The 42,549-nt window shown below is 47.0% G+C and carries 35 protein-coding genes and 1 tRNA gene (1 of these 36 cut by a window edge); 19 read left to right on the plus strand and 17 right to left on the minus strand.

Translation table 11 applies throughout. From position 1 onward, the window contains the following. The 4 genes from cgtA to folA form a co-directional block, all read left to right on the plus strand. Nucleotides 1–878: the 3' portion of an Obg family GTPase CgtA gene (gene cgtA, locus BLS03_RS12675; RefSeq protein WP_093274436.1), read on the plus strand. 295 nt of this gene lie to the left of the window's left edge; only the last 878 of its 1,173 coding nucleotides appear in the window; its start codon lies off the left edge, out of view; it ends in the stop codon at nucleotides 876–878. A 127-nt stretch (nucleotides 879–1,005) separates the two neighbouring features. Continuing rightward, nucleotides 1,006–1,770, plus strand: a complete 765-nt coding sequence (locus BLS03_RS12680; protein WP_093274439.1) for a threonine/serine exporter family protein — start codon at nucleotides 1,006–1,008, stop codon at nucleotides 1,768–1,770. Further along, a complete protein-coding gene (locus tag BLS03_RS12685; RefSeq protein ID WP_093274443.1) occupies nucleotides 1,770–2,243 on the plus strand; it encodes a threonine/serine exporter family protein in 474 nt (157 codons plus the stop codon). Before BLS03_RS12680 ends, BLS03_RS12685 begins: the two co-directional genes overlap by 1 nt. Before the next feature lie 40 nt (nucleotides 2,244–2,283). Beyond that, nucleotides 2,284–2,766 (plus strand): type 3 dihydrofolate reductase, encoded by a 483-nt coding sequence (gene folA / locus BLS03_RS12690; RefSeq protein WP_093274446.1) that lies wholly within the window; start codon nucleotides 2,284–2,286, stop codon nucleotides 2,764–2,766. 52 nt (nucleotides 2,767–2,818) lie between these two features. Here folA and BLS03_RS12695 read toward each other — a convergent pair whose 3' ends face one another. The 6 genes from BLS03_RS12695 to lptD form a co-directional block, all read right to left on the minus strand. Further along, a complete protein-coding gene (locus tag BLS03_RS12695; protein ID WP_093274448.1) occupies nucleotides 2,819–3,631 on the minus strand; it encodes a symmetrical bis(5'-nucleosyl)-tetraphosphatase in 813 nt (270 codons plus the stop codon). 43 nt (nucleotides 3,632–3,674) lie between these two features. Continuing rightward, nucleotides 3,675–4,055: a Co2+/Mg2+ efflux protein ApaG gene (gene apaG, locus BLS03_RS12700; RefSeq protein ID WP_093274451.1), complete on the minus strand. Its 381-nt coding sequence runs from the start codon at nucleotides 4,053–4,055 to the stop codon at nucleotides 3,675–3,677. Between the two features lie 68 nt (nucleotides 4,056–4,123). Then, entirely contained in the window at nucleotides 4,124–4,930 is an 807-nt protein-coding gene (rsmA, locus tag BLS03_RS12705) for a 16S rRNA (adenine(1518)-N(6)/adenine(1519)-N(6))-dimethyltransferase RsmA (RefSeq protein WP_093274454.1), read from the minus strand. Nucleotides 4,931–4,937: 7 nt separating this feature from the next. Then, complete coding sequence (gene pdxA / locus BLS03_RS12710) at nucleotides 4,938–5,933, minus strand: 4-hydroxythreonine-4-phosphate dehydrogenase PdxA (protein WP_093274458.1); 996 nt, start codon at nucleotides 5,931–5,933, stop codon at nucleotides 4,938–4,940. Further along, nucleotides 5,923–7,215, minus strand: coding sequence for a peptidylprolyl isomerase SurA (gene surA / locus BLS03_RS12715; RefSeq protein ID WP_093274461.1), 1,293 nt, complete (start codon nucleotides 7,213–7,215; stop codon nucleotides 5,923–5,925). The genes pdxA and surA overlap by 11 nt, the downstream gene beginning before the upstream one ends. A gap of 50 nt (nucleotides 7,216–7,265) precedes the next feature. Then, on the minus strand, nucleotides 7,266–9,602 hold the full coding sequence (lptD, locus tag BLS03_RS12720; protein ID WP_093274467.1) for an LPS assembly protein LptD: 2,337 nt from the start codon (nucleotides 9,600–9,602) through the stop codon (nucleotides 7,266–7,268). A 148-nt stretch (nucleotides 9,603–9,750) separates the two neighbouring features. Between lptD and djlA the strand changes: the two genes are divergently transcribed. Continuing rightward, on the plus strand, nucleotides 9,751–10,611 hold the full coding sequence (djlA, locus tag BLS03_RS12725) for a co-chaperone DjlA (protein WP_093274470.1): 861 nt from the start codon (nucleotides 9,751–9,753) through the stop codon (nucleotides 10,609–10,611). Between the two features lie 70 nt (nucleotides 10,612–10,681). On the opposite strand, the gene BLS03_RS12730 is transcribed toward djlA, so the two are convergent. The 6 genes from BLS03_RS12730 to BLS03_RS12755 form a co-directional block, all read right to left on the minus strand. Then, the gene (locus BLS03_RS12730) at nucleotides 10,682–11,071 is read right to left on the minus strand and encodes a RidA family protein (protein WP_093274474.1); all 390 of its coding nucleotides are present in this window, start codon (nucleotides 11,069–11,071) and stop codon (nucleotides 10,682–10,684) included. 114 nt (nucleotides 11,072–11,185) lie between these two features. After that, the gene (gene pyrI / locus BLS03_RS12735; RefSeq protein ID WP_093274477.1) at nucleotides 11,186–11,647 is read right to left on the minus strand and encodes an aspartate carbamoyltransferase regulatory subunit; all 462 of its coding nucleotides are present in this window, start codon (nucleotides 11,645–11,647) and stop codon (nucleotides 11,186–11,188) included. A 14-nt stretch (nucleotides 11,648–11,661) separates the two neighbouring features. Beyond that, entirely contained in the window at nucleotides 11,662–12,591 is a 930-nt protein-coding gene (gene pyrB / locus BLS03_RS12740; RefSeq protein ID WP_093274479.1) for an aspartate carbamoyltransferase, read from the minus strand. A 215-nt stretch (nucleotides 12,592–12,806) separates the two neighbouring features. Next, a complete protein-coding gene (gene argF, locus BLS03_RS12745; protein WP_093274482.1) occupies nucleotides 12,807–13,811 on the minus strand; it encodes an ornithine carbamoyltransferase in 1,005 nt (334 codons plus the stop codon). A gap of 140 nt (nucleotides 13,812–13,951) precedes the next feature. Further along, the gene (locus BLS03_RS12750; RefSeq protein WP_093274485.1) at nucleotides 13,952–14,662 is read right to left on the minus strand and encodes a DUF4396 domain-containing protein; all 711 of its coding nucleotides are present in this window, start codon (nucleotides 14,660–14,662) and stop codon (nucleotides 13,952–13,954) included. A gap of 223 nt (nucleotides 14,663–14,885) precedes the next feature. After that, complete coding sequence (locus tag BLS03_RS12755) at nucleotides 14,886–16,262, minus strand: PhoH family protein (protein ID WP_093274487.1); 1,377 nt, start codon at nucleotides 16,260–16,262, stop codon at nucleotides 14,886–14,888. A gap of 446 nt (nucleotides 16,263–16,708) precedes the next feature. Between BLS03_RS12755 and rapA the strand changes: the two genes are divergently transcribed. Further along, a complete protein-coding gene (gene rapA, locus BLS03_RS12760; protein WP_093274489.1) occupies nucleotides 16,709–19,618 on the plus strand; it encodes an RNA polymerase-associated protein RapA in 2,910 nt (969 codons plus the stop codon). Nucleotides 19,619–19,695: 77 nt separating this feature from the next. Here the strand turns inward: rapA and BLS03_RS12765 are convergent, their stop codons facing one another. Continuing rightward, nucleotides 19,696–20,973 (minus strand): NRAMP family divalent metal transporter, encoded by a 1,278-nt coding sequence (locus tag BLS03_RS12765; RefSeq protein ID WP_093274492.1) that lies wholly within the window; start codon nucleotides 20,971–20,973, stop codon nucleotides 19,696–19,698. A 199-nt stretch (nucleotides 20,974–21,172) separates the two neighbouring features. Between BLS03_RS12765 and rluA the strand changes: the two genes are divergently transcribed. From rluA to BLS03_RS12785, 4 genes are all read left to right on the plus strand, one after another. Beyond that, complete coding sequence (gene rluA, locus BLS03_RS12770; protein ID WP_093274494.1) at nucleotides 21,173–21,910, plus strand: bifunctional tRNA pseudouridine(32) synthase/23S rRNA pseudouridine(746) synthase RluA; 738 nt, start codon at nucleotides 21,173–21,175, stop codon at nucleotides 21,908–21,910. Nucleotides 21,911–21,942: 32 nt separating this feature from the next. Further along, on the plus strand, nucleotides 21,943–22,905 hold the full coding sequence (locus tag BLS03_RS12775; RefSeq protein ID WP_093274496.1) for a D-2-hydroxyacid dehydrogenase: 963 nt from the start codon (nucleotides 21,943–21,945) through the stop codon (nucleotides 22,903–22,905). Between the two features lie 255 nt (nucleotides 22,906–23,160). Further along, a complete protein-coding gene (locus tag BLS03_RS12780) occupies nucleotides 23,161–24,333 on the plus strand; it encodes a YjgN family protein (RefSeq protein WP_093274498.1) in 1,173 nt (390 codons plus the stop codon). Next, nucleotides 24,333–25,325 (plus strand): M48 family metallopeptidase, encoded by a 993-nt coding sequence (locus BLS03_RS12785; RefSeq protein WP_093274500.1) that lies wholly within the window; start codon nucleotides 24,333–24,335, stop codon nucleotides 25,323–25,325. Before BLS03_RS12780 ends, BLS03_RS12785 begins: the two co-directional genes overlap by 1 nt. A 57-nt stretch (nucleotides 25,326–25,382) precedes the next feature. Here the strand turns inward: BLS03_RS12785 and BLS03_RS12790 are convergent, their stop codons facing one another. The 3 genes from BLS03_RS12790 to pepA all read right to left on the minus strand — a co-directional run bounded on the left by BLS03_RS12790 (nucleotide 25,383) and on the right by pepA (nucleotide 30,467). Beyond that, nucleotides 25,383–28,241, minus strand: a complete 2,859-nt coding sequence (locus BLS03_RS12790) for a valine--tRNA ligase (RefSeq protein ID WP_093274501.1) — start codon at nucleotides 28,239–28,241, stop codon at nucleotides 25,383–25,385. A 202-nt stretch (nucleotides 28,242–28,443) separates the two neighbouring features. Next, nucleotides 28,444–28,893: a DNA polymerase III subunit chi gene (locus BLS03_RS12795; protein WP_093274504.1), complete on the minus strand. Its 450-nt coding sequence runs from the start codon at nucleotides 28,891–28,893 to the stop codon at nucleotides 28,444–28,446. Between the two features lie 65 nt (nucleotides 28,894–28,958). Next, a complete protein-coding gene (gene pepA / locus BLS03_RS12800; protein WP_093274506.1) occupies nucleotides 28,959–30,467 on the minus strand; it encodes a leucyl aminopeptidase in 1,509 nt (502 codons plus the stop codon). Between the two features lie 180 nt (nucleotides 30,468–30,647). On the opposite strand from pepA, the gene lptF reads away from it, so the two are divergent. Together lptF and lptG are read left to right on the plus strand one after the other, a co-directional pair. After that, entirely contained in the window at nucleotides 30,648–31,748 is a 1,101-nt protein-coding gene (gene lptF / locus BLS03_RS12805) for an LPS export ABC transporter permease LptF (protein WP_093274508.1), read from the plus strand. Nucleotides 31,749–31,751: 3 nt separating this feature from the next. Further along, nucleotides 31,752–32,822, plus strand: a complete 1,071-nt coding sequence (lptG, locus tag BLS03_RS12810) for an LPS export ABC transporter permease LptG (protein WP_093274511.1) — start codon at nucleotides 31,752–31,754, stop codon at nucleotides 32,820–32,822. 97 nt (nucleotides 32,823–32,919) lie between these two features. Here the strand turns inward: lptG and mutS are convergent, their stop codons facing one another. Continuing rightward, nucleotides 32,920–35,496 carry a DNA mismatch repair protein MutS gene (mutS, locus tag BLS03_RS12815; RefSeq protein ID WP_093274512.1) on the minus strand — a complete coding sequence of 859 codons (2,577 nt, stop codon included), beginning with the start codon at nucleotides 35,494–35,496 and terminating at the stop codon, nucleotides 32,920–32,922. Nucleotides 35,497–35,580: 84 nt separating this feature from the next. Between mutS and BLS03_RS12820 the strand changes: the two genes are divergently transcribed. The 7 genes from BLS03_RS12820 to BLS03_RS12850 all read left to right on the plus strand — a co-directional run bounded on the left by BLS03_RS12820 (nucleotide 35,581) and on the right by BLS03_RS12850 (nucleotide 42,548). Beyond that, the gene (locus BLS03_RS12820; RefSeq protein ID WP_093274515.1) at nucleotides 35,581–36,075 is read left to right on the plus strand and encodes a CinA family protein; all 495 of its coding nucleotides are present in this window, start codon (nucleotides 35,581–35,583) and stop codon (nucleotides 36,073–36,075) included. Between the two features lie 189 nt (nucleotides 36,076–36,264). Then, on the plus strand, nucleotides 36,265–37,314 hold the full coding sequence (gene recA, locus BLS03_RS12825) for a recombinase RecA (RefSeq protein ID WP_093274518.1): 1,050 nt from the start codon (nucleotides 36,265–36,267) through the stop codon (nucleotides 37,312–37,314). A gap of 71 nt (nucleotides 37,315–37,385) precedes the next feature. Next, complete coding sequence (recX, locus tag BLS03_RS12830) at nucleotides 37,386–37,862, plus strand: recombination regulator RecX (protein ID WP_093274519.1); 477 nt, start codon at nucleotides 37,386–37,388, stop codon at nucleotides 37,860–37,862. Between the two features lie 159 nt (nucleotides 37,863–38,021). After that, the gene (gene alaS, locus BLS03_RS12835) at nucleotides 38,022–40,604 is read left to right on the plus strand and encodes an alanine--tRNA ligase (protein WP_093274521.1); all 2,583 of its coding nucleotides are present in this window, start codon (nucleotides 38,022–38,024) and stop codon (nucleotides 40,602–40,604) included. A gap of 191 nt (nucleotides 40,605–40,795) precedes the next feature. Next, on the plus strand, nucleotides 40,796–41,983 hold the full coding sequence (locus tag BLS03_RS12840) for an aspartate kinase (RefSeq protein WP_093274522.1): 1,188 nt from the start codon (nucleotides 40,796–40,798) through the stop codon (nucleotides 41,981–41,983). Between the two features lie 91 nt (nucleotides 41,984–42,074). Beyond that, entirely contained in the window at nucleotides 42,075–42,272 is a 198-nt protein-coding gene (gene csrA / locus BLS03_RS12845; RefSeq protein ID WP_004415691.1) for a carbon storage regulator CsrA, read from the plus strand. A 183-nt stretch (nucleotides 42,273–42,455) separates the two neighbouring features. Then, nucleotides 42,456–42,548: transfer RNA gene (locus tag BLS03_RS12850), tRNA-Ser, on the plus strand. Nucleotide 42,549 lies beyond the last annotated feature (1 nt).

The raw sequence follows: 42,549 nt of genomic DNA on the forward strand, positions 1-42,549 counted from the left end.
TTCACACCAACGAAGTGGTTGGTGAAGTTGCCGAACACGGCAAAAAAGTGATGGTCGCGAAAGGCGGTTGGCATGGTTTGGGTAACACCCGTTTTAAATCATCGGTTAACCGCGCACCACGTCAAAAAACGCTGGGCACCAAAGGTGAAGTTCGTGAGTTGCGTTTAGAGCTACTGCTGCTGGCTGATGTCGGTATGCTGGGCTTACCAAACGCAGGTAAATCGACCTTCATTCGCGCAGTGTCGGCAGCGAAGCCGAAAGTGGCGGATTATCCGTTTACTACCTTGATCCCAAGCTTGGGGGTAGTGAGTGTGGTTCCGGAGAAAAGCTTTGTTGTCGCTGACATTCCTGGGCTGATTGAAGGCGCAGCAGATGGTGCTGGTCTTGGTATTCGCTTCCTTAAACACCTTGAGCGTTGTCGTGTGCTGCTGCACATGATCGACATCATGCCGATTGATCAATCGGATCCAGTGCAAAATGCGTTAACGATTTTGGATGAACTGGAACAATACAGTGAAAAATTGGCCAATAAGCCTCGCTGGTTAGTGTTCAACAAAGTCGATCTGATGCAGGAAGAAGAAGCGGACGAAGTGATCCAAAACGTACTTGATGCACTTGGCTGGGAAGATCAATACTTCAAGATCTCAGCGATCAACAAGTCTGGTACCAAAGAGCTATGCTTTAAACTGGCTGAATTTATGGAATCACTGCCGCGTGAAAGCGAAGAGCTTAGTGAAGAAGAGAAAGTCGAGTTTATGTGGGATGATTACCATAAAGACGCGATGGCCGGTAAAGATGTTATCACTGAAGACGATGACGATTGGGATGATTGGGACGACGAAGAAGATGACGGCCACGTTATCTACGTCCGTGATTAATTCTTATTAGTTAATGAGAGCCGCTAATTATTGCGGCTCTTTTTGTATCTAAATCAATTCATTTTTGTTGATACTTAGTCACAATAGCGAAAAATAGTCACTGTCTAAAAGGAGTTAGGAAGTAGAAATGTTATCAAAGCAACGAGCTGTTTCTCGGCTTATCGCTCAAGCCGGACAAATGCTGTTAGCCCACGGTGCGGAGAGTACTCTGGTCGGCGATATTATGCGTCGAATGGGGATCGCAAGCGGTATGGATGAGGTTGAAGTGGCATTAACTGCCAGCTCATTGGTGGTGACTACGGTTTATCAAGAGCACTGTATTACCACCGCGAGACGCTGTCCTGATCGCGGCATTAACATGCGCGTTGTTACCCAAGTTCAGCGTATTTGCATCATGATGGAAAAACGCATCATTGATTATACATTGGCACAAAGCCGCTTGAATCACATCAGCCCAGAGCGTTATAACCGTTGGATTGTGGTGTTGATGATTGGTTTGTCCTGTGCGGCATTTAGCCGCTTGGCTGGCGGCGACTGGACGGTTTTTGCCATGACGTTTTGCGCCTCCGCATGTGGCATGATCGTGCGCCAGGAAATTGGACACCGTCATTTTAATCCACTGCTCAACTTTGCCGCGACGGCATTTGTGACAACGGTTATCGCGGCGCAATCTGTGTTGCATGATTTGGGTAATCAACCTTCTTTAGTGATGGCTTCCTCAGTATTAATGTTGGTACCTGGATTTCCGCTAATTAACTCGGTAGCCGATATGCTTAAAGGCTATGTGGATATGGGTATCGCTCGTTTTGTGATGGCCAGTTTACTTACACTCGCAACGTGTTTAGGCATTATTGCGGCAATGAGTGTGGTTGGCGTTTGGGGGTGGGCATAATGGCAATGATCGATCTTCTGTTAGGTTTACTTAATGACATGTTCTTCGCTTCGATTCCGGCTGTCGGCTTCGCTTTGGTGTTTAATGTCCCTGCGCCGGCACTAAAATATTGTGCTTTAGGCGGAGCGATTGGTCACGGGTCTCGTTACTTAATGATGCATTTTGGTGTACCGATTGAGTGGGCGACATTTTTTGCTGCCACGATCGTCGGTATGGTCGGAGTATATTGGTCGCGCAAATTTATGGCTCATCCCAAGGTGTTTACTGTCGCCGCTTTAATTCCTATGGTTCCTGGGGTGTTTGCTTATAAAGCGATGATCGCCATGGTCGAGATAAACCACTTAGGTTACAACGCATTGCTGATTCAAACTTTAATGGAAAACTTTCTAAAAGCGATGTTTATTATTGCTGGTCTTGCGGTTGGTCTTGCGGTTCCTGGGCTGCTATTCTATCGCCGCCGACCGATTGTTTAAGGTTGGTAACACCACGATATAGCTCAACGTAGGAACAATAATGATCATTAGCATGATTGCCGCGATGGCAGACAATCGAATTATCGGTAAAGATAACCAGATGCCTTGGCATCTTCCCGCAGATTTTGCTTGGTTTAAACGCTCGACGATGGGTAAACCTGTCATTATGGGGCGTAAAACTTACGACTCGATTGGTCGTCCACTTCCGGGACGTTTGAACATAGTGATCAGTCGTGACCCTGATTTACACCTTGAAGGTGTTACAACGGTAACATCCGTTGAACAGGCGATGGTGGTGGCGAAGGACGCTGAGGAAGTCATGATCATTGGCGGTGGTTCTATTTACCAAAGCTGTCTACCGATGGCTAAACGCTTATATCTCACTTTTATTGATGCCAAGCTTGACGGCGATACTCAGTTTCCAGATTGGGGGACAGACTTTGTCGAGGTATCTCGTGAGCATTTTAATGCTGATGATAAAAATGCCTATGACATGGATTTTTGTGTGCTTGAAAGAGTGTAACCCTCTCTATTCGCGGTTTACGAAAAGGCCAGTCATGTGACTGGCCTTTTGCTTATTTCTCTTTTAGCGCGGGTTGGGTAACTAAGTGTTGAGTCTCCCAGTGCAGCAGAGTCAAGCTTCCTCCCCAAACACAACCAGTATCAAGACCAATCACTTGTTCTCCATGGTAGCCTTCGAGCGCCGCCCAATGACCAAATAGCACGACTTTTTCCAACTCAATGCGTGATGGAACGCGAAACCAAGGCATGAGATTATCATCGTTGACTTGAGATGGCGGCAGTTTGCAGCTCATATCCAAACGACCTTGTGCATCGCAAAAACGCATGCGGGTGAACGCATTAATGATGTAGCGATAACGCTCCAAACCAGTGAGTTCGGGCGTCCATAAATCCGGTTTATCCGCGTACATTTGGTGAATTAACCAACGCCAATCATCACTTTGTAAAATGGCTTCAACTTCACGCGCCGCAGCGCGAGCAGTGATTAAATCCCATTGTGGTGAGATGCCAGCGTGACACATGACAAATTCTTCATGTTCGGCCAAAAGGGGTTGGTGGCGCAGCCAAGTGAGGAGTTCTTGACTATCGGGGGCGGTAAGAATATTGGCGGTTTTGTCCTTGGGTTTGACGGCATGAATACCTTGCGAGACCGCAAGTAAATGCAGATCGTGATTGCCCAAAATGACTTTAGCGCTGCTATCGAGAGCTTTAACAAACCTAAGTGTTTCTAGCGATTTTGGCCCTCGAGCAACCAAATCGCCTGCGAGCCACAGGGTATCTTGTGATGGAGAGAAATCGACGGAACGCAGCAGGCTTTGTAATTCGTCGAAACAACCTTGAATATCACCGACAATGTAGTTTGCCACACAACCTCCGCATAGCGCTTAAAGCATCAAAAAAGTAAAAACATCAATTTAGCACGTTGGGAACCGCTAAGCGAAATGGCTCGATTTCAGTCTCAAATTGCTGACCATTTTCATCCACCAAAATGTACTGGCCTTGCATCACCCCGACTGGGGTTTCGAGTGCTGTACCACTGTTGTATGTGTATTCGTCTCGAGCAGGAATAAAAGGTTGCTGGCCGACAACGCCTTCACCTTCCACCGTCATTTGCTTACCGTTGGCATCGGTAATCAGCCAGCGACGGCTACGCAGTTGAACGGTTTGAGAGCTAAGATTTTTGATGGTAATAATGTAGGCGAATACATAGCGCTTGAGCTCAGGATTTGATTGCTCAGCGATGTACTTGGTGTGGACTTGAACTTTAATACAAGGGGTAGAAGCATCCATAGGTAAACTCCTTAAACAAAGCGCAATGCGATAAATAAGGCCATCGAATTCGATGGCCTTATTGGCAATTATGCGTGGTTGGCATCCAAGTAATTCGCCATGGCGACAAATTGCTCCAACGTCAGGTTCTCTGGACGCACGCCTGGGTTTACTCCCAGTTGTTCAAATGCGGCATCATCGAGCAGGCCTTTGTAGCAATTGCGCACGGTTTTGCGGCGTTGGTTAAAGCCTTCACGACACACACGATCCAGCCATTTTAAATTGGTAGCTGGATGCGGTAACTCTTCATAAGGCACAAGTCTCACCACCGCTGAGTCGACTTTTGGTGGCGGAACGAATGCCGTTGGTGGTACTTCCAATACCGGTACGACTTTACAGTAATACTGCGCCATTACCGTTAGACGGCCATAGGCTTTACTGCCAGGACCTGCCGACAAACGATTGACGACTTCTTTTTGCAACATGAAATGCATGTCGCTGATCTCTTTATGAAATTCAAAGAGATGGAACATAAGAGGCGTTGAAATGTTATATGGTAAGTTACCAAAAATACGCAATTTGTTATTTGGCTTCACCAGTTGAGTGAAGTCAAAACGCATTGCATCGCCTTCATGAATCGTCAGTTTTTCTGCCAAATCAGGGTGGTTACGTAAACGTTCAGCCAGATCTCGGTCTAGTTCAATAACCGTAAATTTATCAACTAATTTGCCAACAGGCTCGGTAATTGCCCCCAAACCTGGACCGATTTCAATTAAGTTTTGACCCGGCCTTGGATTAATGGCTGAAACAATGCCATCGATAATATATGGATCATTAAGGAAGTTTTGACCAAAACGTTTACGCGCTTTGTGCCCTAAGTGGACATCATTTTTCATAGTGTTCTCAAATTATTTCGCTTTTCTCGACCAGCTCAACGGCGTGATCTAAGGCTGTTTTGAAGCTCCCTGTATCCGCGGTGCCTTTCCCTGCAAGATCAAGCGCGGTACCGTGGTCAACCGATGTTCTTATAAAGGGTAGACCAAGAGTGATGTTTACTGAACGTCCAAACCCTTTGTATTTCAATACGGGCAGAACTTGATCATGATACATACCCAGCACAGCGTCGGCTTCTTTAAGGTATTTTTCAGAAAAGATCGTATCAGCCGGAAGAGGGCCAATCAGATCAATTCCATCGCGATGGCGGATTCTATCTAAAGTTGGCGTAATTGTCTCAATTTCTTCACGACCAAGTACGCCATCTTCACCGGCATGCGGATTTAAGCCGCACACATATATTTTGGGTTTAGCGATGGCGAATTTGGTGGTGAGGTCATGATTTAAAATCGCAATGATCTGCTCAAGACGTTGCTCGGTCAGCGCTTGCGGCACTTGGGAAAGTGGCAGGTGAGTGGTGACTAACGCCACTCTTAACCCTTCGGTAGCCAACATCATAACCACGAGTGGTGTATTGGATTGCTCGGCAAAAAATTCGGTATGGCCACTAAAAGCCACGCCGGCGCGGTTAATGACCCCTTTGTGTACAGGTCCAGTTACCACGGCAGAGAACTCTTTGCTCATACAGCCTTTGGCTGCTCGCTCAAGAGTTTGCAATACATAGTGGCCATTGGCCTCATCGAGCTTGCCCGTCGTACAGTTGGTTGCCAAAGCAATATGTTCAACCACCAATGAGCCCGCTTGCTGCGGTGTTGGTGCTTGGTTGGCTTGGTATTCAAGTAACTTAACTTGAATACCAAGTTCGGCTGCGCGCTGAGAGAGTAGCGTTTTATCGGCGCACACCACTAATTGATGTGGCCAATTTTCCTGAGACAAAGCTAAAACCAGATCTGGACCAATGCCCGCAGGTTCACCAGCAGTAATGACAATTCGCTTAACCGTCATTCTCGTCTTCCTTGACCATTTCTACGTAGGCACTGGCGCGCAGTTCTTGAATCCAAGCACTGGCTTCTTCGTTGAACTTACGGCTAAACAAAATACGATAAGCTTTGTTTTTCAGTGCTGAATCGGTGCGGTCGACTTCACGGCGATCAAGAACTTCAACAATGTGCCAACCATGAACGGTCTTAAATGGTTCACTGATTTGACCAACTGGCAATGTTTCGACTTGATGTTTAAATTCAGGAACATAGAGATCTGGCGTTTGGTAACCTAATTCTCCGTCTTGCGCGGCAGAACCGGGATCTTGGCTGTATTGATGAGCGAGCTCGCCAAATGTCGCTTTACCTGATTTGATCTGCTCAATAAAGTCATTGAGTTCTTTTTTCGCCCCTTCATCGCTAAGAATCACGGTTGGCTTGATCAAAATATGACGAGCGTTTACTTCAGTGACTGCCACGGTTTCTAGGCCTTTGACGTCTTCGATTTTCAGAATATGAAAACCGACGCCACTGCGAAATGGGCCAATAATGGTGCCTTTATTTTGCATCTTGATTTGGTCGGCAAAAATCGTTGGCATTTCTTCTTTGCGCATCCAACCCCAATCACCACCTTGCATCGCTTTCGGGCCTTTCGAGTAGGTGTAAGCCAGTTGGTTAAAGTCCGCACCTTTATTTAACTGGGCAACGAGGTCTTTGGCTTTGGCTTCAACAGCGGCTTTGTCATCGCCATCATCAACACGCAGTTGAATGTGGCCGATTTTGTATTGCACTGTGGCATTGGTTTCTTGAGCAAGCAGAGTCGCAAGGTTGTCAACTTCGGCTGGAAGAATGTTAATACGGCGACGAACCAGTGCATTACGAGCTTCTGAAGCGGCCATTTCATCACGCACTTGCTCGCGGAAGTCTTGGTAATTGAGGCCTTCTGCAGCAATAGAAGCCTTCAACTGATCAAGGCTTTGATGGTTCTTTTGCGCGATGTCAGCGATTGCTTGATTGAGTTGGCTATCGTCAATTCGCACCCCAATCCGCTTTGCTTCTTGTTGTTGAATGGTATCGGTGATCAATTTTTCCGTTACTTGCTCACGTAATACATCGTCGCCCGGTAAGCTTTGACCACTACTTTTAGCATTGGCTTTAACAGTTTTTAGCGCGGTATCGATGTCACTTTGCAGGATGACCCCTTTGTTGACGATAACCGCGACACGATCTAATTCACGGGGCGCCGCTTGCACAGCTAGGCTACATAGCGCGACCAGTGTAATTAGGGTTTGTTTCCACAACTTCATGTATTGTCCTACTGTTGTTTGGCCTGCTTAGAGCAGGCCATTTCAATTCATTAGTTATTTAAGATAAACGGACGACCGTAACCTAAGGAGTTGGAACCTGTAGATAAATTTGTTCCTACGTTAGTACCGAAACCGACAACTCCAAAATTAACTTGGAAGTCATTTTCATACTCAGGATCCGCATCTGGGTACTTACTGAACGAAGGATCCCAGTCTTTCAATCGGTTAGAATAACTAAAGCCGATATACCAGCAATCTGAGGTATAGCGAAGTCCTGCCAACCATTCAAGATCTTGATCGGTGGTCAAATCATAGAAGTACTGACCGTTGAATTGCCACTTGCGTGACAGTTGGTATGAAGTCAGTAAACCCGCTTGAGAAATACCATCTTCGGTCAAAGCATCAAGGTTGAGGTCAACCGTTTCTTCAATATACTCTTTAGTTACGTAACGGTAGTTACCTTGAATGTAACCGCCATCAAATCGATATTCCAACGTACTGTTACCAAATTGAATGGCGTTGCTATCGATGTCGTATTGAATACCACCGTGGTAGAACAGGTAATCGTCGTAGTTAAAATCGAGTTCAACCGCGAGTGCTGAGTAGTTGGAGTCGTGCTTCGCGTTATCAGTTCCCTCGGCATCTTTATATTCTTGGTCGATATAAAAAATTTGGCCAAAGGACAGACTTAAGCGTTCTTTATACGCGCTATCAAAGAAGCGTGTTGATGCGCCGTAGCTAAGCTGATTGGCCGGTGCGATGCGATCGACGCTGCTGTAGCGACGGCTACGGAACAGGCCGTAGTAATCGGTTTGTAGCAAAGTGGTATCGTAAAGATAGATATCATTTTGATCGGTCTTTGGTACATACAGATACTGAATTTGCGGCTCAAGGGTTTGAGTGTAGTTGTCGAGTACGACGGTATCACGCTCGAGTACGATGCCGGCATGTGAACGAAACTCAGGAATGACGCGCGAAACCTCTTCTTGTAGATCGTAACCACTAAAGCTACTCGAGCTCAGATTTAAGCCATCGAGGTCTTGATGATAGTAAGTGCCGAGTAAGCGGGCTTCTGTGGTCCATGATCCCCAAGTTGTGCCCAGTGGCACTTTTAAGCCCGGTTCAATATGTACGCGAGTTGCTGATGGCTTAGAGGAGTTGTCGGTTTCGAAACGTGAAACTTTACTCTTAATATCAAAGTCTAGATAGCGCATTAGCTCTGGAGCGTAATAGTTAAAATCGAGCTGTGGCATAAGCTGATAAGGCGCACTACTACCAGAGGTTAATAGTTGGAAATCACGGGTTTGAATCGACGCATCCCAAGAATCTGAGCGATATTTAACAATAAACTCTTGCATCAGTTGACCGTCTTCGCGATTACCTATGCTGGAATCGAGGTCGGTGAAATAGTCAATATCACTGACTTTGGAGTAGTCAATATTGAACTTCCACGATTTATCGAAGATACCGCTGTGTTCGTATTGAACCCCCCAGCGCGCGCCTTTTTCTGAATACTTGCTATCGTCTGGTAGATACTCAGATGTAATGGAGCCACGGCCAAAGTCGGTCAAATAACGGAATTTACTGTTTAATTGCGCACCGCGTTTGTCCATGTACTTAAGCGTAGTTTCAAGATCGAGGCTTGGGGCAATGTTCCAATACACTGGAATTTCGAATTCGTAGCCGTCGCTTGAACCGTAAGAAACAGTTGGGTATAAGAAGCCTGTTTTACGCGTATCGCCAATCGGCACGGTCAAAAATGGCAGGTAAAAGACCGGAATATTTTGCACTTCAAAACGCGGGTTATAGAAGGTCGCTTCATCTTCGTCTTGGTCGACGTCGATGCTGGTGGCAACAAGGCGCCAAGAGCTGTCATCTTCAGGGCAAGATGTTAATGAACCATCTTGAATTTCGTAAACCGCTTTGCCTGTTTTGGATACGTAAACCGCTTCACCACGGCCAGGTTCACACAAAAATTTGTATTTGGTGTTTTCAAGTGTGACTTGTTCGGTGGTTAGATTGTTGGTGGCTTTGTCTGAAACGGTTTTAAATTGCCCATCATTAAAATTAACATCGCCTTCGGCCACCACGATGTTCTCTTTTTGATGTAAAGTAACGCGATCCGCATTGATACGCTTTTTACCTTGGGTAACAACAACATTGCCTTTATAGACGGCTTTGTCACCGTTAATGGCTTCAAGGGAATCCGCTTCCACATTTATGGGTTGTTGAGTGGGATTTTCTGGCTCGGGTTCATTGATCAAACATTGATCTGTAGTGGGCAGATCCTGCACACTAGCATCTGGCATCGATTCTGCTTGAGTCTGCGGAATAAACAGCGCAGCGCTCACGGAAGCAGCTAAAAAGGTGCGGGAAAAACATGACATCGAGTTTTACTATCCTGTTCAACTTGAGTGATCCGGTAAGTAGATGACCGAATGTGATTTAAAACGGGGTCTATCATAAAGGAATTTAACGCTTCCGGCACTATCAGACCACGTTACGATAAAAAAATTCAGACATTGAGAGCACATAATGCAGTTTTTTGGCAAAATTCTTGGCGCCTTTTTTGGCTTCTTATTTGGCGGACCTTTGGGGGCGGTGTTTGGGTTATTCCTTGGGCATCAGTTCGACAAAGCACGCCGTTTGAACCAAGCCGGATTTCGAACTGGCAGTTTTGGTTCCGGACCGAGCCAAGCAGAGCGTCAGGAGGAGTTTTTTAAGGCCGCGTTTGCGGTGATGGGGCACGTAGCGAAAGCGAAAGGCCAAGTGACCAAAGAAGAGATTCAACTCGCCAGTGCGATGATGGATCGAATGAATTTGCACGGTGAGCAACGCCGCGCGGCGCAAGAGGCGTTTCGTGACGGTAAAGCGGTGGACTTCCCGCTAGAAAATGTGTTGGAAAAAGTACGCATTTCAACCGGTGGTCGTTTTGACTTATTGCAGTTTTTCTTAGAGTTGCAAATTTCGGCGGCGTTTGCCGATGGCGATATTCATCCGAGCGAGCGTAACTTACTGCATAAAGTCGCGCGCGGTTTGGGCTTCTCTTCTCAACAACTTGAGCAGCGTCTGCGCATGCAAGAAGCGGCGTTTCGTTTTCAGCGCGGTGGCTCACAAGATTACTCCGGCCAGCAGAGTGGCGGTCAGTATTCGGGGCAGTGGCAACAAGCCAGTCAAACCGACCAACTGGCGGATGCTTACAACCTGCTTGGCGTCAGTGAGAATGCCGATGGCAAAGAAGTAAAGCGTGCGTATCGTAAGCTGATGAATGAACATCATCCGGACAAACTGATGGCCAAAGGTCTACCGCCGGAGATGATGAATATGGCTAAAGAAAAATCCCAGGAAATTCAACGCGCTTATGACTTAATCAAGAAAGTGAAAGGTTTTAAGTAATCGCATATTAACGCGAGATAGTAATAAAAAAGGCGAGCACTTAGCTCGCCTTTTTTTGTAAGCATAACCGTTATTTACGCACTGCAATCGCTTCGATTTCGATGCCAACATCTTTAGGCAAACGTGCAACTTCGACACAAGATCGCGCTGGGTAATTCGCGACATTGTGGTCATCGAAAAACTTGCCATATACTTCATTGACTGTGCCAAAATCATTGAGATCTTTAACAAAAACCGTCATTTTTACGATATCAGCCACACTTAGACCAGAAGACTCAACCACTGCCTTGACGTTATTCAGTGATTGCAATGCTTGCTCGGCGATATCCGCAGCCACTTCACCTGTGGTGGGGTTGACCGGAATCTGGCCTGAAGTCATCACCATGCTGCCAAGATCAACGCCTTGTACGTATGGGCCAATTGCCGCTGGTGCAGATTCGGTATGAAGAACTTTTGTCATTGTTATATCCATATGTTGAGGTTAAACGCTCAAAACAGTGTGCCGCGAAATACTTGAATGGTAAAGGTAAAATCCAAGCGACTTCGCGGCAGCGCATCGGCAAAGTGGCGGAAATTAATTTTCCGTCATCACATCGCGAGAGAAGACTTTTTCGCAATATTTACACTTGAGACGAATCTCATTGTGTTTTTCAAATACGCGAAAGCTGCTATCGACAGGTTCGTTGTGAGTAATGCAGTTGGTGTTTGGACATTGAAAAACCCCTTGAACGTGCTCTGGCAGTTCCAAAGCCAGTTTTTTCACCACTTCGTAGTTTTCGATTTGGTTGACGGTGGCATGCGGTGCATACAGTGCCAGCTTGTTTGCTTGCTCTTCATTGATGAAGACATTTTCAATTTTGAGTAAGTCTTTGCTGCCAAGTGCAGAAGAGGGCAGGTTAAGGCCGACGGTGACGCGCTGCTCCGATTTGTCCATCGCAAATAATTTCAGCACTTTAATGCCAATTTGCGCGGGAATGTGGTCGATCACTGTACCGTTTTTAATCGCTTCAACTTGTAATTGTGTTTCTTTAACCATGATAACGTCCTCGATTACAGTGATTCGTTGAGTACAAGTGCTAATAAGGCTTCACGAGCATAGACACCATTTTCCGCTTGCTGGAAGTAGTAAGCGTGTGGTGTTTTATCGACATCAATGGTGATTTCATCGACGCGTGGCAGTGGGTGAAGTACCTTAAGGTTGCTGCGTGCTTCTGTTAGTAGCGCGGCATTGAGCACGTAAGCTGATTTGATGTGTGCGTATTCAGATTCATCAAAACGCTCTTTTTGTACACGCGTCATATACAGAATATCCAGCTCTGGAATCACGCTTTCCATGTCGGTATGCAAGCTGTATTCGATGCCTGCTTCATCCAACTCTTCACACAGGTAATCTGGCATCGCTAACGCTTCAGGCGCGATAAAGTAGAAGCGAATATTATTGAATTTAGCCAGTGCTTGAGTGAGCGAATGCACGGTACGACCGTATTTCAAATCGCCAACAAACGCGACGTTGAGGTTATCTAGGCGACCTTGAGTTTCCGATATAGTGAATAGGTCTAGCAGCGTTTGAGTTGGATGTTGGTTGGCCCCGTCGCCTGCGTTGATAACCGGTGTGCCGTGTGAAAATTCAGAAGCCAAACGGGCTGCGCCTTCTTGCGGGTGACGCATCACAAATGCATCAACGTAGGAAGAAATCACTTGTACGGAATCAGCGAGGGTTTCGCCTTTGTTCGCCAGTGACGTGTTACCCGCGCTATCAAAACCGATCACACTGCCACCAATGCCTTGAATCGCGGTTTCAAACGACAAGCGCGTACGCGTTGAAGGTTCAAAGAAGCAGCTGGCGATCACCTTGTTTTTAATCAAGGTTGGATTTGGGTTCGCCTTTAACTCGCCAGCGGTATGTACGATCAGCTCCAGTTCTTGGCGTGAAAGCTCTGGTATGGAGATAATGTGCTTGTGATAAAGCGTGTTGGTCATAATCTTCTTTCCTTCAAGCAATAAAAAAGCCCCCCATTACGGGAGGCTTTAACATATTCAGAAGAATAACAAAAAATGAGGCCACGTAAGCCATTTGGCTTACCGAAAGTGCGTCGCATTGTCGCTACGATACCCAGCGTCATTTCATATCCCTCAGACAAATTGCCGAGCATTATACGCTTGCAAACGATTACCTCAAGGTTTTTGTGAGCAAATTAGTGACCTAAAGTGGCGACCATTACCGCTTTAATGGTATGCATACGGTTTTCTGCTTCATCAAACACAATCGAGTAATCCGACTCAAACACTTCGTCCGTCACTTCAAGGCCATTCATGCCATATTTTTCCGCAACTTGTTTGCCGATTTCGGTTTCATCATTATGAAAGGCGGGTAGGCAGTGCATAAATTTCACTCGTGGATTCCCCGTCAGTTTGATGACGTCCATATTGACTTGATAAGGCTTAAGTAAGCTTACTCGTTCATCCCAAGCTTCTGGGGCTTCACCCATGGAAACCCACACATCGGTGTATAAGAAATCACAGCCTTTGACACCTTCGGCGACATTTTCAGTCAAGGTGATGGTTGCGCCGCTTTGCTCGGCCAGTTCTTGGCACTGAGCAACTAAGTGGTCGTCGGGCCAGAAAGCTTTAGGCGCAACCAAGCGAATATCAACGCCCATCATTGCCGCGCCAACCATCAGCGAATTGCCCATGTTATTGCGCGCATCACCAAGGTAGGCAAGGCTAAGTTGATTGAGTGATTTACCATTGCTGAATTCGAGCATGGTAAGAAAATCCGCCAAGATCTGAGTGGGATGAAATTCATCGGTCAGACCGTTCCAAACCGGAACGCCAGCGAATTGACCGAGCTCTTCGACGATGCTTTGTCCATAGCCGCGATACTCGATGCCATCGTACATGCGTCCAAGCACGCGAGCGGTGTCTTTCATCGATTCTTTGTGGCCAATTTGCGAACCAGAAGGACCGATATAAGAAACTTGTGCCCCTTGGTCAAAAGCAGCGACCTCAAAGGCGCAGCGAGTGCGTGTCGAGGATTTTTCAAAAATCAGCGCGATGTTTTTTCCGACTAAGGTTTTTTGTTCTGTACCCGCATATTTGGCTTTTTTTAGCTCAGCGGCCAGATCGAGCAAAAACTGCACTTCTTTAGGCGAAAAGTCCAGTAGTTTTAAAAAGTTACGATTACGTAAGTTGAACGCCATATGCGGGTCCTTTGATACCATCAAATAATGACCCTAGTTAAACATAAATATTAGGTTATTGTGAATAATTATTTTAATTAATAACCTAAATTTCGATAAGAAGTCATTTTTTATGACTATAAATTCTGTTTTGTTATCGATTACATCGCTTCTTTTACGCCTCGACGGATTAACAGATAGTTGACGGGAAATGCTGTGATGAGCCCGCACACCATAGCTATTTGCATCATCCACCAAAAACTGGCCGAGTTTATAATTAGTTGTGTATGGAGTTTCTGAGCGAATAGATAAAAATGGGCGAATGCCATAAAACCGTACATACCGACTTGCCAAGCGATCAGTGAAAGAAAATCGGCTTTGAAGGCCTGAATGAGCGCGCGAGGTCGGCTCATATTGCTCATGGGCTTGATTGCCAAATATTGAAATACGATACCAATGCTAAGGGCGAGAATAAAATCTAGCCCCCACACTGCAAATATCTTGTCTTTAAATAGCCAATGCCAACCAAATAAAACGGCGACAGATGGAGCTAAATACGCCAGTGTTTCGGCAATGATATCTCCAAGAGTACAGCCACTTCCACAGTGAAATGCCCCCTTGATGACTTGAACAATGAAAGGAGTTTGGGAGTGACCATGGTGTTGAGAATGTGAATGTGCAGAAACGCGACCATATCGCAGATAGATAAACAGTACCAAGAGATGACCAAATAAAGCGCACAACGGCCAAACCCAATTCATTATCTGCATAGCTTGTGGATGTTTAGCTACATCCCATCGAATATAAGCGGCACATATCACGCCTAGTGTGATGGAAAGATAAGAAATTAACGTTATCCAAGTTGGAATCATAGGGCAGCTCTCCTTCTTATCGTGGTACGAATAGATTTGAAAACACGCATTCATTGCAACAATTTGTCCAGCAAAATGCAAATGAGTCGTAAGTCCCAAACTTATTTATGACTAAGCGACGTCGGTTTGTTGGTCAACGCGAAGGGAGTGGATAGTAAAACGTTTGTAAGAGGGGGGGGCTAGCAAACGCCTCCGAAGAAGCGTTTGCATGATTCAGTGGAAGTTAGAGGTTTTCTTCTGCGAATTCCGCCAAGCGACTGCGCACCACACCATTGAGGTGAATGTTGGCACTGCCTTCGAAATTCTTAAATCGTTCGACCATATAGGTTAGACCGGATGTCACCGGGGTCAAATAGTGGGAGTCAATCTGCGCCAAGTTACCAGAGCAGACAATTTTGGTACCTTCTCCACAGCGGGTGATGATGGTTTTGATTTGTGAAGCGGTTAAGTTTTGGCACTCATCCAGGAGGACGAATGCATTTTGAATCGAACGACCACGCATAAAGTTAATCGACTTAAACTGTATGTTGGCCTTATCACAGATGTATTTTAACGACCCTTCTGTGCAGTGGTCGTGTTTATGCAGCGCTTCAAGCGTATCGGTAACGGCTGCAAGCCACGGCATCATCTTCTCTTCTTCCGTACCCGGTAAGAAGCCGATCGATTCACCGATATCTGGCGTGTTGCGAGTGACGATGATTTTATCAAACTGATTCTTTTCAATCGTTTGTTCAAGCGCAGCCGCCATTGCGAGCAGCGTCTTACCGCTACCGGCCGCGCCGGTTAAAATCACTAAATCAATATCCGGGTCAAGCAGGGCATCAAGTGCCATCGCTTGATAGATGTTTTTTGGGGTGATATCCCAAGCGCGGCGGTGCATCATATGCTCGCGGCTGAGATCTTTTAGGGTGATTTCCTCTGGAGTGATGTCTTCTACTCTACCCGCGAAATCACTTTCTTCATCAATAACATATTGGTTGATATAGGTTGGCTCAAACGGCTCTCTAGCCAGAGTATGGAAGGTTTTTCCGGCTAAATTCTTGGTTTGAACTTCGCTGACATTACTCCAGAAATCGCCTTCGATTTGCTGGAATCCCTTGGTGAGATATTGGACATCATCAATCAGTTGGTCTGTACGGTAGTCTTCGACGAATCGAACACCGGCACCTTTGGCTCGCAGTCGCATGTTGATGTCTTTGGTCACCAACACCACTTCGCGAGGGGCGCGTTTGTTTTGCAAATATAACACTGCATTCAGAATTCGATTGTCACCGGCTTTGTCAGCAAACGCTTTGACTGTCTCTTGCAGTTCAAAATCGGCCAGAATCGAAATATGCCCGGTAGTCATACCTTGTTTGGAAAAAGGAATGCCTTCTGAAATTTGGTCCGGTGTGGCATCGCGGAACAAATCTTCTAGTGCGCGAATCGCGACGCGAGCGTCTCTAGCAACATCCCGTTTGCTATCTTTGATTCGGTCTAGTTCTTCGAGGACGGTCATGGGAATGACCACATCGTGTTCTTGGAAGGAGTAAATGGCAAGAGGTTCGTGAAGCAGAATGTTGGTATCAAGTACAAACAGTTTCCGATCGGTATCGCCCATAAGCGTCTCCTTGCCGCATTGCGGCGTGCTTAGCAATAGATGCTTGCAGTGCGCTTTCACTTAGGCTGTATGGGGACTAGCAGAAGTGATGACGACAAGCTGCAAACCCGTATGGTTCCCGTTATGAATAAAGCATAACCCGTGCCAAAAAGGTGATATGTGCACTTGGCCTATTCATTTTGAGTATATTCAATTTTGACTACACTCACGGATAGATTTGCCATTCATTTATGACATTTTGACGTCATGCAAAAGGACGAAAAAAAATCGGTGCTTTTAGGGTGTTTGTTCGTGACCTGTATCACGGCTTGCAGTAATATTAGCGACCTTTTTTCTCAGCCGAGCACAAACCTAATTTCGCGTGTTTGTTGCTTTTTTCTTGGCTGGGAACAATTAAGATAACAGACTCTTAATTTCCATTATTCAAAAGGTGAGGTAGTCGATTCATGACATTTGCTTTGGGGCAACGCTGGATCAGCGACACGGAAAGTGATTTGGGATTGGGTACAGTGGTGGCGATGGATGCGCGCACTGTGACTCTGATGTTTGCTGCATCAGAAGAGAACCGAGTGTATGCACGTAACGATGCGCCCGTAACCCGAGTCACCTTTAACGTGGGTGACCAAATTGAAAGTCAACAAGGGTGGTTTTTGGCGGTTGAGCAAGTGGTCGAAGATAACGGACTATTTACCTATATCGGTACGCGTGAAGATAGCGAAGAGCAAGGTGTCGCACTGCGCGAGATCATGCTTAGCCACCAGATTCGTTTTAACAAACCACAAGACAAATTGTTTGCCGGCCAGATTGACCGTATGGACAATTTCGTGCTGCGCTACCGCGCGCTCACTAATCAATACCAACAACACAAAAGCCCGATGCGCGGCTTGTGTGGTATGCGCGCAGGCTTGATTCCTCATCAGCTTTATATTGCCCATGAAGTCGGACGTCGTCATGCCCCTCGTGTGTTGTTGGCCGATGAAGTGGGTTTGGGTAAAACCATCGAAGCGGGCATGATCATTCATCAGCAAGTGCTTTCCGGCAGAGCGGAAAGAATTCTGATTGTGGTTCCGGAAACACTTCAGCATCAATGGCTGGTGGAAATGCTGCGCCGTTTTAACCTCCATTTCTCGATTTTTGACGAAGAACGCTGTGTCGAAAGCGTCGCAGAAGGTGAAAACCCCTTTGATACTCAGCAGTATGTGTTGTGCTCGCTAGATTTCATTCGCAAAAGCCGCCAACGCTTTGAACAAGCGCTGGAAGGTGAGTGGGATCTGTTGGTGGTCGATGAAGCCCACCATTTAGAATGGAGCCAAGACAACTCAAGCCGCGAATACCAAATCATTGAAGGCCTTGCCAATAATACGCCTGGCGTGTTGCTGCTCACCGCAACCCCAGAACAGCTTGGCCGTGAAAGCCACTTTGCCCGTTTGCGTCTTCTTGATCCGGATCGTTTTTACGATTACCAAGCTTTCGTTGAAGAAGAAGCTCAATATGAACCCGTTGCTGATGCCGTTGCTGCACTATTTTCGGGCGAGCAGCTTCAAAATGACGCAAAAAATAAGATTACCGAACTACTTTCTGAACAAGATGTTGAACCTTTGTACCGCATTTTAAACAGCGATGCGGATGAAGAAGAAAAAGCGGCTGCGCGCCAAGAGCTTATCGACAACTTGATGGACAGACACGGTACTGGGCGCGTGTTATTCCGTAACACGCGTGCCGCAATTCAAGGTTTTCCTAAACGCCATGTGAACTTGTTGCCGATGGATATTCCATCTCAATACGCGACTTCAATGCGTGTTGCTAACATGATTGGCGGCAAGATGAGTGTTGAAGCTCGAGCGGTGAAAAACCTTTACCCAGAAGAAATTTTCCAAGAATTTGAAGGCGATGAAGCAAGCTGGTGGCAGTTTGATCCGCGCGTAAATTGGCTATTGGAAAAAATCACTGAAAAACGCAGTGAGAAGATTTTGGTGATCGCTTCACGTGCCAGTACTGCGCTGCAATTAGAGCAGGCACTGCGCGAACGCGAAGGTATTCGCGCGACCGTATTCCATGAAGGTATGTCGATTCTTGAACGAGACAAAGCCGCGGCTTACTTTGCTCAGGAAGAGGGCGGCGCTCAAGTGTTGATCTGTAGTGAAATTGGCTCCGAAGGGCGCAACTTCCAGTTTGCCAGCCAATTGGTGATGTTTGATCTGCCGGTTAACCCAGACTTACTGGAACAGCGTATTGGTCGTTTGGACCGTATCGGTCAGTTGCGCGACATCGACATTTTTGTGCCTTATTTACGCGGTACGTCGCAAGAGATTTTGGCGCGTTGGTTTAACGAAGGCCTGAATGCCTTTGCTGAAACTTGTCCAACCGGTCGCACCGTATTTGATCAATATGGTAGTGCTGTGATTGAAATGCTCGCCAGTGGCGATACCAGTGAGTTGGACGAGGTTATTGATAGTTCAGCGAAGCTAAATAAATCGCTCAAAGCTCAGTTGGAACAAGGCCGCGACCGTTTACTTGAGATGCATTCTAACGGCGGAGATAAAGCGCATGACATCGTTGAACGTATCGCAGCGACCGATGGCGATACCAACTTAGTCACTTTTGCGCTTAGCCTGTTTGATACCATTGGTCTTAATCAAGATGATAAAGGCGACAACGCCATTGTTGTTACGCCATCAGAACATATGATGGTGCCAAGTTATCCAGGTTTGCCTTATGAAGGCGCGACGATTACCTTTGATCGCGACACGGCTCTTTCTCGTGAAGACATGAACTTTATCAGTTGGGAACACCCGATGATTCAAGGCGGGATCGATTTGCTGATGAGCGAAGGTGTCGGCACTTCTGCGGTTTCTTTACTGAAAAACAAAGCGCTGCCAGTTGGTACTCTGCTGCTTGAATTGGTATTTGTGGTTGATGCTCAGGCGCCGAAAAGCAGTGGTATTAGCCGCTTTTTACCGCCAACACCGATTCGCTTGATGCTGGATCAAAAAGGTAATGATTTGTCTGAGCAAGTGGAATTTGAAGGCTTCAACCGCCAGTTAAGCCCAGTGAATCGTCATTTAGCCAGCAAGTTAGTAACCTCAGTGCAGCCGCAAATTCATCATTTGATTGAAGCGGGTGAACAGCTGATCAAAGCTAAAGTCGATGCGGTACGTGAGCAGGCGCAGCGCGATATGCACAGCCGCTTAAATAGCGAACTTGAGCGCTTACAAGCGTTGAAAGCGGTCAACCCCAATATTCGTGATGAAGAGATCACTGCACTGGATGAGCAGATGAACACGCTAAATAGCTATATTGAACGTGCTCAGTATCAGCTGGATTCGCTGCGTGTGATTGTAGTGTCACACAACTGATAACCAATGACATATCAGCAAATAAAAAGGCCTTCATATGAAGGCCTTTTTTGATCGCGGATGTTATCGATGGTGAATTACATCAACCATTTCCACCATACGAATAGTGCAAGGAAACCGAATAGGTAAATCAAACCAGCAATCGATAGCCATTTCAATTTAGTGCCCACAGCCAACGCTTTTGGCAGTGGTGTTTTGGTGACCAAAATGAAGTTCAGCAATGCGAAGAAAGGCGTGGTAATAAACGCCAGTACCATAGCGAAGTTCAGCATTGGAATCAGTGCTGATGCCCAAAATAGAATAATGGCTAAGGCGAGCGCAGAGACAGACCACATCCAGTATTGAGTGGTTTTGCCATTCATTTTGGCTTGGCCGCGTAGCAAACGTTGCGATTCAGAAATCACTCGTGCGTAGCCGTCGATAACCGTAATGGTACTGCCGAAAATACAGAAGAAAGCAATGACCGCAATCAAGTAGCGAGACCATTCGCCAATGGTTGAAGCGTACATACCAACCAATTGATGAGAAAAGCCAATTCCAGATTTCGACAGTTCAACACCAGAGCCGTGCAGTACCAAAGCGCCTAATGCGAGGAACACAATCGCCAGCAGCGCAGTACCAATATAGCCGACGTTGAAATCGAGCAGAGCAGAGCGCGCAGTGACATTTTGTTGGCTGCGTTGGCTCTTAAGCCACATTGAGGTCAGGCTAGAGATCTCAATTGGCGCAGGCATCCAACCCATAGTCACAACGATAAAACCGATCGCGGCGATGGTCCAAGGTGATGGCGATTCCGCAGCAGCAACCGCAGGTGCAGCGCTGTTAGAAAATGCCATGACCACCGCACTCAATGTCGCAATCGTCAAAACGGCCATGATGATTTTAGACAGTGAATCCAGTGCTTTATAGTGACCTGCGAACAGAATTGCCAAGCAAGTGAACAAGACGATTGCGCTTAGTGTTCCCATTGAAAGCTCAACGGGAATAAAGTAACCGAGCAAGCTGGCACTAAATAGTGCAAGCGCGGCGGTATTTACCACGGCGGAAACCGTAGTTAACAGCGTAAACACCCACAAATATGGGCGTCCGAGTTTTGAGTAGCCTTCAACTAAGCTTTCACCAGTGCCCATGGTGTACTGAACACCAGCGCGAAAAAATGGGTATTTAAATAGGTTGACGAGCAAAATCAGTGCGGCGAGTTGCCAGCCATAAATCGCACCAGCTTTAGTTGAAGCGACTAAGTGTGACCCACCAACTGCAGCGGCAGCAGTCATGATTCCGGGGCCCAATGATTTTACAAATTGCGACAGGGAAGCTCGCCCTTCGGCGGGCCGATATTCGGCAGCATTCTCCATGGTTAATCCTTATACGTGTGTGTTTGCATTATGTTTTATAGTTTTTGTCAATAGATGGTATGGATATCACATGTGATAATTGTGTCAAACTAATTTTACTTATTTTTTTATTTTGGTATTTCCAGGTTGACAGTTTGGGGTTTGGGATGATGTTGAGTCTGTTATAATCGCGGCGATTTTTGACAAGAGAACATCTTTAATGGCGATGCAAGAGTACAACCCACCGACCGATCCTTGGGTTGAAATAATTTATCAAGATGAGCACATTTTGGCGGTCAATAAGCCCTCAGGATTATTGTCAGTGCCAGGGCGTTTGGCCGAGCATCACGACAGTATGTGGAGTCGCTTGCAACAAACTTATCCTGAAATTCAAGTTGTGCATCGCCTTGATATGGACACTTCTGGGCTGATGGTGTTTGCTAAAAACAAACGCGCTGAATCGGCGTTAAAGAAGCAATTCCAATATCGTTTAACGCATAAAGTGTATTACGCGCGGGTTTGGGGGCAGGTTGAAAACGAGCAAGGTGAGTTAGATTTTCCACTTGTGTGTGACTGGCCAAATCGGCCGCGCCAGAAAGTCTGCTACCAAGATGGTAAACCGGCGAAAACTTTTTATCAGGTCGTTAAGCGTGAAGCGCAAACGACGATTGTCCGTTTATTGCCGGTAACAGGACGTTCTCATCAGTTGCGCGTGCACATGCAAGCGCTCGGACATCCGATTGTTGGCGATGAGTTTTACGCATCCGAGCAAGCTTTTGCGTTTTCTGATAGGTTAGAGCTCCACGCCGCAGAATTAAGTTTTTATCACCCTCGTAGCCATTGGCTGCGAAGCCTGTTTGTGGCTTGTGATTTTTATCCTGAGGGCGAAGAGATGATCTTTGATTACTTTGACCCAGAGAGAAAGCTGCCGGATTATAAAACTCTGCCCAAGCCATAAATAAGGATGTTGGGTAGCTCAAGGAGAGTGTTATGTCGTTACCTAAAATCGTGTTTCTGGATCGCGCCACGATTCCTGCGCACATTCATGTGCCTCATCTGCCATTTGATCACCAATGGGTCGAATATGACACTACCACGCCAGAGCAAGTGATTGAGCGTATTTACGATGCGACTGTGGTGATCACCAATAAAGTGGTACTCAAAGGCGAACTGATATCCCAACTTCCTGATCTTAAGCTGATTGCCGTGTCGGCGACCGGTTATAACAATGTCGATATTGAAGCGTGCCGCGCTAACAATATTGCGGTAACCAATATTCAAGGTTACGCGACTCAGTCTGTACCGGAACATGTGGTCGCAATGATATTTGCGCTGCGCCGCAACTTATTTGCTTATCATCAAGATATCGCCGATGGCCACTGGCAGCGCAGCGGTCAGTTCTGCTTTTTTACTCATCCAATTAATGACATTGCCGGCTCAACGCTTGGTATTGTCGGCAGTGGCACCTTGGGTCAAGCAACGGCGTCACTTGCCAAAGCGATTGGCATGCATGTGCTGTTTGCCGAACGTAAAGGTGCTAAGGCGTGCCGTGAGGGCTTTACACCATTTGAACAAGTGCTCAAGCAGGCGGATGTGTTGACGCTGCATTGCCCACTCAATGAGCAGACCGAAAGCCTGATTGGGGCCGATGAGCTGAAGACCATGAAATCCTCCGCTGTTGTAATCAATACTGGGCGTGGCGGTTTGGTGGATGAAAGTGCGCTAGTTAACGCCTTAAAACAAGGGGACATTGCAGGCGCGGGTGTAGATGTATTTACTCAAGAGCCTGCCGATAATTCCAATCCGCTGCTAGCAAATAGCGCTCTGCCTAATTTGCTACTGACGCCGCATGTTGCATGGGGCAGTGATTCGGCGATTTCAAAGTTGGTGGCGATCCTTATCGATAATATTGCGGCCTTTGAGCGCGGCGAACAACAAAACCGCATCGTTTAAAGCGCATCGTTTTAATAATTTAATTGTTAGATTACTCAATAATTTAACCAAATCACCCTCTAAACGGCCGGTTTTAAACTAACGCTAAATGCTGATAGTTTTGTTAGTTAAATGAGGTGGTTTTTTTGTGAATTTTACCCATTCAATTGCATGAGTTTGATGAATGTTTGTGCGCTAATTGGTAATCTTAAATAGGCAATGTTTTGCTTATTTATGGCTAGATACAATTATAACAACGTCAGGAACAACAAACTCATGGATAACAATCAGCATATTAACCCTCTGATCTTTAAAGGTCAGGGGGAAACCTATTTGGGTATTTGGATAGTCAATATTTTCCTTTCTATCGTCACTTTGGGTATTTATTCGGCTTGGGCCAAAGTTCGTACCAAACGTTATTTTTATGGCAGTACCGAGCTTGCCGGTGATGTGTTTGAATATCACGGTACGCCAGGGCAAATTCTCAAAGGACGACTTGTCGCTTTAGTGTGCGTTCTCGTCTGGGCGTTAGTCAGCCAAACCAGCGGTCCGATTTCAGCGATAATGCTACTTGGTTTCTATCTCGCTCTTCCTTGGCTGCTGTGGAGTAATGCGCGTTTTGATTCTGCGATGACCAGTTACCGCAATGTGCATTTTTCGTTTGAAGGCTCTTTGGCATTAGCCTACAAACACATCTTAGGACGTGGTATTGGCGCTTTGGTGTTGATGGCGCTGTATATTGTCGTCATCACCGTGACTGCCCAGGTTTCTATTGTGCTATCGGTGATTTTGGGGCTTGGGGCTCTGATCGTCATGGCGCTGCTGTATTCTTGGGTGGTAAGCGGAATGATGCGCTATTTTGTTAATGGTTACCGTTATGGTGACTGGGCATTTTCTGCGGATATCAAGCAAGGGGTATTTAGCAAAATTTACTTTTCGGCGATGGCTTACGGAATACTGGGCTTCATTGCTTTAAGTATTGTTACCATCGCGTCCAGTTTCTCTGGCGGCCGAATTACCGATATGTTGCAAGGTCAGATGCCAAGTTTTGGTATCGACCAAGTGATGCCGTTCGTAATGATGTACATTGGCTTTATACTCATCACTTTAGCGTTAACCGCTTACACCGCATCGCGAGTTCGTAATTATCTGTTCTCGTGTATGCTGCTTACTCACAGTGAAACCTCTCAACTTAAATTGACGTTTATTTCTCAGTTTAATACGCGCGGTTATATGTGGTTGATCCTGTCTAATTTCCTATTACAAGTCGTTAGCTTAGGATTTGCAAGGCCTTGGGTCATGGTGCGCTCCGCTCGCTACGTGGCAGATAACACGCGAGTGGTGGGAGATATGTCTCTGTTGGTCTCTTATGATCAACCGTCAAACGTTGATTCCGCTATTTCTGATGAATTGGCTCAAGCTTTTGATTTAAATCTAGGCATCGGTTAATGCAACTCAGTGGTCATGTTTTTGCGCCGCGCAGTTCAGAGCGCAGTGCGGCGCAATTTCAATATCAGTCAGATTCGCAGTGGCTGCTCATCACCCACAGTGGAATGCTCAGTTACTCAGCTGATGAAGTGACGTTTAGTGATCCGGTTGGTGATAGGCCGATTCGCATCAGCTTGCCAGACGGACGAGTGTTTGTCACACCGCGAACGCCAGAGCTAGATACTTGGCTGGCTCCCACGCGGCCTTGGGCATTTGTCTTGGATTGGTTCGAGTCGAACTGGTTGGCGTGGGCTGGCAGTATTATGTTGTGCGCCGTGATGGTGATTGGTGGTTACCAATATGCGCTGCCTTGGGTCAGTCATAAAACCGCGCAAGCGATTCCGACACCTTGGGCTTTGCAGTTGGGAGATAAAGTGCTGGCAACCCTTGATCACTATTGTCAGCCATCCAACCTTTCAACTCAGCGGCAGGCTGAGATTCGTCGTCGTGTGGATCATTTTCTACCTAGGCTTCCCACAATGCCATATAAGGTCAATATCGAGTTTCGTTCCGACGACGGGCAAGCCAATGCGTTTGCACTGCCAGGAGGCACGATTGTGCTTTTGGATGGCGTGGTTAATTTGGCGAAAACCGAGCAACAGTTAGACGCAATCGTACTGCATGAGCTTGGTCATGTTTACCATCGCCATATGATGACGCGTTTGGTCGAGTCGAGCATCATTTCGGTTGCCGTCGCGCTGATGACAGGGGAAGCGAGTGGGGTGATTGATAATATGGCAGGCGCAGGGGTATTTCTGTTAGCCAATCGTCGCTCTCGCGGTGATGAGCAGCAAGCGGATGCGTTCGCACGCCAAGCCTTAATTACCCTGTATGGCAGTGCGAACAGCCTTGGTGAGGTGTTTTTGTTACTCAAACAACAGGGCGGCTTAGAAGCGCCTGAATGGTTGAGTACTCACCCCAATATGGAAGAGCGAATCGAGCGTAGCCATTAATGTGATTAGCAATAAAAAAGCAGCGCCTTAGCGCTGCTTTTTTTGTCAAACTCTTAATTAAAGAGCGGCAATGGTGACTTTCTGCTCTTCAAGTTTGGCTAATGTTTCTTTGTAGCCTTCAAGCTTTTCACGCTCTTTAGCAACTACCGCTTCAGGCGCTTTCGCCACAAAACCTTCGTTACCCAGTTTGCCTTCTAGGCGCTTGATTTCACCGAGAGTTTTCTTCACTTCACCGTCAAGGCGAGCCAGTTCTGCGTCTTTATCAATGATGCCAGCCATTGGAATCATTAATTCAGATTTCGCAACCAGTGCCGTTGCACAGGCTGGTGTCTCTTCGCCATCTTTCAGTACGCGAATACTTTCAAGTTTGGCGAGTGATACTAATACTTGTTCATTGGCGCTAACGCGCGCAGCATCGGTTTCGCTAGCGGCTTTGAGCATCACTTCCAGAGGTTTACCTGGATTGATATCGTATTCTGCACGCAAGTTACGAATGCTGGTGATAAAGCTCTTCACCCATTCGATATCATCCAGTGCTTCTTGATGGAAGTTCGCTTCATCGTATTGAGGCAACGCTTGTAGCATGATGGTGTCACCTTCCACACCATCAACCAAAGGCTTGATACTTTGCCAGATGGTTTCTGTGATGTATGGAATCACTGGGTGCGCCAAACGCAGCGTTTTCTCAAGTACGGTGATCAGGGTACGACGCGTGCCACGTTGCGCCGCTTCGTTACCTTTCCACAATACCGGTTTAGTCAGCTCTAAGTACCAGTCACAGAATTGGTTCCAGATGAATTCGTAAATGGTGTTCGCTGCCATATCAAGGCGGAAGTTATCGATGTGACCATTGAACTCTTTAGCGGCAAGTTCGAACTGAGATTCGATCCACTTGTCGGCAAGAGAGTATTCGATGTCACCACCATTGAAGCCGCAATCTTGCTCTTCGGTGTTCATCAATACGTAACGGCTCGCGTTCCACAGCTTGTTACAGAAGTTACGGTAACCTTCAAGACGCTTCATATCCCAGTTTATATCACGGCCCGTAGAGGCCATCGCGGCGAGAGTGAAGCGTAGCGCGTCAGTACCGTAGGCTTCGATACCGTTTTCAAAGGTTTTACGCGTGTTTTTCTCGATCTTAGCCGCCAGTTGAGGCTGCATCATGTTACCGGTGCGCTTCTCAACTAGAGATTCAAGGTCGATGCCGTCAATCATGTCGATTGGGTCAAGTACGTTACCTTTGGACTTCGACATTTTGTCGCCGTTCTCATCACGGATAAGACCGGTAACGTAAACGGTTTTAAACGGTACTTGTGGTTTGCCGTTTTCATCTTTAATGAAATGCATGGTCATCATGATCATGCGCGCAACCCAGAAGAAGATGATGTCAAAGCCCGTTACCAATACGTCTGATGGGTGGAAAGCTTTGAGATCTGGAGTTTGCTCAGGCCAGCCTTGAGTTCCGAAAGTCCATAGTGCAGATGAGAACCAAGTATCTAGAACGTCGTCGTCTTGGCGCAGTTCAATTACAGATTCAAGGTTGTTGTTGCTGCGCACTTCGTCTTCGCTACGACCGACATACACATTGCCTTGGTTGTCGTACCAAGCTGGAATGCGGTGACCCCACCATAGCTGACGTGAAATACACCAGTCTTGAATGTCACGCATCCAAGAGAAGTACATGTTTTCGTACTGTTTTGGCACGAATTGGATTTCGCCATCTTCAACCGCTTTGGTTGCGACTTGCGCAAGAGGTGCTGCGCGCACGTACCATTGGTCAGTGAGCATAGGCTCAATGACTACGCCGCCGCGGTCACCGTAAGGCACAGTAAGATCGTGATCTTTGATCTCTTCAAGTAAACCCAGCTGTTCGAATTCTGCAACCACGGCTTTACGCGCTGCGAAACGCTCAAGGCCTTGGTATTGCGCTGGAATATCTGCAGGGTAGGCATCACTTGGTTCACCGTTGGTAGTAAACACTTCCGCTTCGGCGCGAATGTTGGCATCAAAGGTCAGGATGTTGATCATTGGCAGTTGATGACGCTTACCGACTTCGTAGTCATTAAAGTCGTGCGCTGGCGTGATTTTCACACAGCCGGTGCCTTTTTCCATATCGGCGTGTTCGTCACCCACGATTGGAATACGGCGATCAACCAATGGCAAAATGATCTCTTTACCGATCAGGTCTTTATAGCGAGGATCTTCTGGGTTTACCGCGACGCCAGTGTCACCGAGTACGGTTTCTGGACGCGTAGTCGCGACAACAATGTAGTCTTTGCCTTCTGCTGTCTTAGCGCCATCCGCAAGCGGGTAACGGAAGTGCCACATATGACCTTTTTTGTCTTTGTTTTCAACTTCAAGGTCAGAGATCGCAGTGTGCAGTTTTGGATCCCAGTTAACCAAGCGTTTACCACGGTAGATCAAATCTTCTTCGTAAAGACGCACAAACACTTCTTGAACGGCGTTGGAGAAGCCTTCATCCATCGTGAAGCGCTCACGGTCCCAATCCACAGACGCGCCAAGGCGACGTAGCTGCTTGGTAATGGTGCCGCCAGATTGGCCTTTCCATTCCCAGATTTTGTCGATAAACGCATCACGACCGTAATCGTGTTTGGTTTTCTCTTCTTCTGCGGCGATCTTACGCTCTACCACCATTTGCGTGGCGATACCTGCGTGGTCGGTACCGACTTGCCAAAGGGTATTTTTGCCCTTCATGCGTTCGCAGCGGATTAGGGTGTCCATGATCGTGTCTTGGAAAGCATGGCCCATGTGCAGGCTACCCGTGACGTTTGGTGGCGGGATCATGATGCTAAATGATTGTTTCGTCGTGTCACCGTGCGGCTTAAAGTAGCCTTTCTCTTCCCAAGCTTGATACAGAGCTTGTTCGATTGAAGTTGGGTTGTATGTCTTTTCCATAGCGCTCATTTTTCCTCATCATAATTGCGCAGCGAGCTTTGAACACATGCATAAACTCAAGCCAATGTGGTGTGGCCGTCGCTTATCGGCGCGTTGCCTGATGCTCAATTATTTAGAGGTTTGATTCTGGTTAATGGTAAATCTTGGTCAATCTTTATAAGTGAACTCTCTTAATAGAGAGCTTAACTATAAGGATTGACGGTTAAGGGTGATCGATCTCGATCGTCTGCAATTGGTAGCCAGCTTGACGATAAATTTTATATCTTTCTCGTGCGAGTTGCTTGGCTTTTTCGTCGCAGGGGACGAAGTCTACCACCTCTGCAAACTTGTTCGCAAAGGTTGTCTGATTATCGGCAATATTTATCACCAGTTGGCGATTCCAACTTGGTCTCACTCCCTGATGGCCAATTTCGATGCTGGTGGCGTATTTCGGTCCTTCGCCAACCAAATTATGGGCGATAAACTGCTCTGGTGGCACTTGCCAAAAATGTTCCGCCAACCACTCGGCTTGAGACTTGTCGTCGCAATTGAGATACACCTTCGCCCCTTGCTTGGCAAAATGTTGAGCCAAGAACAATACATAACGCGCAAACCCTTCACGATGAGCTTGTGGCGATTGTGGATTGACGATGTAGAAAGTGGCGTTGGACATAATCTTAAGCGCTTACACGGTCTGTTGGTGGGGGAATCAAAAAAGGGCCTTGCGGCCCTTTTCAATTACTCTTCGGTATCTTGGCCACTGCGGTTTAGCAAGAATTGGACAAGCATCGAGACCGGACGACCGGTCGAGCCTTTGGCTGCGCCTGATTTCCAAGCTGTACCAGCTATATCTAAGTGCGCCCAGTTGTACTTCTTAGCAAATTTCGACAGGAAACAACCTGCAGTAATGGTGCCACCAGGACGGCCGCCAATGTTCGCCATATCAGCAAACGGGCTCTTGAGCTGCTCGTGGTACTCATCGGCCATTGGTAGACGCCAAGCGCGATCGCTTGCTTGCTCAGAAGCATTGATAAGCTCATGCGCCAGTGGGTTGTGGTTAGACAACACGCCGGTGATGTGATGGCCAAGAGCGATAACACACGCACCCGTTAGGGTTGCAACGTCAACCACACACTCAGGCTCGAAGCGTTCAACGTAAGTGAGAGCATCACACAATACTAAACGGCCTTCTGCATCTGTGTTGAGTACTTCAACCGTTTGACCAGACATAGTAGTCAGGATGTCGCCAGGGCGGTATGCGTTACTGCCAGGCATGTTTTCACAACCTGCAAGTACGCCGACAACGTTAATTGGCAAGTTCAGTTTTGCCAGCGCTTTCATCGCGCCAAAGACAGAAGCTGCACCGCACATGTCGTATTTCATCTCATCCATGCCTTCGCCTGGCTTAAGTGAAATACCGCCTGAGTCAAAGGTTAATCCTTTACCAACCAGCACGATCGGCTTGGCATCGGCATCAGGGTTACCTTTGTATTCGATGATTGACATCATTGACTCGTTTTTCGAGCCACGGCCAACGGCAAGGTATGAGGTCATACCCAGTTTTTCCATCTCTTGCTCACCAATGATCTTGGTGTTGATGGTCTCGTAATCGTCAGCTAGGCGACGTGCTTGAGATGCAAGGTACGCTGGGTTGGCAACGTTTGGCGGCATGTTGCCAAGGTCTTTACAAGATTTCACGCCAGAGGCAATTGCCAAACCGTGAGCGATGGCTTTCTCGCCAAGGCTAAGTTCACGACGAGTTGGTACGTTGAAGACGAGCTTGCGTAGTGGGCGGCGAGTTTCTGGCTTGCTGCTCTTGAACTGATCAAAGGTATATAAACCATCTTTTGTCGCTTCAACAGCTTGACGTACTTTCCAGTATGTATCACGGCCTTTGACATGCAGCTCAGTGAGGAAGCATACTGCCTCCATCGAACCGGTTTCGTTCAATGTACTGATGGTTTTTTGAATGATCTCTTTGTATTGGCGTTCGCCAAGTTCCCGCTCTTTGCCACAACCTACTAGCAAAACGCGTTCAGACAGCACTCCAGGCACTTGGTGAAGCAGTAGCATCTGTCCGGGTTTACCTTCAAGGTCACCGCGACGCAGTAGTGAGCTGATATAGCCATCACTGATTTTGTCGAGTTGTTCTGCTACGGGAGAAAGGCGACGTGGTTCAAAGACGCCGACAACGATACAAGCGCTGCGCTGTTTCTCTGGACTTCCACTTTTTACACTGAACTCCATGCGTACTCCTACATCCTAAAGACAAATAGTTCTAAATGTTAGATAATGGTCGCCATACTAAATGGAACTACCTTTAAATTAAGCAACCTAACAGTTAGTGAAAAATTTAAAAATAAAAGGTTCAACGGAAAACTATAGTGATTCGACTAAAAATACAAGTTTTGTATAGGTAATTTCAGCGTGATTATTGTTAGATATTTGATCCGCGAAACACTCAAGAGCCAGTTAGCGATCTTTTTTGTACTGTTTCTGGTGTTCGTCAGCCAAAAATTTATTCGAGTTTTAGCGGATGCCTCAGACGGTGAAATTCCTGCTCGTATGATTCTTTCCATCGTGGCATTGAACATGCCTTCGATGGGTTTATTAATGCTGCCATTGAGTCTATTTATCGGGATTTTGCTTACTTTTGGGCGCCTGTACGCTGAAAGTGAAATTACCGTCATGAATGCGACTGGAATAGGAAATAAGTTTCTTATTCGTGCGGCTTTGTATCTGGCTGTGATTACAGGCGCAGCGGCTGCGTTTAACTCATTTTGGCTTTCACCTTGGGGCCAAGATAAAGAAGCGCAATTGTTTGAGCAGTTTGAATCGGAAAACAGCGTTGATTTGCTGCAAAAGGGCCATTTTCAACGTACGCCAGACGGTTCGTCTGTGGTGTTTATCGATAATATTCAGAACAAAAAGTTGTCCAACGTTTTCGTGGCTCAGCTAACGCCACGTGATTCGATTTTGCCAAGTGTTATGTTCTCGAATTCTGGTGATGTTAAAGAGCTCAGCGATGGTCGCCAAGTGATCAGTATGTACGACGGCACTCGTTACGAAGGCGTGCCAACTCGCATCGATTACATGACCACGACATTTGATGAGTACCAAGGTTTGATTGGCCAACGTGAAGTCAAAAAACGTGGCCGAGATTGGGAAGCGATTCCAACGTTGCAGCTTATCAAAAACTCTGACCCAGAAGCGCAAGCTGAATTGCAATGGCGTATTTCTTTGGTGGTGTGTATTCCACTGCTGACAATGTTGGTTGTGCCGCTATCGGCGGTTAACCCTCGCCAAGGACGATTCGCCAAAATGGGGCCGGCGATTTTGATTTATCTGGCCTATTTCTTGGCAATCAGCGCGACCAAATCCGCTCTTGAAGATGGCGCTATTCCGCCTATCGTTGGTATGTGGCCAATCAACGCCGCACTGCTTCTCACTGCCTTGTTCGCTAACTCAATGGATAGCGTCACGGCACGACGTATCAAAGACAGATTTAGAAAAAAGAAGGCAGCGTAATTAGTGTTTAAAATTCTCGATTTATATATAGGTCGAACCATCATAGCGACCACGTCGCTGGTGTTAGCTACCTTTGTTGGCTTGTCTGCCATCATCAAATACGTAGAGCAGCTACGTAAAGTAGGGCAAGGAACGTACGATTTAATTCAAGCGCTGCTATTTGTGGTGTTGAGTATTCCTCGCGATATTGAAATGTTCTTTCCAATGGCGGCGTTGCTTGGCGCTTTGATTGGTCTTGGCATGTTGGCATCAAGCTCAGAGCTGGTGGTGATGCAGGCGTCGGGTTTCTCCAAACTCGACATCGGTTTGTCGGTATTAAAAACGGCCGTACCGTTAATGATTGCGGTCACACTGCTTGGTCAGTGGGGCGCACCACAAGCGCAAAAGATGGCGCGAGATATGCGCGCGTTTTCAACCTCAGGCGGCAAGCTGTTATCGGTGCGAGCCGGGGTTTGGGCGCGAGATGCCAATGACTTTATCTTTATTGGCAAGGTGGAAGATGACAAACTCTACGGTGTCAACATGTGGCGTTTTGATGCCAATAAAAAGCTCGACACTGTGGTTTATGCCAAAGAAGCCGACTTTCTTAATAAGAGTCACTGGCTGATGAAAAATGTTCAGGTCACGGACTTAAAAGACGACGTACAAATCTCTAAGAAGAGCTTAGATACCTATCGCTGGGATACTACGCTAGCGCCAGATAAGCTTGCGGTGGTTACCGTAAAACCGGAAGAATTATCACTGACTGGGCTTTACGATTACGTCACTTATCTTGATGCCTCTGAGCAAGACTCGTCACGTTATGAACTGGCTTTGTGGCGTAAAGTGACTCAGCCATTTTCGATTGCGGTGATGATGCTAATGGCGCTGTCGTTTATTTTTGGCCCGCTGCGTAGTGTCACCATGGGCGCGCGAATTTTATCTGGGGTTATCGCCGGATTTACGTTTTACATTTCCAGTGAATTCTTTGGCCCGCTGAGCTTAGTGTATGAGATACCGCCAGCCTTTGGTGCTATCGCGCCAAGTATCGTGTTCTTGACCATTGCGGTATTGTTGCTGCGACGCAAACTATAAGCACAAAACGTTGATTTGAAATAGCGTTGATTTTGAAATAAAGAAAAAGGCTGCCGATTGGCAGCCTTTTTAGGTTTTATCTTAGTGGCTGATGCCACTAAAGCAGCTTTTTCAAGCGATACAGCGCATCAAGAGCTTGGCGTGGCGTGAGGTCATCCGGGTCGATGGTTGCGAGAGCTTCTTCTACTTCACTGGGCTCTGGAATCAAGCTGAGTTGATTGGCGATATCCACACCATTGCCTGAGCTTGTCGCGCCCGTGGTCAAACTTTCTGCTTTGCTGAGTTGTTCTAACTGGGTCAGTTTAGTACGCGCGTTTTTAATCACGCTCTTTGGTACACCCGCAAGCCCTGCAACGGCTAAACCGTAAGATTTACTTGCTGCGCCTTCTTGTACTGCGTGCATAAAGGCGATGCTGTCACCGTGTTCGACCGCATCAAGATGCACGTTGGCCAGTGTTGCAATCTGCTTCGGTAACTCGGTCAGCTCAAAATAATGGGTAGCGAATAGGGTGAGGGCGCCAATTTGCTTGGCGAGCCATTCTGCACTTGCCCAAGCCAGTGAAAGGCCGTCATAAGTACTGGTACCGCGACCAATTTCATCCATCAAGACCAAGCTGCGCTCGGTGGCATTGTGCAAAATATTCGCGGTTTCAGTCATCTCTACCATGAAGGTTGAACGGCCGGAGGCGAGGTCATCGGAAGCGCCAATGCGAGTAAAAATACGATCGATAGAGCCAATGTGTGCGGATTCAGCCGGCACGTAAGCGCCGATATGTGCCATTAAAGCAATCAAGGCGGTTTGGCGCATATAGGTCGATTTACCGCCCATGTTTGGCCCGGTGATGATCAGCATTTTGCGCTCAGGCGAGAGCTCGATTGGGTTAGCGATAAACGGCTCGTCCATCACCTGTTCCACCACCGGGTGGCGCCCACCCTGAATATGAATACCCACGTGGTCGGTTAGCTCTGGTCGACAGTAGTCGAGGCTTTCGGCGCGTTCTGCTAAGTTTTGCAACACATCCAATTGCGATAGTGCTGACGCTAGGTTCTGCAAAGCTTCTAAACTTGGCATCAGGAGATCAAAGAGTTGTTCCCACAACTGTTTTTCGAGCGCCAACGCTTTGGATTTTGAATTCAGAACCTTGTCTTCATGCTCTTTAAGCTCAGGAATGATATAGCGCTCAGCGTTTTTAAGGGTTTGACGACGAACATAGTGCGGCGGCACCAAATGGCTTTGTCCACGGCTGACTTGAATGTAGAAGCCATGCACATTGTTGTAGCCTACTTTAAGCGTGTCGATGCCGTGACGTTCGCGCTCTTCACGCTCTAACGCTTCAAGATATTCGGTTGCGCCATCAGCTAGGTTGCGCCACTCATCCAGTTCGGCGTTATAGCCGCTAGCGATCACGCCGCCATCGCGAATCACGACCGGTGGGTTTTCTTTGATGGCGCGCTCTAGCAGCTGACAAATTTCCTCTTGTGGTGCGCAGTACTCGGTCAATTTTTGCAAGTACGGGTGGGAAACCTCAGTCAGTACTTGCGCGAGTTCTGGTAATTGCTGCATGGCATTACGTAGCCGCGCCATGTCACGTGGGCGAGCGGATCGCAAGGCCAAACGCGCCAAAATACGTTCAATATCGCCGATTTGTTTTAATACCGGATTCAGTTCAGTAAATAGGGCGCTGCGTTTAATATCACCAATCGCATCCAAACGTTGATTTAATGCTTCGCTATTACGCATCGGTTGATGTAACCAACGTTTTAGCATTCGGCTACCCATCGGAGTGGCGGTGTGATCCAAAACTTCAGCGAGGGTATTTTCACTGCCGCCAGCGAGGTTTTGGGTGATTTCCAAATTGCGGCGAGTAGCCGCATCTAAAATCACTGAGCTATCTTGGCGATCAAAAGTGAGCGAGCGAATATGCGGCAGCGCAGTACGTTGGGTGTCTTTCACATATTGAATTAAACATCCTGCTGCGCACAGACCATACTCTGCCTGTTCGACTCCAAAACCGACCAGATCTTTGGTGCCAAATTGCTGGTTGAGTTGCTGTTTGGCGGTATCGAGCTCAAACTCCCACACAGGACGGCGGCGATTGCCTTTGCGATTTTCCATCACCTGTACGGGTTCAAAATCTTCAGGGAACAGGAGTTCACGTGGTGAAGTGCGTTGCAACTCGGCCAGCATCGCTTCTTCTGTTTGCGGTTCACAGAGTTGGAAGCGTCCGGAAGTGACATCAAGGGTTGCGTAACCAAACTTGCCTTGATGGTGATAAATGGCGGCGATCAAGTTATCGACACGCTCTGATAACAGCGCTTCATCGGTGACGGTACCTGGCGTGACGATGCGCACGACTTTTCGCTCAACTGGACCTTTACTGGTTGCCGGATCGCCGATCTGTTCACAAATCGCGACTGACTCTCCGAGCTGAACCAGCTTGGCGAGATAACCTTCCACAGCGTGGTAAGGGACTCCTGCCATAGGAATGGGTTGGCCAGCAGATGAGCCTCGTTTGGTCAGAGAAATATCGAGCAGATGGGAGGCGCGTTTGGCGTCATCGTAGAAAAGCTCGTAAAAATCGCCCATACGATAGAACAGCAAAATATCCGGATTTTCGGCTTTAAGCGCCAAGTACTGCTGCATCATTGGGGTATGTTTTTGGTCCGCTTTCACAGGTTACGTCTTTGTGTTTATTGGTGTTGGCGATTAGGATACGTGAAAGGTATTGACGCGAAAAGACGAAATCGGATTTTAGTTATGCAGAGTTTGAAAAATTTATCCGCGCAGCTGGGTGAGTTGCTTGAGCAGCACCAGCAAGTGATGACCACCGCCGAGTCTTGTACTGGTGGTGGTGTTGCCAGTGCGATCACCGATATTGCTGGCAGCTCGGCGTGGTTTGATCGCGCTTTTATTACCTATAGTAATGAAGCCAAAATGCAAATGCTGGGCGTTAGCGCTGGCTTACTTGATAGCGTGGGCGCTGTCAGTGAGGCGGTCGTGATTGATATGGTCAAAGGGGCATTGGCGCGCTCAAACGCAACTCTTGGTGTGGCGATCAGCGGTATTGCTGGGCCAAGCGGTGGCAGCGATGAAAAGCCGGTAGGTACTGTGTGTTTTGCATGGGCAGATCAGCAAGGGTGGCTACAAGTTGAAACCCAACGATTTAGTGGCGATCGCAGTAGAGTACGAGAAAAAGCGACGTATCATGCGTTACTCAAGGTCTATCAGTACCTTAGCAGCAAGGCTGAATAACGCGGATTTGCGCTCAGCTTTGAGTTAAACCTCACGCTTAGCGCGATTGACGCAAATTTTTTTTGTACAGGTATAGACACTGTATGAATCAACAGTATAATAACCAGCAATTCGAACTCATTTATTGAGTAAAGCAGATTCAGTTCACGATATTTAGTTCACAATAGAGTGAGCGCAACGGAGAAAGTGATGGACGATAACAAACAGAAAGCTCTGGCCGCGGCGTTAGGTCAAATTGAAAAGCAATTCGGTAAAGGTTCAATCATGCGCCTCGGTGACAACCGTGCCATGGATGTTGAAACTATCTCAACCGGTTCGCTTTCATTAGACATCGCCCTGGGTGCAGGTGGCCTGCCAATGGGACGTATCGTTGAAGTTTACGGTCCTGAATCATCAGGTAAAACTACGCTGACTCTAGAACTTATTGCAGCGGCGCAGCGCGAAGGTAAAACTTGTGCGTTTATCGATGCCGAGCACGCTCTTGACCCTGTCTACGCGAAAAAATTGGGCGTAGATATTGATGCACTATTAGTTTCTCAGCCTGATACTGGTGAACAAGCTCTGGAAATTTGTGACGCATTAGCACGTTCTGGCGCGATTGACGTTATGGTTATTGACTCGGTAGCGGCTTTGACACCAAAAGCAGAAATTGAAGGCGAAATGGGCGACAGCCACATGGGTCTTCAAGCGCGTATGCTTTCTCAAGCGATGCGTAAACTGACAGGTAACCTAAAACAGTCAAACTGTATGTGTATCTTCATCAACCAAATCCGTATGAAGATTGGTGTGATGTTTGGTAACCCAGAAACCACAACAGGTGGTAACGCACTGAAATTCTACGCATCTGTTCGTCTTGATATTCGCCGTACTGGCTCTATCAAAGAAGGTGACGAAGTGGTGGGTAACGAAACGCGTATCAAAGTGGTTAAGAACAAGATTGCAGCACCATTTAAAGAAGCACACACTCAAATCATGTACGGCCAAGGTTTTAACCGCGAAGGTGAGCTTATCGACCTTGGGGTTAAGCATAAGCTGATTGAAAAAGCGGGTGCTTGGTACAGCTACAACGGCGACAAAGTCGGTCAAGGTAAAGCGAACGCGTGTAAATACATGCGTGAAAACCCAGAAATTGCTAAAACCATCGATACCAAACTGCGTGAGTTGTTGCTTTCTCCGGCTGAAATTCCAGCTGAAGATCCAGAGTTTGGTGCTATGCCTGAGCAATCAGAAGAGCTATAAGTCTTCTTTCTTTATTTTCACAAAGCCCTGCAATGCAGGGCTTTGTCGTTTCTCTAATTTGGATATTAACAATGTTTCGACGCTCGACTCCTCCTACTTTATCGGCCAAAGAGATGGCGATGCAGCTGCTCAGTCGTCGTGACCATGGCCAATATGAGCTGCAGCAAAAGCTAGTGCAGAAAGGTTATAGCGATGATGATATTCATCAGGCACTGAATTTTTGTGCCGAGCTTAACTATCTCGACGACCTGCGGTTTGCCAAAAGTCAGGTGCGCCAGCATGTCGCAAAAGGGCACGGCGAAAGACGTATTCGTCAAGAGCTTAATCAAAAACGCGTGGCAGAATCTGTGGTGGAGCAAGCGTTGAATGAAGAGCCGCAAGATTGGTTTGAATTGGCAAGCTTAGCCGCCAATAAGAAATTCAAAGGTCGCAAAGCGGCCGATCAAAAAGAGTACGCGAAACAAGTTCGTTTTTTGCAGTATCGCGGCTATAGTTTCGAACAAATTTCTCATGCTTTGAGCCAAGACGGTGAGATTGGAATGGACTAGTTTTGCTTTAATAAGCAAATCACATCGTGAATCGCTGGTTGCGTCCTCGATAGGCCTAACGACTGGATGTTAAGTAAATGTCGTTGAAACTAGCATCAAGTAGTGGCTTGAGTATACAATACCCCAAAATTTTAACTCGATATTTTCAGGAAGAGCTGCATGTACATGAGCACTGATGAGGTTCGTAACTCGTTCCTCAAGTTCTTTGAAGACAAAGGACACCAAATCGTAGAAAGTTCATCGTTAGTTCCACATAACGATCCAACTTTGCTGTTCACTAACGCAGGGATGAACCAGTTCAAAGATTGTTTCCTTGGTTTAGAGAAGCGAGCTTATACTCGAGCGACTACGGCTCAACGTTGTGTACGTGCAGGTGGTAAACACAACGACCTAGAAAACGTCGGCTTTACTGCGCGTCACCATACTTTCTTTGAAATGCTAGGTAACTTTAGTTTCGGCGATTACTTCAAAGAAGACGCGATTGCTTTTGCATGGGAATTTTTGACTCAAGTTCTGAAGCTTCCTGCGGACCGTCTGTTAGTGACTGTCTATGAGACAGATGACGAAGCGTTTGATATTTGGAATAAGAAAGTGGGCGTGCCTGCTGATCGCATCGTGCGTATCGGCGACAAAAAAGGCGGCAAACCTTACGAGTCAGATAACTTCTGGCAGATGGGTGATACCGGTCCTTGTGGCCCATGTAGCGAAATTTTCTATGATCATGGCGAACATATTTGGGGTGGACGTCCTGGTACACCAGAAGAAGACGGTGACCGTTTCATCGAAATCTGGAACAACGTTTTCATGCAGTTCAACCGTCACGCTGACGGCACGATGGAACCTTTACCAAAACCATCAGTCGATACCGGTATGGGGATTGAACGTATTTCTGCCATTATGCAAGGCGTGCATTCCAACTACGAAATCGATGTATTCCAAACCCTGATCAAAGCTTCGGCAGATATCATTGGTTACGATGATTTATCAAATCAATCACTACGCGTTGTGGCTGACCACATTCGTTCATGTGCGTTTTTGATTGTTGATGGTGTGATGCCTTCTAATGAAGGTCGTGGTTACGTTCTGCGCCGCATCATTCGTCGTGCAGTTCGTCACGGTAACAAGCTCGGCGCAAAAGGTACTTTCTTCCATAAGTTAGTTGGACCACTCGCCGAAGTCATGGGCAGTGCTGGCGTTGAGCTGAAGAAACAGCAGGCGTTGGTTGAAAAAGTTCTACGTATTGAAGAAGAAAACTTTGGCCGTACTTTGGATCGCGGTATGGCGATTCTTAACGAAGCGCTGGATGCCGTTGATGGCAAAGTGTTAGACGGCGAAACCGTATTTAAACTTTACGATACCTACGGTTTCCCAGCAGATTTAACCAACGACGTTGCGCGTGAAAAAGGCTTCTCTATTGACGAGCAAGGCTTTGAGCAAGCGATGGAAGCGCAGCGTCAACGTGCGCGTGAAGCGGGTCAGTTTGGTACTGACTACAACAACAGCATTAAAGTCGATAGTGCAACCGAGTTTTGTGGTTATAGCGCAACTCAAGGCAACAGCAATATCACTGCGTTGTTTGTTGATGGTGAAGAAGTGGAATCACTTTCAGCTGGCCACCATGCGATCATCGTTTTAGACCAAACCCCATTCTATGCAGAGTCGGGCGGTCAATGTGGTGATACAGGTGTACTTAAAACCGACTCCGGTGTGTTTAAAGTCACTGACACCCAAAAATTGGGTAGTGCAATTGCGCACCATGGTGAATTGGTTGAAGGCGTGATTGCCAAAGGCGACCAAGTACAAGCTCAAGTTGATGAGCAACGTCGCTTGGCAAGTTCATTGAACCACTCAGCTACTCACTTGCTTCACGCGGCTCTTCGCCAAGTCCTTGGTGAGCACGTGGCACAAAAAGGTTCTTTGGTTCGTGCAGAAGGTCTACGTTTTGACTTCTCGCATTTAGAAGCGATGACCAGTGATGAGATTAAACAAGTTGAGCGTTTAGTGAATGCTCAAATTCGTCGCAATCATAATATTCAGACTGAAATTATGGACATTGAAGCGGCGAAAGCAAAAGGTGCGATGGCGCTGTTTGGTGAGAAGTACGATGACCAAGTTCGCGTGCTTTCAATGGGCGATTTCTCAACTGAATTGTGTGGTGGTATTCACGCGAGCAACACGGGTGATATTGGTCTGTTTAAGATCATTTCGGAAGGTGGTATTGCTGCGGGTATTCGCCGTATTGAAGCCGTAACTGGTGATGTGGCTCTTGATGCACTCGAAGCTCAACAAGCCAAGTTTGAAGAGAAATTAGCTGAATCTGCTAGCAAAGCGAAGAGCTTGGAAAAAGAAATTCAAGTTCTTAAAGAAAAGCTCGCAGCTCAAGCCAGCGCGTCACTAACTGACCAAGTTAAAGAAATTGCGGGAGTGAAAGTGTTAGTCGCTCAGCTTGACGGCGCTGACAACAAAGCTCTACGTGGCATGGTTGATGAACTGAAAAACCAACTCGGTAGCGGCATCATCATGCTCGGTAACGTTGCGGATGACAAAGTGGGCCTGATTGCTGGTGTAACCAAAGATCTGACTGGCAAAGTCAAAGCCGGTGAGCTGGTCAATATGGTTGCTCAGCAAGTTGGTGGTAAAGGCGGCGGTCGTCCGGATATGGCTCAGGCTGGTGGTAGTGATGCCAGTGCTCTGCCTGCGGCACTTGCTTCTGCAAATGCTTGGTTGGAAGAGCGTTTGTAATTAGATAGAGCTGCAATAACCGCTTACCTCAACTTAAGGTGAGCGTTAATGTTTCAAATACAGCCAAGCGTTATCTCAGTCGTTAGTGACTAAGAGCGCTTGGTTTTTGTTTATCTCTGCTGATTTTTAGGCAGTTAGTTGCCTATTGATTAGCGCCTATGAGACTTTATGTCTTGGGAAGGTGAAGACTGGTGAAAAGGCCCCTTATCGTACAGAAGTTCGGTGGAACGTCGGTAGGTTCAATTGAGCGAATCAATACCGTTGCTGAACACATCATCAAAGCGAAGGATGATGGAAATCAAGTTGTTGTCGTAGTTTCGGCCATGTCAGGTGAGACCAATCGCCTGATGGATTTGGCTAAACAAGTCGACAGTGTGCCAACGGCAAGAGAGTTGGATGTGTTGTTGTCAGCAGGCGAGCAAGTATCGATGGCGCTGGTGGCGATGACGCTCAATAAGCTAGGGTACGCGGCGCGTTCTTTGACGGGATCACAAGCTAAGATTGTGACCGACAATCAACATAACGACGCGACGATTACGCATATTGACACGTCAGCCATAGAGCAACTGCTTGAACTGGACAATATCGTGATCGTCGCTGGTTTCCAGGGCATGAACGAGTCAGGGGATATCACTACGTTAGGTCGTGGCGGTTCGGATACCACTGCAGTGACGCTTGCGGGCGCGTTGCAAGCGGACGAATGTCAGATCTTCACCGATGTTGATGGCATCTATACTTGTGATCCGCGCGTTGTACATCAAGCGCAAAAGTTGGATGTGATTGATTTTCCTTCGATGGAAGAAATGGCGAGAAAAGGGGCGAAAGTTCTGCACTTGCCGTCCGTTCAATTTGCTTGGCGTCACAATGTGCCACTGCGCGTGTTGTCGACTTTTGAATCTGGCGCTGGCAGTTTGGTTGCTGGCGAAGAGTGCAATGCCGCAATTTGTGGCTTAGCGATTCAGCGAGATGTTGTTTTGATTCAAACTGATAACAGTGCACTCTCGGCGTTAGTCGCTCAATGTCAAATGTTAGGCATCTATGTCAGTAATGTGATCGAACGGGCAGAATGGGCGGGTATTGTGATAAAACAAGATGCACGTCCAAAGTTGGAACTGGTTTTCCGCGATAAAATCCGCAATAGTGAAGAGGTAAGTCTTCTTACTGCGGTTGGAAGCCAAGCCGAGGGACTGGTAGAGCACGCGTGCATGTTACTGAATGAAGAGGGAATAGACGTCCAACACAGCAGTTGCGAAAAGCAGTCGTTGGCACTGATTCTTTCTCCGGCACATATAGATCGTGCTGCAAATATACTGCATGACGTTTATATCAAAGCCAATTTAGCGATAGATTGCCAACAAAAACATGCATTTTTGGGTTAGATTCTAATTGATTAGAGTTTACCAAAATATAAATTTTGTTGGATAATGGCTTAGTAGCAAGATAAATCAGAGATTACTCAAGGAGCATAGAATGCTAATTTTGACTCGCCGCGTTGGCGAAACCCTAATGATTGGTGATGAAGTTACAGTAACGGTTCTTGGTGTTAAGGGTAACCAAGTACGTATCGGCGTAAATGCTCCGAAGGAAGTGTCTGTTCACCGCGAAGAAATTTACATGCGCATACAGGCAGAAAAAGGCAATGGTAATGTTGCGTCAGGCAACTACTAATTGTTGAGAAAGGCTGACATAAAGTCAGCCTTTTTTGTATCTATTTCTAGAAGATTGTTAGTAAAAAGAACGAATTCGCTGCGCTTTGATTAAATAGCCAACGGTTAGGCGACTTTTTGGAGATTTTACCAAGAAAATGTTTGACATATTTTTGGTAAATCGTAATATGTGCCTCCGCAAGACGGTGAGGTGGCCGAGAGGCCGAAGGCGCTCCCCTGCTAAGGGAGTATGTGGTTTGTAGCCGCATCGAGGGTTCGAATCCCTCCCTCACCGCCAT

The organism is Vibrio xiamenensis (assembly GCF_900100015.1).
In the GTDB taxonomy this organism is placed as follows: domain Bacteria; phylum Pseudomonadota; class Gammaproteobacteria; order Enterobacterales; family Vibrionaceae; genus Vibrio; species Vibrio xiamenensis.

What these genes read in the sequence shown, in the direction of transcription:
- BLS03_RS12680 (WP_093274439.1), top strand. Translation starts at nt 1,006, where the DNA reads ATGTTATCAAAGCAACGAGCTGTTTCTCGGCTTATCGCTCAAGCCGGA.
- BLS03_RS12685 (WP_093274443.1), top strand. Translation starts at nt 1,770, where the DNA reads ATGGCAATGATCGATCTTCTGTTAGGTTTACTTAATGACATGTTCTTC.
- folA (WP_093274446.1), top strand. Translation starts at nt 2,284, where the DNA reads ATGATCATTAGCATGATTGCCGCGATGGCAGACAATCGAATTATCGGT.
- apaG (WP_093274451.1), bottom strand. Translation starts at nt 4,055, where the DNA reads ATGGATGCTTCTACCCCTTGTATTAAAGTTCAAGTCCACACCAAGTAC.
- rsmA (WP_093274454.1), bottom strand. Translation starts at nt 4,930, where the DNA reads ATGAAAAATGATGTCCACTTAGGGCACAAAGCGCGTAAACGTTTTGGT.
- pdxA (WP_093274458.1), bottom strand. Translation starts at nt 5,933, where the DNA reads ATGACGGTTAAGCGAATTGTCATTACTGCTGGTGAACCTGCGGGCATT.
- surA (WP_093274461.1), bottom strand. Translation starts at nt 7,215, where the DNA reads ATGAAGTTGTGGAAACAAACCCTAATTACACTGGTCGCGCTATGTAGC.
- lptD (WP_093274467.1), bottom strand. Translation starts at nt 9,602, where the DNA reads ATGTCATGTTTTTCCCGCACCTTTTTAGCTGCTTCCGTGAGCGCTGCG.
- djlA (WP_093274470.1), top strand. Translation starts at nt 9,751, where the DNA reads ATGCAGTTTTTTGGCAAAATTCTTGGCGCCTTTTTTGGCTTCTTATTT.
- BLS03_RS12730 (WP_093274474.1), bottom strand. Translation starts at nt 11,071, where the DNA reads ATGACAAAAGTTCTTCATACCGAATCTGCACCAGCGGCAATTGGCCCA.
- pyrI (WP_093274477.1), bottom strand. Translation starts at nt 11,647, where the DNA reads ATGGTTAAAGAAACACAATTACAAGTTGAAGCGATTAAAAACGGTACA.
- pyrB (WP_093274479.1), bottom strand. Translation starts at nt 12,591, where the DNA reads ATGACCAACACGCTTTATCACAAGCACATTATCTCCATACCAGAGCTT.
- argF (WP_093274482.1), bottom strand. Translation starts at nt 13,811, where the DNA reads ATGGCGTTCAACTTACGTAATCGTAACTTTTTAAAACTACTGGACTTT.
- BLS03_RS12750 (WP_093274485.1), bottom strand. Translation starts at nt 14,662, where the DNA reads ATGATTCCAACTTGGATAACGTTAATTTCTTATCTTTCCATCACACTA.
- BLS03_RS12755 (WP_093274487.1), bottom strand. Translation starts at nt 16,262, where the DNA reads ATGGGCGATACCGATCGGAAACTGTTTGTACTTGATACCAACATTCTG.
- rapA (WP_093274489.1), top strand. Translation starts at nt 16,709, where the DNA reads ATGACATTTGCTTTGGGGCAACGCTGGATCAGCGACACGGAAAGTGAT.
- BLS03_RS12765 (WP_093274492.1), bottom strand. Translation starts at nt 20,973, where the DNA reads ATGGAGAATGCTGCCGAATATCGGCCCGCCGAAGGGCGAGCTTCCCTG.
- rluA (WP_093274494.1), top strand. Translation starts at nt 21,173, where the DNA reads ATGGCGATGCAAGAGTACAACCCACCGACCGATCCTTGGGTTGAAATA.
- BLS03_RS12775 (WP_093274496.1), top strand. Translation starts at nt 21,943, where the DNA reads ATGTCGTTACCTAAAATCGTGTTTCTGGATCGCGCCACGATTCCTGCG.
- BLS03_RS12780 (WP_093274498.1), top strand. Translation starts at nt 23,161, where the DNA reads ATGGATAACAATCAGCATATTAACCCTCTGATCTTTAAAGGTCAGGGG.
- BLS03_RS12785 (WP_093274500.1), top strand. Translation starts at nt 24,333, where the DNA reads ATGCAACTCAGTGGTCATGTTTTTGCGCCGCGCAGTTCAGAGCGCAGT.
- BLS03_RS12790 (WP_093274501.1), bottom strand. Translation starts at nt 28,241, where the DNA reads ATGGAAAAGACATACAACCCAACTTCAATCGAACAAGCTCTGTATCAA.
- BLS03_RS12795 (WP_093274504.1), bottom strand. Translation starts at nt 28,893, where the DNA reads ATGTCCAACGCCACTTTCTACATCGTCAATCCACAATCGCCACAAGCT.
- pepA (WP_093274506.1), bottom strand. Translation starts at nt 30,467, where the DNA reads ATGGAGTTCAGTGTAAAAAGTGGAAGTCCAGAGAAACAGCGCAGCGCT.
- BLS03_RS12820 (WP_093274515.1), top strand. Translation starts at nt 35,581, where the DNA reads ATGCAGAGTTTGAAAAATTTATCCGCGCAGCTGGGTGAGTTGCTTGAG.
- recA (WP_093274518.1), top strand. Translation starts at nt 36,265, where the DNA reads ATGGACGATAACAAACAGAAAGCTCTGGCCGCGGCGTTAGGTCAAATT.
- recX (WP_093274519.1), top strand. Translation starts at nt 37,386, where the DNA reads ATGTTTCGACGCTCGACTCCTCCTACTTTATCGGCCAAAGAGATGGCG.
- alaS (WP_093274521.1), top strand. Translation starts at nt 38,022, where the DNA reads ATGTACATGAGCACTGATGAGGTTCGTAACTCGTTCCTCAAGTTCTTT.
- csrA (WP_004415691.1), top strand. Translation starts at nt 42,075, where the DNA reads ATGCTAATTTTGACTCGCCGCGTTGGCGAAACCCTAATGATTGGTGAT.